This window comes from Paraburkholderia sp. JHI2823, from assembly GCF_038900695.1.
In the GTDB taxonomy this organism is placed as follows: domain Bacteria; phylum Pseudomonadota; class Gammaproteobacteria; order Burkholderiales; family Burkholderiaceae; genus Paraburkholderia; species Paraburkholderia mimosarum.
Window position 1 is genome coordinate 1 of sequence record NZ_JAYMRY010000034.1, and the last position, 57,671, is coordinate 57,671.

Annotated in this window: 46 protein-coding genes and 3 pseudogenes (1 of these 49 running past the window's edge); 13 read left to right on the forward strand and 36 right to left on the reverse strand. The window is 63.9% G+C overall.

What is annotated here, in order from left to right:
- Window positions 1–197: 197 nt before the first annotated feature.
- From VSR34_RS28245 to cynR, 5 genes and pseudogenes are all read right to left on the reverse strand, one after another.
- A pseudogene (locus VSR34_RS28245) lies at window positions 198–390 on the reverse strand (hypothetical protein); the annotation flags it as partial.
- A 172-nt stretch (window positions 391–562) separates the two neighbouring features.
- On the reverse strand, window positions 563–1,042 hold the full coding sequence (locus tag VSR34_RS28250; RefSeq protein ID WP_018437280.1) for a DUF1348 family protein: 480 nt from the start codon (window positions 1,040–1,042) through the stop codon (window positions 563–565).
- 126 nt (window positions 1,043–1,168) lie between these two features.
- Window positions 1,169–1,417 (reverse strand): hypothetical protein, encoded by a 249-nt coding sequence (locus VSR34_RS28255; RefSeq protein ID WP_342964143.1) that lies wholly within the window; start codon window positions 1,415–1,417, stop codon window positions 1,169–1,171.
- Between the two features lie 212 nt (window positions 1,418–1,629).
- On the reverse strand, window positions 1,630–1,953 hold the full coding sequence (locus tag VSR34_RS28260) for a DUF4148 domain-containing protein (protein WP_342964144.1): 324 nt from the start codon (window positions 1,951–1,953) through the stop codon (window positions 1,630–1,632).
- A 449-nt stretch (window positions 1,954–2,402) separates the two neighbouring features.
- Window positions 2,403–3,293 (reverse strand): transcriptional regulator CynR, encoded by an 891-nt coding sequence (cynR, locus tag VSR34_RS28265; RefSeq protein WP_342964145.1) that lies wholly within the window; start codon window positions 3,291–3,293, stop codon window positions 2,403–2,405.
- A gap of 152 nt (window positions 3,294–3,445) precedes the next feature.
- Between cynR and VSR34_RS28270 the strand changes: the two genes are divergently transcribed.
- The 3 genes from VSR34_RS28270 (at window position 3,446) to VSR34_RS28280 (ending at window position 5,265) form a co-directional block, all read left to right on the forward strand.
- Window positions 3,446–4,105, forward strand: a complete 660-nt coding sequence (locus VSR34_RS28270) for a carbonic anhydrase (RefSeq protein WP_342964146.1) — start codon at window positions 3,446–3,448, stop codon at window positions 4,103–4,105.
- Window positions 4,106–4,168: 63 nt separating this feature from the next.
- Window positions 4,169–4,639 (forward strand): cyanase, encoded by a 471-nt coding sequence (gene cynS, locus VSR34_RS28275; RefSeq protein ID WP_129957516.1) that lies wholly within the window; start codon window positions 4,169–4,171, stop codon window positions 4,637–4,639.
- A 146-nt stretch (window positions 4,640–4,785) separates the two neighbouring features.
- Window positions 4,786–5,265, forward strand: coding sequence for a DUF1348 family protein (locus VSR34_RS28280; protein ID WP_010808884.1), 480 nt, complete (start codon window positions 4,786–4,788; stop codon window positions 5,263–5,265).
- Between the two features lie 424 nt (window positions 5,266–5,689).
- On the opposite strand, the gene VSR34_RS28285 is transcribed toward VSR34_RS28280, so the two are convergent.
- The 3 genes from VSR34_RS28285 to VSR34_RS28295 form a co-directional block, all read right to left on the reverse strand.
- Window positions 5,690–6,331, reverse strand: a complete 642-nt coding sequence (locus tag VSR34_RS28285; RefSeq protein WP_028214932.1) for a membrane protein — start codon at window positions 6,329–6,331, stop codon at window positions 5,690–5,692.
- Between the two features lie 138 nt (window positions 6,332–6,469).
- On the reverse strand, window positions 6,470–8,002 hold the full coding sequence (locus VSR34_RS28290; RefSeq protein ID WP_342964147.1) for a DEAD/DEAH box helicase: 1,533 nt from the start codon (window positions 8,000–8,002) through the stop codon (window positions 6,470–6,472).
- A 203-nt stretch (window positions 8,003–8,205) separates the two neighbouring features.
- Window positions 8,206–8,877 carry a TetR/AcrR family transcriptional regulator gene (locus tag VSR34_RS28295; RefSeq protein ID WP_028214934.1) on the reverse strand — a complete coding sequence of 224 codons (672 nt, stop codon included), beginning with the start codon at window positions 8,875–8,877 and terminating at the stop codon, window positions 8,206–8,208.
- Window positions 8,878–9,015: 138 nt separating this feature from the next.
- On the opposite strand from VSR34_RS28295, the gene VSR34_RS28300 reads away from it, so the two are divergent.
- The 3 genes from VSR34_RS28300 (at window position 9,016) to VSR34_RS28310 (ending at window position 13,132) form a co-directional block, all read left to right on the forward strand.
- Complete coding sequence (locus VSR34_RS28300; RefSeq protein WP_342964148.1) at window positions 9,016–10,308, forward strand: NAD(P)/FAD-dependent oxidoreductase; 1,293 nt, start codon at window positions 9,016–9,018, stop codon at window positions 10,306–10,308.
- A 622-nt stretch (window positions 10,309–10,930) separates the two neighbouring features.
- Window positions 10,931–11,545 (forward strand): c-type cytochrome, encoded by a 615-nt coding sequence (locus VSR34_RS28305; RefSeq protein ID WP_036021263.1) that lies wholly within the window; start codon window positions 10,931–10,933, stop codon window positions 11,543–11,545.
- Between the two features lie 201 nt (window positions 11,546–11,746).
- Entirely contained in the window at window positions 11,747–13,132 is a 1,386-nt protein-coding gene (locus VSR34_RS28310) for a hypothetical protein (protein WP_028214937.1), read from the forward strand.
- A gap of 148 nt (window positions 13,133–13,280) precedes the next feature.
- On the opposite strand, the gene VSR34_RS28315 is transcribed toward VSR34_RS28310, so the two are convergent.
- From VSR34_RS28315 to VSR34_RS28325, 3 genes are all read right to left on the reverse strand, one after another.
- The gene (locus tag VSR34_RS28315; RefSeq protein ID WP_028214938.1) at window positions 13,281–13,592 is read right to left on the reverse strand and encodes a high-potential iron-sulfur protein; all 312 of its coding nucleotides are present in this window, start codon (window positions 13,590–13,592) and stop codon (window positions 13,281–13,283) included.
- Between the two features lie 286 nt (window positions 13,593–13,878).
- On the reverse strand, window positions 13,879–15,030 hold the full coding sequence (locus tag VSR34_RS28320) for a hypothetical protein (protein ID WP_342964149.1): 1,152 nt from the start codon (window positions 15,028–15,030) through the stop codon (window positions 13,879–13,881).
- A gap of 135 nt (window positions 15,031–15,165) precedes the next feature.
- On the reverse strand, window positions 15,166–16,104 hold the full coding sequence (locus VSR34_RS28325) for a LysR family transcriptional regulator (protein ID WP_028214940.1): 939 nt from the start codon (window positions 16,102–16,104) through the stop codon (window positions 15,166–15,168).
- A gap of 172 nt (window positions 16,105–16,276) precedes the next feature.
- Here VSR34_RS28325 and VSR34_RS28330 point away from each other — a divergent pair, with 172 nt between their 5' ends.
- Window positions 16,277–16,741, forward strand: a complete 465-nt coding sequence (locus VSR34_RS28330; RefSeq protein ID WP_028214941.1) for a RidA family protein — start codon at window positions 16,277–16,279, stop codon at window positions 16,739–16,741.
- A 91-nt stretch (window positions 16,742–16,832) separates the two neighbouring features.
- On the opposite strand, the gene VSR34_RS28335 is transcribed toward VSR34_RS28330, so the two are convergent.
- From VSR34_RS28335 to VSR34_RS28350, 4 genes are all read right to left on the reverse strand, one after another.
- Window positions 16,833–17,933: a nitronate monooxygenase gene (locus tag VSR34_RS28335; RefSeq protein ID WP_028231115.1), complete on the reverse strand. Its 1,101-nt coding sequence runs from the start codon at window positions 17,931–17,933 to the stop codon at window positions 16,833–16,835.
- 84 nt (window positions 17,934–18,017) lie between these two features.
- Window positions 18,018–19,277, reverse strand: coding sequence for an MFS transporter (locus VSR34_RS28340; protein ID WP_342964173.1), 1,260 nt, complete (start codon window positions 19,275–19,277; stop codon window positions 18,018–18,020).
- A gap of 29 nt (window positions 19,278–19,306) precedes the next feature.
- Window positions 19,307–20,515 (reverse strand): YbfB/YjiJ family MFS transporter, encoded by a 1,209-nt coding sequence (locus VSR34_RS28345; protein WP_342964150.1) that lies wholly within the window; start codon window positions 20,513–20,515, stop codon window positions 19,307–19,309.
- 137 nt (window positions 20,516–20,652) lie between these two features.
- Window positions 20,653–21,579, reverse strand: a complete 927-nt coding sequence (locus tag VSR34_RS28350; protein WP_342964151.1) for a LysR family transcriptional regulator — start codon at window positions 21,577–21,579, stop codon at window positions 20,653–20,655.
- Window positions 21,580–21,698: 119 nt separating this feature from the next.
- On the opposite strand from VSR34_RS28350, the gene VSR34_RS28355 reads away from it, so the two are divergent.
- The gene (locus tag VSR34_RS28355; RefSeq protein ID WP_342964152.1) at window positions 21,699–22,103 is read left to right on the forward strand and encodes a hypothetical protein; all 405 of its coding nucleotides are present in this window, start codon (window positions 21,699–21,701) and stop codon (window positions 22,101–22,103) included.
- A gap of 8 nt (window positions 22,104–22,111) precedes the next feature.
- Here the strand turns inward: VSR34_RS28355 and VSR34_RS28360 are convergent, their stop codons facing one another.
- The 12 genes and pseudogenes from VSR34_RS28360 to metE form a co-directional block, all read right to left on the reverse strand.
- Window positions 22,112–23,233, reverse strand: coding sequence for a malate/lactate/ureidoglycolate dehydrogenase (locus VSR34_RS28360; protein ID WP_342964153.1), 1,122 nt, complete (start codon window positions 23,231–23,233; stop codon window positions 22,112–22,114).
- A 66-nt stretch (window positions 23,234–23,299) separates the two neighbouring features.
- Window positions 23,300–24,856: an altronate dehydratase family protein gene (locus tag VSR34_RS28365; protein WP_342964154.1), complete on the reverse strand. Its 1,557-nt coding sequence runs from the start codon at window positions 24,854–24,856 to the stop codon at window positions 23,300–23,302.
- A complete protein-coding gene (locus tag VSR34_RS28370; protein ID WP_028214379.1) occupies window positions 24,853–25,773 on the reverse strand; it encodes an SMP-30/gluconolactonase/LRE family protein in 921 nt (306 codons plus the stop codon). The genes VSR34_RS28365 and VSR34_RS28370 overlap by 4 nt, the downstream gene beginning before the upstream one ends.
- Before the next feature lie 198 nt (window positions 25,774–25,971).
- On the reverse strand, window positions 25,972–26,622 hold the full coding sequence (locus VSR34_RS28375) for an FMN-binding negative transcriptional regulator (protein ID WP_028214378.1): 651 nt from the start codon (window positions 26,620–26,622) through the stop codon (window positions 25,972–25,974).
- A gap of 159 nt (window positions 26,623–26,781) precedes the next feature.
- Window positions 26,782–27,539: pseudogene (locus VSR34_RS28380) on the reverse strand (NTP transferase domain-containing protein); the annotation flags it as partial.
- 130 nt (window positions 27,540–27,669) lie between these two features.
- Window positions 27,670–28,782: a hypothetical protein gene (locus VSR34_RS28385; RefSeq protein ID WP_342964155.1), complete on the reverse strand. Its 1,113-nt coding sequence runs from the start codon at window positions 28,780–28,782 to the stop codon at window positions 27,670–27,672.
- 113 nt (window positions 28,783–28,895) lie between these two features.
- Window positions 28,896–30,725 (reverse strand): glutamine--fructose-6-phosphate transaminase (isomerizing), encoded by a 1,830-nt coding sequence (gene glmS / locus VSR34_RS28390; protein ID WP_028214376.1) that lies wholly within the window; start codon window positions 30,723–30,725, stop codon window positions 28,896–28,898.
- Between the two features lie 64 nt (window positions 30,726–30,789).
- The gene (locus VSR34_RS28395) at window positions 30,790–31,242 is read right to left on the reverse strand and encodes a hypothetical protein (protein ID WP_342964156.1); all 453 of its coding nucleotides are present in this window, start codon (window positions 31,240–31,242) and stop codon (window positions 30,790–30,792) included.
- Between the two features lie 51 nt (window positions 31,243–31,293).
- Window positions 31,294–32,625 (reverse strand): poly-beta-1,6-N-acetyl-D-glucosamine synthase, encoded by a 1,332-nt coding sequence (gene pgaC, locus VSR34_RS28400; protein ID WP_342964157.1) that lies wholly within the window; start codon window positions 32,623–32,625, stop codon window positions 31,294–31,296.
- A gap of 55 nt (window positions 32,626–32,680) precedes the next feature.
- Window positions 32,681–34,732 carry a poly-beta-1,6-N-acetyl-D-glucosamine N-deacetylase PgaB gene (pgaB, locus tag VSR34_RS28405; RefSeq protein ID WP_028214373.1) on the reverse strand — a complete coding sequence of 684 codons (2,052 nt, stop codon included), beginning with the start codon at window positions 34,730–34,732 and terminating at the stop codon, window positions 32,681–32,683.
- A gap of 6 nt (window positions 34,733–34,738) precedes the next feature.
- A complete protein-coding gene (gene pgaA / locus VSR34_RS28410) occupies window positions 34,739–36,784 on the reverse strand; it encodes a poly-beta-1,6 N-acetyl-D-glucosamine export porin PgaA (protein WP_342964158.1) in 2,046 nt (681 codons plus the stop codon).
- A gap of 1,437 nt (window positions 36,785–38,221) precedes the next feature.
- Window positions 38,222–40,528: a 5-methyltetrahydropteroyltriglutamate--homocysteine S-methyltransferase gene (gene metE / locus VSR34_RS28415; RefSeq protein WP_342964159.1), complete on the reverse strand. Its 2,307-nt coding sequence runs from the start codon at window positions 40,526–40,528 to the stop codon at window positions 38,222–38,224.
- Window positions 40,529–40,667: 139 nt separating this feature from the next.
- On the opposite strand from metE, the gene VSR34_RS28420 reads away from it, so the two are divergent.
- Window positions 40,668–41,576 carry a LysR family transcriptional regulator gene (locus tag VSR34_RS28420; protein WP_028214370.1) on the forward strand — a complete coding sequence of 303 codons (909 nt, stop codon included), beginning with the start codon at window positions 40,668–40,670 and terminating at the stop codon, window positions 41,574–41,576.
- Here the strand turns inward: VSR34_RS28420 and VSR34_RS28425 are convergent.
- On the reverse strand, window positions 41,573–42,511 hold the full coding sequence (locus tag VSR34_RS28425) for a LysR family transcriptional regulator (RefSeq protein WP_028214369.1): 939 nt from the start codon (window positions 42,509–42,511) through the stop codon (window positions 41,573–41,575). The two genes, VSR34_RS28420 and VSR34_RS28425, sit on opposite strands and share 4 nt — an antisense overlap.
- 110 nt (window positions 42,512–42,621) lie before the next feature.
- Between VSR34_RS28425 and VSR34_RS28430 the strand changes: the two genes are divergently transcribed.
- Both VSR34_RS28430 and VSR34_RS28435 read left to right on the forward strand, forming a co-directional pair.
- Complete coding sequence (locus VSR34_RS28430) at window positions 42,622–43,704, forward strand: tartrate dehydrogenase (protein WP_028214368.1); 1,083 nt, start codon at window positions 42,622–42,624, stop codon at window positions 43,702–43,704.
- 103 nt (window positions 43,705–43,807) lie between these two features.
- Complete coding sequence (locus VSR34_RS28435) at window positions 43,808–45,115, forward strand: MFS transporter (protein ID WP_028214367.1); 1,308 nt, start codon at window positions 43,808–43,810, stop codon at window positions 45,113–45,115.
- A 32-nt stretch (window positions 45,116–45,147) separates the two neighbouring features.
- Here the strand turns inward: VSR34_RS28435 and VSR34_RS28440 are convergent, their stop codons facing one another.
- Together VSR34_RS28440 and VSR34_RS28445 are read right to left on the reverse strand one after the other, a co-directional pair.
- The gene (locus tag VSR34_RS28440) at window positions 45,148–46,260 is read right to left on the reverse strand and encodes an aromatic ring-hydroxylating dioxygenase subunit alpha (RefSeq protein WP_028214366.1); all 1,113 of its coding nucleotides are present in this window, start codon (window positions 46,258–46,260) and stop codon (window positions 45,148–45,150) included.
- A 232-nt stretch (window positions 46,261–46,492) separates the two neighbouring features.
- The gene (locus VSR34_RS28445; protein ID WP_154671270.1) at window positions 46,493–47,800 is read right to left on the reverse strand and encodes a hypothetical protein; all 1,308 of its coding nucleotides are present in this window, start codon (window positions 47,798–47,800) and stop codon (window positions 46,493–46,495) included.
- A 574-nt stretch (window positions 47,801–48,374) separates the two neighbouring features.
- On the opposite strand from VSR34_RS28445, the gene VSR34_RS28450 reads away from it, so the two are divergent.
- A complete protein-coding gene (locus tag VSR34_RS28450) occupies window positions 48,375–48,575 on the forward strand; it encodes a DUF2905 domain-containing protein (protein WP_028214364.1) in 201 nt (66 codons plus the stop codon).
- Between the two features lie 14 nt (window positions 48,576–48,589).
- On the opposite strand, the gene VSR34_RS28455 is transcribed toward VSR34_RS28450, so the two are convergent.
- Both VSR34_RS28455 and VSR34_RS28460 read right to left on the reverse strand, forming a co-directional pair.
- The gene (locus tag VSR34_RS28455) at window positions 48,590–50,071 is read right to left on the reverse strand and encodes an amidohydrolase family protein (RefSeq protein ID WP_238328088.1); all 1,482 of its coding nucleotides are present in this window, start codon (window positions 50,069–50,071) and stop codon (window positions 48,590–48,592) included.
- A 76-nt stretch (window positions 50,072–50,147) separates the two neighbouring features.
- Window positions 50,148–51,197: an AI-2E family transporter gene (locus VSR34_RS28460; protein ID WP_342964160.1), complete on the reverse strand. Its 1,050-nt coding sequence runs from the start codon at window positions 51,195–51,197 to the stop codon at window positions 50,148–50,150.
- 658 nt (window positions 51,198–51,855) lie between these two features.
- Between VSR34_RS28460 and VSR34_RS28465 the strand changes: the two are divergent.
- Window positions 51,856–52,782 (forward strand): annotated as a pseudogene (locus VSR34_RS28465) (trypsin-like peptidase domain-containing protein); the annotation flags it as partial.
- 37 nt (window positions 52,783–52,819) lie between these two features.
- Here VSR34_RS28465 and VSR34_RS28470 read toward each other — a convergent pair.
- The 4 genes from VSR34_RS28470 to VSR34_RS28485 form a co-directional block, all read right to left on the reverse strand.
- Window positions 52,820–54,280 carry an alpha/beta hydrolase gene (locus VSR34_RS28470; RefSeq protein ID WP_238328087.1) on the reverse strand — a complete coding sequence of 487 codons (1,461 nt, stop codon included), beginning with the start codon at window positions 54,278–54,280 and terminating at the stop codon, window positions 52,820–52,822.
- 56 nt (window positions 54,281–54,336) lie between these two features.
- Entirely contained in the window at window positions 54,337–56,175 is a 1,839-nt protein-coding gene (locus VSR34_RS28475; protein ID WP_028214359.1) for an SLC13 family permease, read from the reverse strand.
- A 132-nt stretch (window positions 56,176–56,307) separates the two neighbouring features.
- The gene (locus tag VSR34_RS28480) at window positions 56,308–57,420 is read right to left on the reverse strand and encodes a GGDEF domain-containing protein (protein ID WP_342964161.1); all 1,113 of its coding nucleotides are present in this window, start codon (window positions 57,418–57,420) and stop codon (window positions 56,308–56,310) included.
- A 145-nt stretch (window positions 57,421–57,565) separates the two neighbouring features.
- Window positions 57,566–57,671 carry the 3' end of a c-type cytochrome gene (locus tag VSR34_RS28485; RefSeq protein ID WP_342964162.1) on the reverse strand. It continues 584 nt past the right edge of the window, so the window shows 106 of its 690 coding nt (coding positions 585–690); its start codon lies off the right edge, out of view; its stop codon occupies window positions 57,566–57,568.

The following is a 57,671-nucleotide window of genomic DNA, read 5'->3' on the forward strand; positions in this document are numbered from 1 at the left end:
ACACGCATCACCGAAGGCTTCAGCCACTTCGTTGCCTCCATAGCTGCTCCGGTTGCTTCCGGCTGGAGCGGTTGCCGGGCGGGGCTTGCACCCGCTGGAAAGCGCCACCTTTTCACGGCGCACACCCTTCTCGGTCATCCCCTGGATTCGAGTTGAGAGAGCGAATTGGGTCTTTGAGCGGTCATCCGGCCTGATAACCACTCGCACGGCCTGTGCCAACAAACCATCCCGCTGCCGAAGACTAGTTCTTGCGGAAGCTCATCGCATCAGGAATCTCTGTTTCCAATGCAAACAGGACGCCGTTCAGCCCGTGCCGGTATCCAGTGGACGCCCAGAGGATTCCAGAAGCAAGGGCTGCAAGACTTGCTGCCCACATCGAGTGGGCAGCAATCGTTTGAGGGCGGACTAGGTGAGAAGGACAGCGAGACGACCAGGAACCCCCAAGCGGGGGGCGGGGTTGCTCCCTCATTGCGAGCTTCGGGAGGCCGTCGCAGAAGCTGTCTCACCTTTGCCTTTGCTTCCCCGAGCGCATCCAATCGAAGCGATACGATCAGCCTGGCTATTAGAGGCCGAGATCTGACAAGCCGGGATGATCATCCGGACGGCGGCCGAGCGGCCAATGGAACTTCCGCTCTTCTTCCTTGATTGGCAAATCGTTGATGCAAGCGTAGCGATTCACCATCAGACCGTCCTCGCGGAACTCCCAGTTCTCGTTGCCATAGGACCGGAACCAGTTACCAGAGTCGTCACGCCATTCGTAGGCGTAACGCACGGCGATCCTGTTACCAGTGAACGCCCACAGCTCCTTGATGAGACGATACTCGTGCTCCTTCGACCATTTGCGCTCAAGGAACCCTCGGGCTTCATTGCGGCCGTTTGCGAATTCAGCACGGTTGCGCCAGCGAGTATCCAGGCTATATGCGAGGGACACTTTGGCAGCGTCGCGGGTGTTCCAGCCATCCTCGGCCAGGCGAACTTTCTCGACGGCGGATTCGCGCGTGAAAGGAGGGAGCGGCGGACGGATTTCAGTATTAGTCGACATGGTATTACCTCAGTGGTTGGTGGATGAAGACCCGAGACCGGGCCGAAGGTTGGATAAGAGCAGTGCTGCGAGTCCTTGATCGCTCGGTCTGGCGATTAGCCCGTGTACATGGCGGACTTCGCTCGCTTACGCCGCAAAGGTGATGTAACCGCCAGAGTGCGTCATGATGTGCGCCCAACGCACGGCCGCGTACAGGCCCTCGGCGCACGCAAAGTCGCTGCCGTCAATCGCGACGACCCACTGGTCTTCTTTGAGGCGTAGCGCGAGTCGTTGGTGGTCGACCAGATCGCTGTACCAGCGCCATGTGGCTAAGTTTGACTCGTCCGACTGCAGAGCTTGATGAAGGACAGCGACTTCGTAATGTGAGTGGCTCATGACAGTCTCCGTGAAGTACCGACCTTCATACGATGTAGACCGGTCTGTATCCGATGGGCGACGCGATTGCCCGGGTTCGGTTCGTTCGCCAGGCAAACTAGCGAGCGAATCGTTACGACTGAATGTGGCGAGAATGAAGCACGCGGACGTGCCAGGACTTGCGCGATACTTCAGATCGCGTGGCGTCTAGTATCCGCGCTGCCGTTGGACGGCTATTGGCCGAAATAGATTGGCTGCATGCCGTCGTTGTCGACGTGACGAGCAGTCTTGGGAACACCCGCTGACGACGAGCCTGCCTCGGCGATACCGCCATAGCTCGCATCCCCGCGTTGCGCTGCCAGGCGTGCTTCGGCCGCCTGAATCTCGGCGGGGTAGTTGGGGTCTTCTCCACGAGACTGGTCGTAGCCCACAGCACGCAGTTGCGCGAGTTCCGCGTGAACCTGGGCGCGAGTCAATCCGGATGTGTCAGTGCCTGCGAAAACGGGGCTGGTGACAGATGCAGCGATAACGAGTACCGCAAGGAAGCGAGATTTCATGATTCTCTCCAAAGAAACAGTGACGACGGAGCAAGAATGCATCAATCCGGCTATAGGGTCTAAGACCGATATCCTATGTTCTCTATAGGCTAAGCTAATAGTTCTGGTGATGGGTTGAGAAGCCCGTTTTCTGACCAGACTGCAGTCTTCTCGAAATGCGCCGTTGCTAGCTTCCGTCCCGCGATTGCCGAATCCAGGCCCGGTGCTCGAGTTGCTTAGTGCCAACCCCGGCTGTCTTCAACGCCGCGTAAATCACAATCCAGTTCCTGGCCGAAGCCGAGCGCCCACTCCTCACCGTCTCACCGCACGGTGATGCTCTTCAGCTGAAGCTTTGCGATGCCGACACCACCGGCGCGGGTTGTGCGAAGCGGCGTAGGTGTCGGAGCTAACGGAGAGCGCGTTACGTGTCGATCTCTTCGCTTCGCGCGTCGCGCGCGCCGCGATCTCCATTAGCGTCGGAAGTTCGCCGTCAATTCCATCAACACCTGGACGAAGGCCTTGCTCGCTGCCGTCCGATACGCGTCCTTGCGTTGCAGCAGCACGGCCGTGCGCGTCGGCAGCGGCGGGTCGAGCAGCACGGGGTGCAGCTCGGTATGCTCGCGCGCGATGCCGTCGGGCAGTACGGTTGCGAGCTGCCCACGCCGCACAATCTCGACGATCGCACTGATCGAACTGACCTCGATGGCAACCTGCGGGAGAATCCGGTTCTGCGTGCAGTATTCGTCGATGTAACGCCGCGTCGCGAACGCCTTGTTAAGCAGCACCAGCCGTTCGGTGGCGAAGTCCTGCGCGGACAGCGGCTTGCGGCGCGTCGCGCGCGCATGGCCGCCGCCGACGACGAGGCTCAGCGTCTCGCGAAACAACGGCTCGCTTTCGATTTCCGCAGTGTGGACGGGCTCGAACGCGATGCCGGCGTCGAGCCTGTCATCGGCGAGCTGCGCTTCGATCTGATCCTGCGTGATTTCCTGAATGTCGATCGCGATGCCGGGATGCAGGCCATAAAAAAGATCGATCACGGGCCCCACGAGATACGCCGTGAAGGTCGGCGTCACGGCAAGGCGCAGATTGCCGCGGCTCAGTTCGCCGACGTCATGTATCGCCCGCACGCCCGCATCCAGATCCTGTAGCGCGAGCTTCGCATAGCGCATCCACGCCGCGCCCGCATCCGTAAGTTGCAGGTTCCGCCCCGAACGGTCTAGCAGCTGCGTGTGCAGCGTCTCTTCCAGTTGCCGTATCTGCTGCGACAGCGTGGGCTGCGAAACGTGCAGCGCCTCGGCGGCGCGCGTGAAATTGCGGTGTTCCGCGACAGCCAGGAAATAACGGATATGACGCAACAGCATGGCGAATTCCTCGTCCTCGAATAACTATTGGTGTTGCCTATGGTGAGCATCATAAACCCGTCTTGGACACTATGACGGAACAGGTTCATTCTCTGTTCAACGCATCGCACTGAGCGACACGGCAACGAACGCCATATTGAATGGAGCAGACCATGCAAGAGATCATCGACGGTTTTCTGAAGTTTCAGCGGGACATCATGCCCGCGCGCAGGGAGTTGTTCCGCAAGCTGGCCACCAGTCAGACGCCGCGCACACTGTTCATTTCCTGTTCCGATAGTCGCATGGTTCCCGAACTGGTCACGCAGCGCGAACCGGGCGATCTGTTCGTGATCCGCAATGCCGGCAACATCGTGCCTTCGTTCGGTCCTGAGCCCGGCGGTGTGTCGGCAACGGTCGAATATGCGGTGGCCGCGCTCGGCGTGACGGATGTGGTGATATGCGGCCACTCGGACTGCGGCGCGATGACGGCCGTCGCGACGTGCAAGTGCCTCGACCATATGCCCGCTGTCGCGAACTGGCTGCGCTACGCCGACTCGGCGAGGCTCGTCAACGAGGCGCGTGAACATGCGGGCGAGCGCGAGCGCGTCGACTCGATGGTGCGCGAGAACGTCATCGCCCAGCTCGACAACCTCAAGACCCACCCGTCAGTTGCACTGGGACTCGCGCAAGGCCGCCTGAATTTGCACGGATGGGTCTACGACATCGAATCCGGCTCGATCGACGCGCTCGACGCCGCGACCCGCCAGTTCGTGCCGCTCGCTGCGCATCCCGATGTCACCGCGACGCCCGCCGAGTGCGCGGCTGCGCTCTGATTCCCGGCTTGTCACACCGACTGTCGATCTCACCAGGTTAATTTTTACCCAAGGAGCAACATCATGACCCAATCGCAAGTCACACCGAACGCACGCGAAGCATTGACGGAAACGATCGTCGACGCGAAGGTGCGCAAGAACCTCACCTTCGAAGCCATCAACGAAGGCACGGGCTTGAGCCTCGCATACACGACAGCCGCGCTGCTCGGTCAGCATGCGCTGCCGGAGAATGCGGCGAAGCTCGTCGCCGAACGCCTCGGGCTCGACGACGACGCCGTTCGCCTGCTGCAAACCATTCCCGTGCGCGGCAGCATTCCGGGTGGCGTGCCGACCGATCCCACCGTCTACCGCTTCTACGAAATGGTGCAGGTGTACGGCTCGACGTTGAAGGCGCTGGTTCACGAGAAATTCGGCGACGGCATCATCAGCGCGATCAACTTCAAACTCGATATCCAGAAGGTGCCGGACCCGGAAGGCGGCGAGCGTGCCGTCATCACGCTCAACGGCAAGTATCTGCCGACCAGGCCGTTCTGAACCCAATGATGCAAAGACGAAAATTCTTACTGAGCACCGGTGCCGCGCTTGCTTCGGGCGGCCTTGCCTTCTCGGGTTGCACGATGACGAGGCCGCGCTCCACGTCGAGCACCAGCAACGCGCTGTACCCCACAAGGAGATCCGAAATGACTTCACCCGCAGCAATTCGCCCGCCGCTTCCCCCGTTCACGCTGGAGACGGCCATCGAGAAAGTCCGTCTCGCGGAAGACGGTTGGAATTCGCGCGACGCCGCCAAGGTCGCGCTCGCCTATTCGCTCGACACGAAATGGCGCAATCGCGCAGAGTTCGCGAACAATCGCGCGGAAGCGCAGGCGTTCCTCGAGCGCAAATGGAAGAAGGAACACGAGTATCGTCTGATCAAGGAACTGTGGGCGTTCGGCGGCAATCGCATTGCCGTGCGCTACGCCTACGAATGGCACGACGACTCGGGCAACTGGTTCCGCTCCTACGGCAACGAGAACTGGGAGTTCGGCGAGGATGGTCTCATGCAACGTCGCTATGCGTGCATCAACGACATGCCGATCAAGGAATCGGAGCGCAAGTATCACTGGCCCTTGGGCCGTCGGCCGGACGATCATCCGGGACTGAGCGAGTTGGGACTTTGAAGCCCGGATCGTTACAGCCGCGATGAGCCATTAGCGCCCAACAATCCAGTGGCGACGAATGACCGATTGTTGGGCGTGCGCCGGCGCGCCGTCGGGATGTAGCGACTTAAATGTCGTTGAATTATTCGCGACTTTTCGTTTGCTCCTCTTGGGTGAAAGTATGATCTGTGTCCGGTGTCAGGTCTGAGCTGCAAAGCAGTCTTTCAAATCGCCAGTCTGCGGAATCGACGATCGGCCGCAGATGGCCGCACTGAGACCGTCGACTGACACCATCTGTCAAATCAAGTGCAGACATCTACACTTGAAGCGTTTGGTCCCTGCGAAAGCGCTTCGCGTCATCGAGAGCAATCACGCGCCGGGCCGCTTGCCTGTGCCCGCGGGACTCACGCGGCAGCGGTCCACCAGGCATGCCGCGCCCCTTCGTTCAACGCTCGGTGGTGCTGCTGTGATCAACGTGGTCGTGCCGCCTCAGCGAACGTCGCCACGCCAGCTTGCGCTGTTCGAGGAGCCTCTTCCAGTCGAGTTTCATGAGTATGTACACGAGCCCGAGCAAGACCAGTTGGGTGACGACGAAATAGCCGCCGAGATAGCCGCCTTCCAGCTGCGTTTCCGGATCGACTTGTTCGGATACGAACCGGCCCAGATGCGCCCAGATTGCGTAGCTCACCGTACGGCCGACGAAGAAGGCCGCCCCGATGACCTTGAGCGGCAGCCCTGAAAGCCCGTACGCGATGAAAAGGTAGTTCGAAGGAAACGGGCTCAACGCATAAAGGAAGAACCCGCCGACGGTCATCTTCCTGTGCTTCTCCAGCCAGGCTCTCACGACGTCGATGTTCTGCCGGTCGGATTCGCGCATCAGCCGTCCGCGGACGAGCGACCGCGCAAACGTGGCCAGGATCAGCCGGCCCAGGGTTGCCGCGCCGGCTGCGACCACCGCGAAGGCCACCGGGTTGCCCTCGGGAACATTGAAGCCGACCCATGACATGGCCATCCAGGTTGGCGGCGCGAATGCCGGCATCAGATTGATCAGCAGCACCACGACGAACAGGATTGCCAGTGTCGCCACGACCGACCTCTCAGCGGATAGCCATGCAGCTTTTCATTTTGCTTATGGCTGCACCGTCGCGCTTGATGCATGTCAAGCCATCGAGGACGGCGCTGCCGTGCCAGCGGTCAACCGGCGGTCGACGGCCCATGTGAAGGATCAGGGCCGGCGTTTGGCTCGGCCGCTTGCGGGTTTGCCTGCGGGTTTGCCTGCGGGTTTGCCTGCGGCTTTGCTTGCGGGCGTGCCTACGGGTTTGCTTGCGGGTTTGCTTGCGGGTTTGCCAGTGGGCTTGCGCGAACCCGCAGCGGGCTTGCTGGCGGGCTTGCTGCGTGGCTTCTGCACGCTGAACGGGCTGCCGCTGGACAAGCTGGTGTCCTGACCCGTGGTCAAAGCGCGCTGCGCGACGGGTTGGTGTTTGTTTTCGTCACTTTGCGGGCGCCGTTTCTTGCCGGGCACTGGCATGGCGCCCGGCGACGCAGCTTGCGGCACTTTGGGCTTCTTGGGTTTTTTGGGTTTCTTGACGATCTGGCCCGTCGCGCTGGTTTGCGGCACGCGGTGTTCGGCTTCGAAACCGGGTTCTTCTTCACGGGGCAGCGTTTGCCGGATCAGCGCTTCGATCGCGGCCAGTTGCGGCGCTTCATCGGCACACACAAGGGACACCGCCACGCCGCTGGCGCCCGCGCGGCCGGTACGGCCAATACGGTGCACATAGTCTTGCGCCACGATCGGCAGGTCAACGTTGATCACCAGCGGCAGGTCGTCGATATCGAGCCCGCGCGCAGCCACATCGGTGGCGACGAGCATCTGCACTTCGCGCGTCTTGAAGCGCTCCAGCGCACGCAGGCGCGCGGGTTGCGGTTTGTCGCCGTGGATGGTGTCGACCGCATAGCCCGCATCGGCGAGCATGGCAGCGAGATACTCCACGCCACTGCGCGTTTTGACGAAAACCAGCGCGTGTTCCCAGTTGTTCTGGGCCACCAGATGCATGAAGAGTTCAGGCTTGTTTCTCTTGTCCACCGGCACGACCCACTGCCTGATTTTACTGGCCGTAGCATTGGGCGGGCTGACGCTGATATTGACGGGGGCGCGCAGAATGTTCGCCGCCATCGCGCGGATATCATCGCCAAACGTGGCGGAGAACAGCAGGGTCTGCCGCTGAGCAGGCAAGGCTGCAAAGACGGCGTCGAGTTCGCGCGCAAAGCCCAGATCCAGCATGCGGTCGGCTTCATCCAGCACCAGCGTCTGAACCTGATCGAACTGCACGGCGTTCTGGCGATTGAGATCCAGCAAACGGCCAGGCGTGGCGACGAGTACATCCACGCCTTTGCGCAGCTTCATCATCTGCGGGTTGATACTCACGCCGCCATAGGCGGCCAGCAATCGCAAGCCGAGACCTTTGCCGTATTCGACGAAGCTCTGCAGCACCTGTTCAGCCAGTTCACGCGTAGGCACCAGCACCAGAACACGCGCGCGGTTGCTGGACACTGCCGGTCCGTGTTGCACCAGCCGCTGCAACAACGGCAGCGCGAAACCGGCCGTTTTGCCCGTGCCGGTCTGTGCTGCGGCCATGACGTCCTTGCCGCTGAGCACAGCCGGAATCGCCTTGGCCTGCACCGGCGTAGGTGTCTGGTAGTCGAGTTCCTGCAGATTACGCAGCAACGGATCGATCAAACCAAGCGAGGCAAAAGACATGGGCGTATTCCGGGCTAAAGCCGCAATTCTAGCGGGTACCGCGCCTATTGCGCCCATGTATGCCGCGTTCAGTGCTGCGGTCGTGGGAAGCGGCGCCGCGTCCTGTCCGGGGGGACCATCGGGTAGCCGTGCTCAACGGGTTTTCTGAAGAGCCGGGTTTTGCCCGGCGGCGTCGCGCCGACCGCAGACCCGGTCGCAGCGGTTCAGCCGAGCATGGCTAAAGCCGTCGTCAGAACGGCGCGTTTGAATGCCTTGGGACGCCGCGGTAAGGAAGAGAACGGACTCAGTACATGGCTATAGGCGACAGTTTTGCTGATGCCATTGGCGAGCATCGTGAACATGATGTCGGGATCTTGCCGCGAAATCTCACCTGCGTCGATCGCATCGATGAGCAACGGCACGAACACGTCATGAAACGGCCGCACCACCCGTTCGATCAGCAGGTTAAGGCGCTCTCCAGTTTCGGTTGCGGCAGTCGAAAAAAACATGCCAACGTCTGGCGTCAGAAACACCTGGTCGATCAGGATCGACACGGCGCCCTCGACGCGCGCTCGCGGTCCTGGACCTGAAATCTCCCGCAAGGCGGCGGTCTTCGCGACCATGGGAGCCACTTCGTCGGCAATCTGGTCCACCACGGCAATCCACAGCGCTTCCTTCGAGCCGTAGTGATGCGCGACCAGCGCGGGGTCGACACCCGACGCCCTGGCGATTTCGCGCACGCTCGTCGCCTCATAGCCGCTCCTCGCGAACGCCCCTCGGGCAGTGCGAAGCAATGCGTCGGCGCCACCCGCGTCGCTGCACGCTGGGCGGCCGCGCGACCGACGGGGCGTGGGAGTCGTCGTGGCGCACTGGGTTTGATCGTGAGGGTGTTTCATCGGCGACGGTAGATCGTGTTCAAGGAAAACTAAGAATTTTAACGGGTGCCGCACCGCGAATAGCAGCGGCACCGATTTGACATGAACCCTTCGAAACCTTAGTATCGCATTAATTCATCACTCGTAGAATATTCACCCATGCGCCAGACCACCCGGATCGTCATCGTCGGCGGCGGTATCGCTGGACTTCTGCTCGCGACCAGACTGGGCAACACGCTTGGCCGCAACGGCCGCGCTCAGGTCACGTTGATCGACAAAAGCGCAACCCACATCTGGAAGCCCATGCTGCACACGATCGCGGCGGGCACGCGCGATGTCCAGCAACAGCAGGTCATCTATCTCGCCCACGCTCGCGACCACGGCTTCAACTATCAGCCAGGCGAGATGGAAGGCCTGGACCGCAATGCGCGCATCGTAAAGCTGGCTGCGCTGCGTTCGAAGTCGGGTGAAATTGTGATCGGCCCGCGCACCGTCGAATACGATGTACTGATTCTTGCGTTAGGCAGTCGCGCCAACGACTTCGGCACCCCAGGCATCCTCGATCATTGCCATTTCATTGACAGCCAGGCACAGGCTGAGGTCTTCAACGAAGCATTGCGAATCCGCATATTCCAGAGTGTTGTGACGAATAGCGCGTTGCGCGTGTCGATCGTCGGCGCCGGAGCGACTGGCGTCGAACTGGCAGCGGAATTGAGCCGTTTGCTCGAAGTGGCGTCGAGTTACGGCGACCCCGGCATCCGCTCACGTCTGAACCTCACCCTTTATGAAAGCGCACCGCGCGTACTGGCCGCGTTTCCGCCGGCGGTGTCGGAGTCCAGTGAGGCACAGTTACGGCATATTGGTTTCACGGTGCGAACCGGCACGCGAGTGACCGCCGCCGAACCCGATGGACTCCGGTTGGGCGATGGCAGCCACCGACCGGCGGATTTGATGGTGTGGGCGGCGGGCGTCAAGGCCCCTGATTTTCTAAGCAAACTGGATGGGATCGAGATCAATCGTTCCAATCAGATCGCCGTCAGGCCAACCCTGCAGGCGCAGGACGACGACACACTGTTCGCGATCGGCGATTGCGCGACGTTGACGCTCGCCGGCAATGAACGTCCTCTCGCACCCACGGCGCAAGTCGCCACGCAGCAGGCACAACATCTCGCCAGGCACTTGCCGGGCTGGCTAGGCGGCGGCTCATTGCCCGACTTTGCATTTCACGACTTCGGCGCGCTGGTATCGCTGAGCGACTACAACGCCTTTGGGACGCTCGGGCAGTTCGGGTTCTTCCGTGGCGGATTCATCAAGGGCCGATTCGCGCAGTTCAGTCACGCCATGCTCTACCGGCAACATCAGCAGGCTTTGCACGGTTTTGGCAAGGCCATGATGCTGTGGACCGCCGAGCAGATCAACGGCCTCGTGCAGCCGAAGATACGGCTGAGCTGAACGCCACCTGTCGCTTGACAGGTGTGCAAGGGACGTGTGCAAATCTTGTGCGAACGACTCAAGCTGGCCGCACTCGGACCGACGATGCGGGTGGGTGAATTTGCTCAGGCGCCGACCCGATGCATGGAAGTGCGTACATCGACCATCGTCTGACGCTTCCGGTTCGACTGGCATACCGGCCCCACGGCAATCGCCGGGGCGAGCATTCGTAAGAGCGTAGGGCACTCGCGCCAACTCTGACGATCAGTCGCAAACTGTGGCGCCAGTCGCACTTGCTCTGACGCTCTACGCCTGTCTTGCCCGTTGCGCTAACTAGTATCGAGTTAGCTGAAAAGCGGATCTCGTCATTGCTGCTAGCGTAGTGAAAGGAACAACGGCCATGCGCCGCGAAAACGAACAGGCTGAACCCTGTTTGGAGGGGCGGTCACGCCAAAGCGCTTCACGGACCGCCCTGAGCGTGATCGAAAAACCCGGGACTCGCTGCTCGGGTGCACCGTTCGCATGTGTGGCAAAACACATCCCCCTTCAATTTTCCCTCCGCGTTGAACGCGAAAATATCCTATGCTGCCTGCACCGGTTGAGATCTTCCCTCCGTTCGACTTGACGACGACGCTGATAAAAAATGATCCTCGGTCCAGGAACGCCCGTCATTGCGTTATTTGTCGCCGCTGGCCTCATCGCGACGCCGGCCCTCGCGCAAAGCGAGGATGGCGCGCGCATCGCCATGCAGATTTGTTCCGGCTGCCACGGTGTAGGCGGGCGCAGCGAATCGCCGATGTTTCCTAAGCTCAATGCGCAGACACCCGAATACATTGAAGCCCAATTGAAGGGATTCCGCGAGCACGCGCGTGGCGAAAACACAGCCCGCGATTACATGTGGGGCATGGCTGCACTGCTGGATGAAGCCGCGGTCAAATCGCTGGCCGCCTATTTCTCGCGCCAGCCGGCAACGCGAGGCGCGAGCGGCGACGCCGCCCTGACGGCCAAGGGGCAGGAAATCTTCGAGCACGGCGTGCCGGATAAGGGCGTGCCGGCTTGCGCGACATGCCATGGCGCACAGGGCCAGGGGGCTGGCACATTCCCGCGGCTGGCCGGGCAGCACAAGGAATATCTGTTTCATCAGATCGAAGTTTTCAAAAATGGCACGCGTGGGAATGCGCCCGTGATGAGCGCAGTGGCGCACACCTTGAACGACGAACAGGCAAAGGCCGTGGCCGTCTATCTGCAATCCAGATGAGATTTCCTCCGCTTTGCGGGCCGGGGGACTGCGGAAAGGCCTTTCCGTCCGTCAACTGATCAGCTGATCTCCGTCAATGCTTCACCGGCAGGGCGCAGCAAGATTCACGTTGGCTGATGATTCACCTTCGTTTCCTGCAGTCTTAAGGTTTCCTTAAGGAATGGTGCGATGCGGTGCGACACCGCAGAGGGAGAAACGATCATGAATTCGGCGCTTGCGCGCGACCGAGCATGCTGGGGCCTGTTTCGTCGCGCCTCTACCGCTGTACTGGCGGCGCTTTGCCTGTTCCAGGCCTCTGCGGTCCACGCGTTGCCCATATTCGCGCGGCAGACGGGGCAAAGTTGCGTGGCATGTCACGCGGGCGGGCAATTTCCTGAACTGACACCCTATGGTCGCTGGTTCAAGTTGAACGGCTATACCCTTGGAAAGCGCACGATTCCGCTAGCGGCAATGGCGACGGTCGATATGAGTAACACAAGGAACAACGTTGACTCCAACGGGGCGCCCATCAATCCAAAAAACGGCCTTCCGATCTTCGATGCGGCCAGTATTTTCCTCGCAGGGAAAATTACCGATCATATCGGCGGATTCGCCCAGTTCACGTACTCGAATTACGATCACCAGAACGGCGACGGCAAGTGGCAGGGGCGCTGGGGATCGGACAACACCGATTTCCGTTTTGTCGACAGCATCATAGGCGACACCAGCGACCTGGTACTCGGCCTGACCCTGCACAACAATCCGACCGTGCAGGACGTCTGGAATAGCGCGCCTGCATGGAGCTATCCCTACGTTTCTTCGACGATCAGTCCGGTCGCCCGCATTCAGAACCTGCCGATCATCGATGGCGCATTGGCCCAACAGGTCGTTGGCCTGGGCGGCTACCTGTATTGGAACAAGACGATCTACGCCGAATTGACGGCGTACAAAACGGCCGATGGCATCTGGTCCTTCCTGAGCCATGGCAACAGTGCGGGCGATCCGGCTCACCCGCAGATCTATCTGCGCGGGTACAACCCTTACGCGAGAATCGCCTTAACCCACGAATGGGGCCCGCATAGCGTCATGCTAGGCGCGTTCGGGTTAAGCGTGGAGGTCTATCCCAACGATGCAAACTCATTCCCGATATTCGTGCAGGGCGTAACCCGCTATCGGGATATTGGCGCGGACGCCCAGTATGAGTACATTCTCGACCCGCATACGATTACCGCGCAGGCGCTCTATGTCAAAGAGAACATTCACGATCCGAACAATTTCGTTCTCGGCGACAGCACGTCGGGGAATTTGAACAGCCTGCGGCTCAAGGCGTCGTACATCTACCAGAACAAATACGGCGTAAGCCTTTCCTTCTTCAATACGACGGGCAGTTCCGATAGTGTCGCTTACGCCGGCAGCGCGAATTTTTCACCGAATACGCAAGGCTGGACACCCGAGATTTTCTGGATCCCGGTGCAATACGTGCGCATTGGCTTGCAGTACACACATTTCACCAAATACCTTGGCGCGACCACCAACTACGATGGTAACGGACGCAACGCAAGGTCCAACGACACACTGTTTCTCTATGTGTGGGCTGCGTCGTGGTGAAACGGGTTGCGCGTCGGCACGCCGCGAGGCCCGCAAAAACATGGCTTTGATGGCCGCGTGGCGGGAGTCAGTCGGGAGTCAGCGTTATCCGGCGCTTGCGTGAGGTGGACCTGAATCCAGGTCCGCTATCCACGCCCTTAAGCGCCGTTCAGGCCTTCTTGACGTACGCACTGCACCAACCCTTGGCGCTGACCAGTTTGCCGGCAAACAGCGGGCAAGGTCCGGACGTATCGCCGGGCTTTCCCTGATAGAGCTGACAATTGGCGCAGGCTTGCCCTGCCTGATACTTCGGGTACCTGGTGGTGTCGACGGTCGCGGCGTCGGCTTTGTAGCCGAGGGTTTGGGCCGTGGGGTCGTTCTCGGAGACTTCCGCGGAAGCCGCGCGCGACTCGGTTTGGAGCACCGACGCAGACGCCAGAGAGGCGGCGACAATAATGAAGTGACGGCGTGAGACTTGCATCATGCACTCCTTTTTACCAGGGGAAATACTGATGCGAGGTAACGGCTCGCGCGAGGCATTGGCGACGCGGACCGCGGCAGTTTCACCATTATTGGGACGGCAACCCGGGCGCGATTGATTTGCGTCAATGATCCTGCGGCGAGCCCGGCCGCCATCGGCATACGACGGCATGCCGACCGTGTATGCGACCGTTTCGCCGATGGCAGGCACAGGACACGAGACGCAGAAGGCTGGCCGTCTCTCGATCTCCCTTGTCTCGTGTAAAAGTCCATTGCCTGGCGGCTCGTCAATTACCCGTGCGCAACGTCCAGACCGTCGCCGAATTGGTGCTGTCGTCCACGGCGGCAAATTGCAGGTGATGCTGGCTGTCCATGCCGAATGCGAGTCCGAACGCGGAACCCGGCGCGGGGTCGACCGACAGCTGCGCGACGAATTGCCCATCCACGGTGAATTCGACGATTTCGCTGGGCTGCTGCGGGTCGGCGTTCACGGCGTCCCCGTTGGCGGTGACGAGATGCCCGTTGGGCGCAAGCGCAAGCGCGAGTGGCCCATGCAGGTGGGTGTTGTCCTGATAGATCATCCGCCCTACGCCGGCGCTATGACTCGCACCCGCCGCACCGTAAATCGCGAACACCGCGTTGTCGCCCGTCGAGGCGACGTAGAGCACATCGTGGAGCGCGTCGTACGCAAGCCCCGTCGGGCCGACGACGAGCGCAGCCGGGTCGGTGCGATGCTGGTAGCCCGAAGCGATGATCGTCGAGGTCGGCAGTTCCGTCACGCCGTTCTCGCCGATCGCCAGATCGATTCGTGCCACCTTGCCATTCAGCACGTCCGACACGAAGACCTTCACGACCTGGCCGCCGTCGATCACGGCGAGATCCCACGGTCCGTCCAGCAGATGCGAGTCCTTCAGCTCCCTGACGAGGTGCCCTTGCGGATTGATGACGAGAAGCGAGCCCGGCGCGACGACGTTCTTGCCATCGGTGGTCGGCACGTTGCCCACCAGCACGAAGCCGTTGCCCAGCACGGCGAGTGCCGTGGTGAGACCGAGGTTGTGCCCCGCAAAAAAGGTCAACGGACTGCTGTTGGGGACGATCTTCACGATCGTCGTACCGGTGCCTTGCAGATTCGATTGCGCATTGAAGTTGGACACCACGACATCGCCGGGCTTGAGCGTGCTCCATGAGGGCACGCCAGCCGGTACGAACGCGATGCCATAGGGATTGACATCGCCGTTGGCCGGCACGGTCGATGAAGTCGCGAACTGCGGCGGCAGGATCGATTCGGGACCGCTGGCCCAGGCGCTTCCCAGCGTTGCGGCGAGGAGCCCCGCACCCAACGCCAGCTCGCGCAGGCAACGGGACACGCGCGGCGCGAGGACCGCGGCATCCAGGCAGACGGATGAACGACATGCAGACAACGAAGGCGAAGCTTTCATCTGACACCTCCTTCTAGCGGGGACGGTCCAGCGAGCCTGGACCCGTCGCGCGGCCAGTGGAGCCACCATGCTTCGCGCGCCCCGCGTCCTGCATAAACGAACCACGAAGGCGGCTATTCCCTCCTTGGCGCGCCATCAGCGCGCACGCTTGCGCGGCGCGGGCGCCGCCGCCAACTGCCCCACCAGAAAATCGACGAAAGCGCGCACGCGCGACGTCAGATAACGCGCGTGCGGATACAGCAGAATGAACGGCCGCGTGCGCCCGCCCACGTCGCGCAGCACCTCCACGAGGCGACCCTCGCGCAGATCGTCCTCGACCACGAAGCGATACGTCTGAAAAAGCCCCGCACCGGCGCGCGCGAGTGTCACGCCGGCGAGCGCGTCGCCCGAGGTTCCGTAACCTCCTCTAGTGAGCACATCGCCGTCTTCGTTCGACCCTTCGAAGATCCACGCGAGGTGGCGGCCACTGCTCGGCATTTCGAACTGTATGCAGTCGTGCGACTGGAGATCCGCCACGGTCTTCGGCACGCCCGCGCGTTTCAGATATCCCGGCGTTGCCACCACCACCATTTCCGCGTCTTCCAGCTTGCGCGCCACGAGGTTGGAATCTGCGGGCGCGCGACCGCGTATCGCAAGGTCGAAACCTTCATCGGCGAAGTCGATGTTGCGGTTGCTCAGGTGCGTCTCGACCTGCACCTGCGGATAGCGCTCACGAAACGCGGGCAGCAGCGGCAGCACGCGGTAGTGTCCATAAGGCGTGGGCATGCTGATGCGCAGCACGCCGGCCGGCGTGGTTTGCTCGCCGGTGACTTCGCGCTCGGCGTCCACGAGCTGCGACAGGGCCTGGCGGCATTGCTCGAAATAGCGCCGCCCCGCGTCGGTCAGGCGTATCTGGCGCGTGGTGCGCACGAAGAGGCGCACGCCGAGCCGCTCTTCGAGCCGCGCTACGGAACGGCTCACCGCGGCGGGCGTGACGCTCGCCGCATTCGCCGCCAGCGTGAAGCTGCCCAGTTCCGCCGCGAGGCAAAAGAGTTCGATGCTGCCGAGCAGCAGGTCGTCGAATTTTCGTTGCATGGCTGATCGCTCTCGCGCCTTTCGTGACACGCAACTGCCGTGCTCGATTCATTACACCGCGTTGCCAATGAATTGTGCCGCTGATATTTACCGCCTTCGCGCGTCTGCCTAGAGTGTGCATCAGGCATGAGGCGCATGGCGCGCCACGCCATCACCGCTCAAGGAGAACATCGTGTCCGTCGAACAAAAACTTGCCGATCTCGGCCTCACCCTGCCCGCCGCGCCGCAACCGCTCGGCAACTACACGGCCGTTTCCGAGGCGGGCGATTTGCTCTTCATTTCGGGCCAGGTGCCGATTGTGGACGGCAAGCCGCGCTGGACCGGGCGCGTGGGCGAACAGCTGACGCTCGAAGAAGGCCAGCAGGCCGCGCAGCTCGCCGCGCTCAACGTGCTCGCGCAGATCAAGCGCCACCTGGGCGGCTTCGAGCGCCTGCACCACATCGTGCGCGTGGAGGGCCATGTGAGCAGCGCCGAGGGCTTCCACAACCAGGCCGGCGTGCTGGACGGCGCATCGGATCTCTTCGCGGCCGTGCTCGGCGAAAAGGCGGGACACGCACGCTCCGCGTTCTCGCATTCGCAACTGCCCGTGAATCTGGCCGTCGAACTCGTCGTGATCGCCCAGATCCTGCCCGTGTGACCCAGCCTTTCCCGCGGCTCAACGCAACATCGGCACGCATGGCCAGTGCGTGCCGATGTGCTCATTCGCGCTTGCCGTCGTTAAGTACCGTTCAACCCCACACGGACTGCAAGCGCGCGATGCTCTCACGCGTTTCGCGCTCCAGTTGCGCCACCAGCTCGGCGGCGGGCAGCGCTCGCGCAAGCGGTGCCGCCTGCCCCGCCCATTGCGCGCCGTAGCCGAATTCGCCTTTGGCCTTCGCGGCCGCATTGAGCGACTTGCCCGCATCGTAGGTGATCGGATACGACGGAATGCGCGGGGCGTTCGGATCCTCGCCTAGCGCGGTGAAACGGTTGACGAGGCTGCGCGCCACGCGGCCCGAGATAGCCGCGGTGAAGGTGGTGTGGCGCGCCGCGTCGCCGAGCAGGGCGGCGCGGTAGCCTTCGTCGGCGGCGGACTCCGGGCACGCCACGAACGCCGTGCCCAGTTGCGCCGCCTGCGCGCCCAGCGCGAGCGCGGCGGCGATGCCCGCGCCGTCCATGATGCCGCCCGCCGCGATCACGGGCACATCGAATTCGCTCACGAGGAGGCGCGTGAGCGCGAAGGTGCCGAGGCCATCGTCGCGCGCCTGCTGATCGAACACACCGCGATGGCCGCCCGCCTCGACGCCCTGCGCGACGATCGCATCCACACCCGCCTCGACCGCCGCGGCCGCTTCGTCGAGATTCGTTGCGCTCGCAAGCAAACGGATGCCCGCGTGTTTGAGTTCGGCGATCACCGCATCGGGCGGCAGGCCGAAATGAAAGCTCACGATCGCCGGCTTTTCTTGCAGCAGCATGCTTTGCATGGCCTTGTCCGCGACGAAGCTCGTGTAGATCTCGGTAAGCGACTGTGGCGGCGTCGCGCCGTATTGCCGGAACACCGGCTCGAGCCAGTCGAGCCACGCACGCTCCACGGCCGCGTCGGGCGTGGCCGGGCGATGGCAGAACACGTTGACGTTGAACGGTTTCGCCGTCAGCTCGCGCGTCTGATGAATGGCCTTGCGCGCGTTCTCCGCGCTCATCGCGGCCACGCCCAGCGAGCCGAGCGCACCGGCGTTCGACACGGCGGCGGCCAGCGCCGGCGTGGTGGTGCCCGCCATGGGCGCCTGAATAATCGGCTTCTGAATGCCGAGCGAGCGCAGCAATGCCCGGTCGTCCGCTTGAGTGCTCATGTTGCTTTCCCTCCGGATGCGTTCGAGTGAGAACGTGCCCGCCTGCCTGGCAGGCTCCAATCAATGATTCAATCAATGCTTCAATCAAGGCTCGAGCGGGACTCGGGCGCGACGCTGCGCCCAGCGCGCGAGTCCGCCGCAAGCGATCAGCAGCGCGCCGGTGGCGAAAAACACGGCGTGCAGGCCGAAGTGAACGCCGATCACGCCGCCGATCACCGGGCCCACCACCTGCCCGCTGAATTGCGCCGATTGCAGATAGCCGAGCATGCGGCCCGTGCTGCTTTCGTCCACCGATTGCCGCGCGAGCTTGCCGATGGAAGGCAAGAGGCCCGCGAGCGTCATGCCCATCACCACGCGCAGGACCGCGAGCTGCCACCACTGCGTAACGAAGGCTTGCGGCACCATCGCAAGCCCCGTGAGCACGAGGCAGGCGACGATCACGCGCCAGCTCCCGAAGCGGTCGGCCAGTGCGCCCAGGCGCGCCGCCGTGAGCATGCTGCCAAGCGCCGAGCATGCCATGACCACGCCCGCCAGGCGCGCGAGCTGTCCGGCACCCACGCCCAGGTTGCCGATATAAACCGTGATGACGGGTTCGATCGACATGTTGGCGAGCAGCACCATCATCGCGGTCACGAGCAGCGCGGCCACCACAGCATAGTCGGGCCGGCGCGCGCCACTGCCCGAACCGGCCGCGGCGTTGCGTGCGTGCGGTTTCGCGTCGCTTTCCGGATGAAACTCTTCCTTCACCACGAAGATGGTCAGCAGCGCCGCCACGGCGATCATCGCGCCGCCCGCGAAAAAAGTGCCGCGGATGCCGATCCAGCCGGGCAGCACGCCGCCCACCAGCGGGCCGATGAGATTGCCCGCGAGCGCGCCGGTCGAAAGTATGCCGAGCGCCCAGCCCGCACGCTCGCGCGGCGCCTGGGTGCCGACCATCACGGTGGAGGCCGACGCGTAGCCACCCACGAGGCCGGCGATCAGACGCAGCGCGATGAGCTCATACACATTGTGCGCCACGCCGATCAGGGACATCACCACGGCCATGCCGATGGCCGCGCGCACGAGCATGGGCTTGCGCCCATAACGGTCCGCAAGCCGCCCCCATAGCGGCGCGGTGAGCGCCGTGCCGAGAAAGGTCGCGCCAAACGCGATGCCCGACCACTGAATGACGGCCGATTGCGAGCCCACGCCGAGCTCGCGCACGTAGAGCGGCAGAAACGGCAGCAGCATGCTGAGGCTCACGAGCGTCGTGAACGAACCGAACACGCAGACGACGAGATTGCGCCGCCAGTACTGGACATTGCGCTCGGCGTAGCCGCGCGCCTGCGGCGCTGCCCGCCCCAGCGCAGCCGTCGAGGAAGAGGCGGCGGGGTTCACCTGGCCCTCAGCGCGGAGAAGAGATCGACAAAGAGCGCAAGCACGAGCGCCGCCGCACCGATCGCGAACAGCACGAGGTAGTTGCCGCCGCTCGACGAGAACACGAACGACAAGCCATAGGCCGCGGCCGCCTGCATCACGGCGAAGCTCGTCGTGGCTCGGCTCCACGCGTCCTTCACCGCGGACGGATGATGCGCGAGCAGTTCGTTCACGCGGCCGAGCGCCAGCGGCACGATGCCGGGCGTGAACGCGCCCACCAGCACCGCCGAGACCATCAGGCCCGGCGTGCCGAAGAACCCGACGGCGGGAATGGCGACCGCCGCCGCTTGCACCAGATACGCCACGCGCAACGCCGGACCGAAGCCCGCGCGATCAGCGAGGTGCCCCGCTACGAGCGGGCCGACGATCGCGCCGATGCCGTACAGCACCCAGAATTCAGCGCCCGCAACGACGCCGCGGCCCTGACCGCGCGCCACGAAATCGACGAGGAAGATCATGTGTGGCACCAGCCCGACGGCATTCAGCCCGTACTGGGCATAGAGCGCGCGCAGCTTCGCGCGGGGATACACCGGCGCGTTTTCGAAGCGCGACGGCGCATGGGCGTGCGCCGGGGCGCCGTGTTCGGGCCAGCCGTTCCACGCGACGAAGGTGAGCAGGAGCGCAACGGCGGCGAGCCCGAGCCACGTGGCCGTGAGCCCCTGGCGCAACAGGATCGGCACGATCGTGCCCGAGGCCGCGATGCCGAGGCCGATGCCGGTGAAAATGCCGCCGCTCGCGAAGCCCCGGCGCGCCGCGGGAACGTGCGCGAGGATCGTGGGCGCGGCGAGCACCATCAGCGCCCCGCCGGAGAGGCCCGAGGCGAACCGCCAGACGAAGAACCACAGAAACGAAACCGGCACCGCGCAGGCGACGAATGCGAGGGTCGCGAGCAGCATCATCGCGCGCAGCACGGTCGCGGGTCTTATGGCGCGAACCATCGCGCCCGCGAGCAGCGCGCCGGCCAGATAGCCGCCGAGATTCGCCGCGCCGAGGTAGGCGGCAGTCGAGGCAGGAAACCAGTGCGCGCCGATGATGGCAGGCAGGAGCGGCGTATAGGCGAACCGCGCGAGGCCGATGCCGATGAGGCTCGCGCTGGCCCCGGCGAGCGTGCCCCGCCAGACGTTGTAGGCCGCCGGCGCGGCTGGATGCGAGACGGCTTGATGCATGACGACTCCCCTGAACCGAGGCAATGAAGCACCTGCTGAAGATGAGAGTCAGTCTAGTTCAGGCCGCGTGGCGAGAGAATCGACGGCATGCGGAAGTCATTCTTCCGCTATTCGATCGAGTGGGGCATGAACAACATTCAATCGGCATCCGTAATGCGCCGGGCCTGCTCGAAATACTCGCGCAGCCGTGGCGCGACGAAGTCGACGAAACTGCGCACCTTGGGGACCGAAAGGCGCCCATGCGGCGTGACGAGATTCACGGGCAGCGGCGCATGCTCGTTGTCGCGCAGGACGATCCGGAGCGCGCCGGCCTCGACCTGCTCCGCCACGTGATAGGAAAAGAGCCGCGTGACGCCGTGGCCCGCCACGGCCGAAGCCAGCGCGGCGCGAATCGTGTTGACGATGAAGCGCGGCGCGAACTGCACCACTTGCGGCAGCGCCGTTTGCCGCGCCGCCGGGAAGCTCCACGAGTCGAGCCCGAAATGCGTCATCGAGATGATGGCGTGGCTGGCGAGATCGGCGGGCGCCTCGATGGCCCCATGCGTGGCCAGATATCCCGGCGAGGCGACCACCACACGCCTCACTTCGCCCACGGGAATGGCGACGAGCGTCGAGTCGGGCAAATGCGCGATACGCAGCGCCACGTCGATACCCTCGTCGACGAGGCTCACCGGCCGGTCGAGCAGGTGCAGGCGGATCGACACGTCGGGATGGCGATCGATGAACGCTTCGATCAGCGGGCGCAGCACGTCCTCGCCCACGGCCACCGCCGCCGTCACGCCGAGCAGCCCGCGCGGCGCGGAGCGCTCGTCGGCGGCGAGCAGGTCGGCTTCCTCGAGATCGGCAAGAATGCGCCGGCACGCCAGCGCATAGCGCTCGCCCGCCTCGCTCAACCGGAGCGTGCGCGTGGTGCGGTACAAGAGCGGCGTGCCCGTGTGCGCTTCCAGAAACGCGATGGCCCGGCTCACCGCCGCGGGCGAGCGGCCCAGCCGGCGGCCCGCGCCCGCTAGACTCCCCTCGTCCAGCGTGGCGACGAATACCTTCATGGCGTCTATACGGTCCATTTCACTTTTGGCGCGGGTTGGCTAGAGGCTGCTTCAGTCGGTGAATCGGGCGTCGATCATAGCGGAATACGCGGACGCGCTAGAATTGATGGTTCTACTTTTGCGGCAAAAGAACATTCATGAAGCGTGTCATCCTCTCGTCCGTCTTCGCTTTCACTGCTTTGTCGGCGGTACCCGCGACCGCCCAACCGTCATCGGGCGATTCAAACGCGAAGCGCGATTGCGCGATCGGTTATGTGACGGGCGTGGCAGGCTCGGCGCAAAGCGTGCGCGACTACCTCGCCACGCCGGACCGCGACAAAATCCGCTATCTCAAGGAAAACGACATTCAATGCAAGGTCGCCGACGACGACAGCCACGCTTCGGGCTGCACCGGCGTCACGCTATTGAAGAACGAGAAGGTGAGCGTGTACGACGACAGCGACCCCGCTACCACCGCTATCGTCGTGCGCGTCGAACTCGATCGGGGCACCTACCCGGTGATCATCGTCGCGCCCAAAAACGAGGTGAAGTGCGACGAGTGACGCCGGCGTCACTTGAGCTGATTGCGCTCGAAGGCGACGATCTCGGGCTCCGGCACGCCCGCCATGCGAGCGGCATCGACGATTTGCGCCCAGCTCGTCGCATCCACGGGAATGCCGTGCGCCCGGCGCTCCTTGCGCGTAGCGTCCTCGCGTTCGCCGGGCAGCAGGATCTCGTCGACGCCCGCCTCGCGCCGCGTTGCCTTTAGCCATTCGACAAACGCCAGCGCCTCGTGCTCGCGCGACGGCGCGTCGAACGCCGCCGGATCGACGATCACCGAGACCATGCAATTGACGATGGCATGCGTGGAAACGATGGTTTGCTCGCGTGTCGTGAAGCCGCCCGAGAGCGCGCCCGCCAGAATCTCGCACATCGCGGCGAGCCCCGAACCCTTGTGGCCCGCGACGTCGCCGCCGAACGCCCGCAGCGCCCCATGCTGCGTATCGCTGAAGAGCGCGCCGGGGTCGCGCGTGGGCCGGCCGTCACCGTCGATCAAGGCCCCCGCCGGCACGTCCACGCCTTTGTTGTACGCCACGCGCACCTTGCCCGCGGCGATCGCGCTCGTGGCGAAGTCGAGCACGAGCGGCGCGCGCCCTTCGAGCGGAAACGCCGCGCAAAACGGGTTGGTGCCGAAGCGACGGTCTATGCCGCCGAACGGCGCGACGAGCGGATCGCCCGCCACGTTGACGAAGTGGAACGACACGAGACCGGCGCGCGCACATTGCTCCGCCCAGTGCCCGATGCGCCCGATGTGGTGAGCGTTGCGCAGCCCGAGCGCACACACGCCAAGCGATTTCGCGCGCTCGATGCCGTGCTCCATCGCTTCGAACGCCACGACTTGACCGAAACCGCGCCCGGCTTCTATCGTCAACACCGCGCCTGAATCGCGTGCGATCTGCGCGTGGGCGTTCAGCTTCAGTTCGCCTTCGCGGCATGCCAGCACGTAGCGCGGAATCATCCCCACGCCGTGCGAATCGTGCCCGGCAAGATTGGCCTCGACGAGGTGGTCGGCGACCAGCGCGGCCTCGCGCGCCTCGCTGCCGGCCGCGCGCCAGATGGCGACGACGAAGGCGTGCAGCGCGCGCGCTTCGATGACGACTTGCGAACCGTTTGAAGCAGTGGCATTCGACATGTTCCGCCCCTTGTGCATGGCAATACGGCAACGGCGCGGCGTGACTGCGCCATCGCGGCAGCCGTTCTACATGACCGCCCCCAGATGCCAGGGCACGAATTCGTTCTGGCCATAGCCGTGCAGCTCACTCTTCGTGCGCGCCCCGGAGGCTGTCGCGAGCATCAGCTCGAAAATCGCCGCGCCTGCTTCGTCGACGCTCTGCTCGCCGTCGAGGATGCGGCCGCAATTGAGGTCGATGTCCTCTTCCTGGCGACGCCACAGCGCAGTGTTCGTGCCCAGCTTCAGTGAAGGCGAAGGCGCGCAGCCGTAGGCCGAACCGCGGCCTGTCGTGAAGCAGATCAGATTGGCGCCGCCCGCCACCTGCCCCGTGGCGGAGACCGGGTCGTAGCCTGGCGTATCCATGAACACGAGCCCTTGCGCGCGTACGGGTTGCGCATACTCGTAGGTCTCGACCAGCTGCGTCGTGCCGCCTTTCGCCACCGCGCCGAGCGATTTTTCGAGGATCGTCGTGAGGCCGCCCGCCTTGTTTCCAGACGACGGATTGTTGTCCATGCTGGCTTCCATGCGCGCGCAATACGCCTCCCACCAGCGGATGCGCGCCACGAGCTTTTCCCCCACCTCGCGCGAGACCGCGCGCCGCGTGAGCAGATGTTCGGCGCCGTAGATCTCGGGCGTTTCCGAGAGAATGGCCGTGCCGCCATGCGCGACGAGACGGTCTACGGCCGCACCGAGGGCGGGATTCGCGGAGATGCCCGAGTAGCCGTCCGAGCCGCCGCACTGCAGGCCGACCATGAGGTGGCGCGCAGGCACCGGCTCACGCGTCACGTTATTCGCCTCGGCCAGCAGCGCGCGCACCTGGTCGATGCCCGCGGCGACCGTGCGCGCGGTGCCGCCGGTCTGCTGGATCGTCAGGGTCGAGAGGCGCGCGCCGCGTTCGAGTTGCCCGGCCTCAACGAGGCCGTCGATCTGGTTCGTCTCGCAGCCCAGTCCGATGATCAGCACTGCATAAAAGTTGGGATGCCGCGCATAGCCCGCCAGCGTACGGCGCAAGACGGTAATCGGCTCGCCCTCGGCGGCGAGCGCGCATCCTTCACCGTGCGTGAGCGCCACCACGCCATCCACGTTGGGGAAGGCCGCGAGCGCCTCGGGGTGGATGTCACGCCTGAAGTGATCGGCAATCGCGCGCGCGACCGTCGCCGAGCAATTGACAGACGTCAGGATGCCTATGTAATTTCGCGTCGCCACGCGGCCATCGGCACGCCGGATACCGAGAAATGTGGCGGGGTGCGTGGCGGCCGGCGTTTCGTGCGCGTCCACCCCGAAGGCGTAGTCGCGCTCGAAATCGCCCATCGACAGATTCTGCGTGTGGACATGCTCGCCGCGACGGATCGGACGGCTCGCGAAGCCGATGATCTGCCCGTAGCGGCGCACCGGTTCGCCCGGCGCGATATCGCGCAAGGCAACCTTGTGCCCGGGCGGAATCATGCTCGCAACCGTGTATTCGCCATACAGCGGCGAACCGGGCAGCAACTGCGCGCGTGCAATGGCGACGTCGTCGCGCCGGTCGAGCAGAATCAGCGCGGCCGAAAGCGCCGAAGCGGCGGGCGTATCGAATGGGCTCATTGCGGCGTTCCGTTGAAAGCGCCACGTACGCCCACGTAGAGCGAGTACAGCGACGTACTGGCCGCGATGAAGAGACGATTGCGTTTCGGGCCGCCGAACACGAGATTCGCGACGGTTTCCGGCACGAGGATCTTGCCGAGCCGCGTTCCATCGGGCGCGTAGCAATGGATGCCGTCGCCCGCGCTCGTCCAGACGTTGCCGTGTTCGTCCACGCGCATGCCATCGGGCACACCGGGTGAGACTTCCGCGAACACGCGGGCGTTGTGCAGTTTGCCATGCGCATCGACGTCGAACACGCGGATATGATGCGGACCGTTCTCGATATGCGAGGCGCCCGAATCGGCGACGTAGAGGCGCGACTCGTCGGGCGAGAAGGCCAGGCCGTTGGGCTTGGCGAAATCGTCGGCCACGCGTTCCACCACGCCGGTGCCCGGCGCCACGCGATAGACATGGCATGCGCCGATCTCGCTCGGCGCCCGAAAGCCCTCGTAGTCGCCGAGAATGCCGTAGTCGGGATCCGTGAACCAGATCGAGCCGTCCGAATGCACGATCACGTCGTTGGGCGAATTCAGGCGCCGCCCTTCGAAGCGGTCCGCGATCACGGTGATCCGCCCGTCATGCTCCGTGCGCGTCACGCGCCGCGTGCCGTGCTCGCACGTCACCAGACGACATTCGCGGTCGAGCGTATTGCCGTTGCTGAAATTGGCGTTCGCGCGGAACACGCCCGCGCCGATGCCGGGCACCCAGCGCATCATCCGGTTATTGGGGATGTCGCTCCAGACGAGAAAGTCGCCTGCCGGGAACCAGACCGGCCCCTCCGCCCACATGCAGCCGCCCGCGAGTTTCTCGAACTGTGCGTTCGGCTGCAGCAGCATGCGAAAGCGCGCATCGTGGATTTCGTATTCTTGAGGATTCATCGTTCCGGCCTCGTATCGTCAGGGTCAGGTCACGGCGTCGCGCGTGACCGGTCGCAGACTGCCGCGCCGGACAATTAAATCCCAGTTGAATAGGCGTGTGAAGAATTTATTCATGCGCCTGGAATGTGGTTTACCCGCAAGCCCGCTTGGCGATCGGGTCCAGGCGAAAATCTGGTCCAGATCGAGCTCTCCAGTGCGCTATTGGGCGTTCTGGGCAGCCTTCTGGGCAGCGGCGGCGAGCATGGCGTCGCCAATGGGAGATTCCCCGAGCGACTTGAGCGCTTCGCCCGCGCCGCGAATATCGCGCTCCTCCTTGTTCTGGCTGAGCTTGCTCTTGCCCACGAGGCGCGTGATCTCGATCTGCACGCCGACGATCGCCTTGACCAGCGCATCCGTGTATTCCCTTGGCGCGTCGGCCATTTTCCATGGCGTCGGCTGCGAGGCTTCGTGCGTGCGCGTCAGGCGGCCGATCACCCCACGCACGTAGCGCTCGTCGTCGAGGATCGTGATGCGCCCGTGCGCATGAACCACCCTGTAGTTCCACGTCGGCACCTGCTTGTGCGCTTCGTGCTTGCTCGGATACCAGTTCGGCGAGATATAGGCATCGCCCGCTCTGAAGATCACGAGAACCTCATCGCCGTTGGCTACGTCCTGCCAAACGGGGTTGGCCCGCGCGACGTGCGCGCGCAACACACCGAGTTCGCCCTCTTCCGCTGCGAGTTCGAAAGGAATGTGATTGGCGTCGAGGCCGCTCTTCCCGTGCGTCACCAGCGTGCCGAACGGATGTTGGGCGATGCATTCATGCAGGACTTCCTTGCGGTTCTCGGCGAAATGGGCGGGTACGTACATGCGGGATGCCTGCTCGTGGGATGAGTAGAAAACGTGGCCGGCGCAGCCACGCGTTTCCAGTGTGCCTCAAATATGGCTCATTCCATAGATCCACCTTGCTGCATTTTCAAGGGACCAAAATCATGCCCGGAACAGCACAAGTAAAGGCGATGCCCCATCCGGGTCTGCGAGCGTCACGCCAGTCAGTGCAGCGCCTCCGCCACAGTCCGCTGGTGCACGCGCTCGAGTTCGGCGAGCTGCTGCTTGCTGTTCACGCCGAGCGTCTCCCATTCTTCGTCGGGCTGTGCGGTCACGACCGGATGGCCGGAGGCGATCGCGGCTTCCACGACGTCGGTGAGGTAATACTCGCCCTGGGCGTTGTCGTTTTTGAGCGCGTCGAGCCAGCCCGCGAGCGGCGCGGTGGGCGTCACGACGATGCCCGTGTTGATCTCGGCGATCTTGCGCTGCGCTTCGTTCGCGTCCTTCTGCTCGACGATGCGCACGACCTCGCCCGCCGCGTCGCGCACGATGCGGCCGTAACCGGTCGGATCGTCGAGCGTGACGGTGAGAATGCCGTAGCCGTCCTGGCCGGCGGCATCGACAAGGCGCCTGAGCGTCGAGGCACGCGTGAGCGGCACGTCGCCATAGAGCACGAGCGTGGGCACGCTGGCGTCGAGCAGCGGCAGCGCCTGCGCGAGCGCGTGGCCCGTGCCGAGCTGCTGCGCCTGCAGCGCGAACTGGACGTCGGGCGCGCCGACGGCCTCGCGCACGGCTTCGCCGCCATGGCCGACCACGACCACGAGGCGGGTGGGCGAAAGCGTGCGGGCGGTGTCGATGACGTGCGAGAGGAGCGGCTTGCCGGCGAGCGGATGCAGGACCTTGGGCAGCGCGGAGTGCATGCGTTTGCCCATGCCTGCCGCGAGGATCACGATATTCAATTCGTACCTCTATATATTTTTCGGTTGATATGGTTTTGACTGAGTGCGGGGTCCGGCTTATGCAAATCACTCACCACGTTTCGCCGCGTTAAATGCGTCGGATGCGCACGCGGAACGCCTTAGCGCCCCTCTATCCCCGGCATTCATCCTGATCGTCAGGCGCTGTCGCGGCTTTCAGATCGAAGTCCGCTTCCTGCAGGCCTTCGGGGCTCGTGGCGACCCAATGCAACTGGTCGGGCGAGCGCACGAGCCCGATGCTGCCGGTATAGATCCATTTGACCGGCGACGGCTGCGTGCCCGCGAGTTCGATAGATGAAGACGTCAGCTTCAGATGCAGCAGCCGTCCATCCTGCGACGGCGTGAACGCGCGATCGCCGATCACCGCAACGCCTGCCTCGCGAATGGTCGCCGGCATGCAGGAAAGCGTCGCCGTCGTCGTTCCGTTCGCATCGACGAGCTGCGCGAAGCCGCTGCCCTTGTCGTCAGTGGCGACCACGATGAAGCGCTCGATCGACGGCACGTACGAAGCCGCGTACGTGTAGTACCGCACGTGGCCAGCGATCACACGCGGGTCGCTCAGCGCCCCCGTCGCAGGATCGAGCGTCGCGACCTTCAGCCTCGCATAGGTCTCGCCGCTCACATACTGCTGCCACACGAGCAGCGCGCGCGCCGGCGAGCCGGCGATCATCGGCCACCATTCGCGCACGCGCGGCGCCACGTCGATGGCCCGTTGCAGCGAGCCGTCGGCATCATACGTCTTCACATAGACGCCGTTGCCCGTGCCGAGGTTATCGACGCCGCCACCGTCGACCCAGTCATTCGAATAGAACACCACGAAACGCGAGCCGACAGCGGCAACATGCCCCGAATGGCCGCCCGACAGAACGTCGTTCGGGTACGGCTTCACGCCTTTCAACGCGGACGTGTACAAGCCGTAGCGCTGGCTCACTTCGTTCGGCGTATTCCAGCCGTCTTCGAACGACACCATCACGCGGCCCGTATCGTTTTGCGCGACCGAAACGGGCTCCTGCGCTTCGGGACGCCGGATGAAAATGCGCGGACGGCCGAGATTGCGCTGCTGCGGCGTCCAGCGCGCGATATACACATCGTGCGTCCAGTTGCCGTCGGCGCCCGCGCCGCGCGGCGGCAGGCCCGAACTGCTGAAGAACACGGTCGTTACGCCACGCGCATCGATCGTCGCGCCGATCCCGTGCATGTAGGCGCGCATATCGCCCTTTGGCACGCGCACGGCGCCCGAGGCTTTCGCGGATTTCGCACCAGCCGGCGAAGCGACCGGAAGGAGGCCGCATGCGGCCACCAAGGCAAGCACCGCACATGTCGCCCGCATGCCGTCCCTCACTCGACCGTAACCGATTTCGCCAGATTGCGGGGCTTGTCGACATCGGTGCCGCGCACGCATGCCGTGTGATACGCGAGCAACTGCAGCGGCACCACGTGAAGGATCGGCGACAGGGGTCCGTAATGTTCCGGCAACTGGATCACGCGCACGCCGTGAGTGTTTTCGATCTTCGTGCCGGCATCCGTCAGCACATACAACTCGCCCCCGCGCGCACGCACTTCCTGCATGTTCGACTTGAGCTTGTCGAGCAGTGCATCGTTCGGCGCGACCGTAATCACCGGCATCTCGCTCGTGACAATGGCAAGCGGACCGTGCTTCAACTCACCTGCGGGATAGGCTTCCGCATGCACGTATGAAATCTCCTTGAGCTTCAGCGCGCCCTCCAGCGCGATCGGGTAATGCACGCCGCGCCCGAGAAACAGCGCGTGATCCTTGCGCGCAAGCGATTGCGCCCACGCGACGATCTGGGGCTCCAGCGCAAGGACGCTGTTCAACGCGGCAGGGAGATGGTGGAGTTGACGCAGCGCCAGCGCCTCGTCGTCGGCGCTCACGCGGCCGCGCTCTTTGGCGAGCGTCAGAGCCAGCAGGTAAAGCGCGACGAGCTGCGTCGTGAACGCCTTCGTCGACGCCACGCCGATCTCTGGCCCGGCTCCGGTCGGATATTGCAGCTCCGTGAGCCGCATCATCGAGCTGTGCGGCACGTTGCAGATCGCGAGCGTATGGTGATAGCCAAGCTGTTGCGCATGCTTCAACGCGGCGAGCGTATCGGCCGTTTCGCCCGATTGCGACACGACGACGACCATCCCGCACGGATTCACGACGCTCTCGCGATAGCGGTATTCGCTGGCGATCTCCACTTGCGTCGGAATGCCCGCGATCGATTCCAGCCAGTATTTGGCGGTCAGCGCCGAGTAGTAGCTGGTGCCGCACGCCAGCAGCAGCAACGAATCTATCTCGCTGAACGCGCGCTGCGCTTTCGCGCCGAACAGCGCCGGCGTGATCGAACGCACGCGTTCCGTCGCGTCGGCGACCACGTCGGGTTGCTCGAAGATCTCCTTCTGCATGTAGTGGCGATACGGACCCAGCTCCGCGGCATAGTGGGTAGCGTGATGCGCCTGCAGTTCGCGACGCGCCGTTGCGCCATCGCGATCGATGATATGCACCCCATCGCACGACAGCACGGCGATGTCCCCTTCTTCGAGGAAGATGAAATGCCCGGCCGTGCCGGACAGCGCCATCGCGTCCGAAGCCAGATAATTGCCGCCCTCGCCGACGCCGATCACGAGCGGAGAACCCGCACGCGCGCCGATCACGCGGTCTGGTTCGTTCTTCGCGAAAACGGCGATCGCATACGCGCCACGCAGGCGCTGCAATGCGCGCTGCACGGCCGTCAACAGATCGCGCGACGCTTCCTGCCCGCGCGTGTGGTGGATCAGATGCGCGATCACTTCCGTGTCGGTATCCGATTCGAAATGGTAGCCGAGCGCTTTCAGCTCGTCGCGCAGCGGCTCGTGATTTTCGATGATTCCGTTATGCACGAGCGCAATCTCGTCCCGCGAAAATATCGGGTGCGCGTTGTCGGTTACGGGTGCGCCGTGCGTCGCCCAGCGCGTGTGCGCGACACCGAGTGTGCCCGACAGCCGCGCTTCTTCGACCCGCTCTGCGAGATTCGCCACGCGCTCGACGCTGCGCACGCGACGCGGCGTGCCGTGCTGCAAGACGGCAACACCGCACGAGTCATAGCCGCGATATTCGAGCCGACGCAGGCCTTCAGTGAGAACGCCGACGACGTTGCGTTGAGCAACCGCTCCAATAATTCCGCACATGGTGGTCTCCGTGGTGCGTGAAATTGCTTATGTTTGATGTTCCGATATTGGGGCGCAGGAGCACTCACGCAGCCTGACGCTCGAACTCGGGCGCCGTCACGACGTGCGAGATCATGCCGTCGTCGTCGTGATACGCGACGAGGCAGCGTCCCGCATCGCCGTGCGGGACTTCAAGCGTCGTCACGGGCGGCGGCCCGTCGCTCGTTTCAGGCATGCGCCGCACGCGGTTCGCATTCATCGCATCCATCTGGCGCCCGAAGGTCCAGAGGATCATGGCCAAAACGACGATGCCGATCCCCGAGATCCCCGGCATGAATGCGTCGAGCGACAGTTCTTCTGCACTTGCATGCACCAGACACCAGCGGATGTACGCGGCGGCTAGCACCCAAGTGCCGAGCACGAGTGATGGCCGCACGAAGCGATACCACGCGACCATACGCATCGCCTTTTCCCTCGTGCATTCGGTCGCGAACTGCGAAACGGACTGCTTTGAAACATCGATGATCGGAAATTCCATGTTGTTTTCCCGTGTGGAGGATGTTGAGCCGGTTTTGTCGATTCGAATGCTTTATGTCAATTGCTCGTTGGACTGCGGCGCTTCGAGCGCTGCGCTGTACTGAGGCGCTGGTGATGCATCGCCGGCCACCGCGCCGCTCGAACGGATTCCGCGATCCGGGCTCACCCAGCGCGCGCGCTTTCTGCGGCGCTGGCTCACTACGCCCGGCAACGCGATCACTGACGCGATCATGCTGATCGCCCAGAACGCAGCGGGATACCAGACGGTGTCGACGAAATAGCGCATCAGATTCTTGTCGTAGTTCCGATCGATCAGGCAGCCGATCAAGATCTGCGCGCAGCAGGTCGCGAACAGCAGCACACCGGTGCCGCGCGGCATGAATGCGAACCGCCAGCCTTCGGGCAGCGTGAACATCGCGGTCGCCGCCATCATCACGAGCGTGAACAGCATGCAGTACGCCCACACGATGCTGATCGCGTACTCGACGAAAATCGGCCACATCATCATGTTGCGGCGTGACAGCACGGCGCCCGCATACTTGAAGAGAACCTGAATGCCCCCCTTCGCCCAGCGCAGGCGCTGCTTGTAGAGACCGTGGAACGTCTCCGGCATCAGGATCCAGCTGAGCGCGCGCGATTCGAAATTCACGGCCCATCCTTGCACCTGGAGCTTCCAGCTAATGTCGATGTCTTCGGTCAGCATGTCGGAACTCCAATAGCCGACTTCCTGAAGCGCGCGCTTCCTGAACATCGACACCACGCCGGATACGGTCAACAGACGTCCATACATGTGCTGGGTACGCTTGATCAGACCGACGATCGACGAGAATTCGCCCACCTGCATGCGGCCGAGCAGCGACGAACGCGTGCGGATGCGCGGGTTGCCGGTCACGGCGCCGACGGAGGCGTCTTCGAGGAAGTGGCGCAGCATCCAGCCGATCGCTTCCTTGTCGAGCAGCGAGTCGCCGTCGATGCACATGAGGTACTCGGCATCCGAGAGCATCGCTGCCGTCGTGAGCCCGATCGCCTTGCCCTCGTTCTGGTGCTGATGCACGACGACCAGCTTCGGATAGACGTTCACGAGCTCGTTGAGGATCGCGCCGGTGTCGTCGCGGCTGCCGTCGTTGATCGCGATGATGTTGTAGTTCGGATAGTTGAGCTGGTCCAGGCACGCGATCACTTCGCGCACGTTGTCCGCTTCGTTGTAGCAAGGCACGACCACGGACACCTTCGGAAACGTCATCGGCGGCGGCGCCGACTTGCGCCCGGCGTCCCGGCGCTCGACGAGCAGATAGTGAAGCACACCACCTGCCATCCACAGATAGGCCATCAACAATGGATAGTAAAAGACGAAGTTCGAGATAAAGCTGAAGACATTTTTCATTTTGTTCCCCGGATCCGGTTTCGCATCGTTTGGAAATTCACTTTTCGCGCGACGCTCACCCCAACATCCCCTGATTCATGCGCAGTGTGCTTTGCACCGACATCACGTCGCGCAGCACAGTCGTGTCCGGCCGGTTCTTCAGGAAGTCGTCCGGCCCATAGCCCATGTGCACGACGCCTGCGGCGTTGAGCCGTTTCATCTGTGCGCGCAGCACGGCCGCTTCGATGGGTTGCTGCGTCTGCGCGTTGAAGGCGGGCAACTCGAACACGGTCTTTACGGCCGCGCCCGGTTGCTTCATCACGATTTGCCGCAACCTGTCGAGCCATGCGTCGTCCATCGGGCTGGCAGCCCCGTTCGATGCGCGAGGCGCCGCCGTCAGCGCGACGAAGTCGTAGTTCTCGAGGGCCGATGCAAGGCTCACCGAGAAGTTGGATTCGGCGTTCGCGTCGAGCACGGCTTCGGCTGGCATCGTGCGCGCGGTCAGCACGTTGCCGCCGCCCTGATACGCGCGCACGCGCTCTGCAAGCTGGTTCGTGAAGGCGTTCAGATACGCCGTCTTGCCCTTCGCCCAGCGCTGCATCAACTCGTCGGATGCGTGAATCTGGGCGATATCGCCGGGCAGGCCCCACGATCGGTACACTGCCATCGCCGCTGCGCTCGTGTCTTCGTATGCGTTCAACGTCGCATCCGCGCCGAACACCACGCCGTTGAAGCTCGAATAGCGCGTGAGGTCATCGTAGAGATCCTGAATCGTCTGCCGCGCGAGCGGATCAAACGGGCTCAGACGCGGCATGCGTCCGCGCTGCGCATCGCCCGGGCTGATCGACGCGACTTCGACGAGGCGTCCAGCGGCCGCGTGGCCCGCCGGCAGATCGAAAGCGAGCAGCGGCATGCGCGCATACACCTGCACGCCCGCACGCGTGATCAGTTGCCAGGCAGTGCGATTGAACAGGTCGGCGCGCATCGGCAGATGACGGTTGGGGTAGTAGAGCGCGCGCGCGACGCCCGTGTTGTCGGGATCCCAATACGCCTTCAGATACACGGATTTCGGTTCGAGCGCCTTGATGCGATCGAGCAGACGGCCGAGCTTTTCTTCACTCCTGTTGGGATCGGTGTCATACATCTCGTCGAGCGATACGTTGACGACGCGCTCAACCGGGTTGCGCTCGCCGCGATATGCGCCGGGAGAGCGCATCTGCGCGATCAGCGTGCCGACGTCCCAGTCGTACGAAACGAGCAGACGCCGGATCTGCGTGAGCGGCACGTCGGGCGTGTTCGGGCCGTCGTCGAGCGTGAAATGCACGGACATGCCAAGCGCCTGCGACGCATTGATGAGCGCGGCGTTGTACATCCCATAGGGCCACACGGCCGAACGCACCGTTACGCCTACGCGCTCCTGAATCAGATCGACGCTCTTCTTCAGATCACCGCGCACGCGTTCCCGGTACTCGTCATCCGTTTCATAACGCTGCAGTTGCTGGGAGTACAGATGGGCACTCGCAGCGGGCAGTTCGTTCCCTTGTGGATTGGCGAGCGCGCCATGATGCATGTCGTGCGTGTGCGAAGCGACTTCGACGAGGCCCGACTGCGCCATTTCGCGCAGGTCGTCCCAGCTCATGAAGTAGCCCGGCGGCATCACCGACTTGTGGCTGATGCGTACTGGGTCGCCCGCAGGGGTATCCGTCCAGCGCGTGACTACACCGATCAGCGCCGGATAGCCGTACTGTTGAAGCAGCGGAAAGGCGCGGGTGTACTGGCTTTTGTACGCATCGTCGAAAGTGAGCAGCACGGCGCGCGGCGGCAGACGCGGTCCGCCGTTGCGCGACGCGACGATCTGAGCGACGCTCACCGGGCGAAAGTCCTTTGCCTTCAGCCACGCGAAGATGGTGTTGAGCGTTGCCGTGCTGATCGCACAGGTATCGGCGACCGTCGACACGTCGGCGTGCAGATCGTCGCGGATATCGTGAATGGCGAGCACGCGAAACGTGAGTCCATCGTCGGCATCGGCCGGCGGCAAACGGTCGAGCGCGAGGCGAGCCTGCGCGGCGGGCACTGCGGCGAGACCCGCGGCGAAAGCGAGAAAACGTCGGCGATTGAGCTTGTCCATAATGGCCTACAGGGGAACATTCAGGTTCAGGTAGATGAGCTTGCTGGTCTCGCGCGTGTGATCCATTCGCTGGCTGGAAAGACCGAGGCCATACGCAAGGGACGCGTGCGCACTGAACTGCCACTGTTGTTCAAGACGCACTTCCCACAGCAAGCTGTTTCCGATGTCCGTTTGACGATAGCCGCCGAGGGTCGCGTAGGCGCGATTCGCAAGCGACTGGTCGGCGTTGCGCCACGAGGTCCACTGGTACATCGCGGTCACTTGAGCAGTCAGATCGCGGTGAGGCGCGAAGTACGCGGTGTTCGCGAGCGTGTTGCTGCTCGTGTTCAGCTCGACCCATGTCGCGACGAGTTGATTCGGCGTATTGATGAGGCGCTCGTACCAGGTGCCGACCCAGGCCTGGTTGAAGTTGGTGTCGCTATAACGCGCTGCGCCGTAGGCCAGATCGAAGTAGCGGTAATCGTCGATCGTGTAGCGCACGCTGCCCGTTGCCGTGCGGCCCGTCACGCCTTGCTGATACGCCTTCCACGGCAGCGAGTTGGCATTGCTGTCCACCCCCGCCTGGAAGCGCCAGTGATCATCGGGCGCGTAGCTCAGGCTGCCGGCGCCGCCGGTTCTCGCTTGCGGTCCTGTCGAGCGATCGACTTCCGCAGCGGCATCGATGCCGCGGAACCGGAAGTCGCCGCCGATACCATTGCGAATGCGGCTCACGCTGTTGCCGTCGCCTGTGTCCGCACGTCCGCTGAACTGATGCGCAAATACCCGCCAGTAGTCGGCGATCGGCATCGAGTAGAGCTGGGTGTCGATGCCCCAGTTGTTGTCGGCAAGTACCGAATTACCCTTCTGCCCGTTCGCGGCAATGATCAGCTGCGGACTCTTGTAGGCAGCGTAATCGCGCTGGAACACCTTCACCGTGTTGTTGTCCGGAAAGCGGTCTCCGAAAGTCGCGTTCACGTCGGCTGCGCGATCGTACTGGTTCAGCTCGAGCGCAGTGCGGCCCAGGCTGGCCAGCGTTTCGATGTCGCCGGGATGATCGACGAGCGTGTCTTCGTAGACCTTTTGCGCTTCGCGCGGCCGCTGCTGCACGAGCGACGCGTCCGAACGCGCGTTGATCAGCGCAGGATCAAACGGCGCTTCGTGGCGCAGATCATCGAGCGCGGCGACGCCTTCGCGCGTGCGGTCCGTGTAGAGCAGGTACTGCGCCTGCAGCTTTTTCACACGGCCATAATCTTCGTTGACGTCTTCGGGATGCTCGGCGAGATCGGCGCGAACCGGCGTGCTCGCCGAAATTTGCTTCAACAACCGTTGCGCGTCGTCGTAGCGGCCCGAATCCAGGTATGCGAAGAAGAGCCCTTCCTCTACGTCGATGCGCTTTAGCACATGCGGCTCGACGGACGGCACGAGCGGATCGACGGGCGTTTGCAAGGCGTGCTCATACGCGGGCACGGCCTTGCGCGGCTGGTCGAGATACGTGTACGCGTCGCCAGCCGCCGCGTAGGTGCGTGCCGGCATCCGCTCATTGGAGCGGGACAGGGCCTCATAGAGCGCGGTAGCGTCCTTCATGCGGCCAAGCCCCTGCAATGCGGCGACTTTCTCGACCAGCACCGCCCGGCGCACATCGGCGTATTCGTCCGTCTCGGGCGTGCGCGCGAGCATGTCGTCGATGTGCTCGAGCGCGGTTCTGTACTGGGCGAGGCGATCTGGATCATCGGATGCGAGCGATTGCTGCCGGCCCCAGTGCACTTCCGTCTCCACGACGAGCGCTTCGATCTGCAAGAGCTCATGATCGGAGAACGCATCGCGACTCGCGCGCGCGTCCTGCAGCGCAAGCTGCGCCGCGCCCGCACCCGCTTGCGCAAAGATACGTTTGCGGAGCTGGTCGCGCTCCGTGTCCACCTTGCCTTCCGCCACCTGGCCTTCTGCGACGTTCCCCGTGATTCCGGACGCAGTGGTCGGCTGCGCGGCGCAGTAGTCGCGCGCAAGCAGCACCAGCAGCAAGGCGGTCGCCTTGACTGCGGCGTGCTTGTGTCGGCTAGAGCGTTTGGTTTTCATTGTTCCTCGCGTGGTCGGTGCCAGCCGACAGGCAAAGCGATTCCCTGCACCATACGAATGGCGCATTGAGGGCAACAACGATCGCTTTGTCTGGCGAGCGGCGGGTAGTTCAGCGTTGTGTTCCGGGTGCCGGTTATTGCGTTGCGCACCTGCCCCGTTCATTTGCGCGGCGAGCCTTATAGCGAAGCCCGTGCCAGCATCCCGCCGAACCTTCTGTTTTCAGGACTCCGTTCAGAAACCGCCTTGCAAAGCTGCGAGGAACGTCTAAAAACGTTTCATCGGTGAAGTCGCCAAGCCATGCCCCCCTCCTCCGGACATCATCTTCGGGACGCCGATAGTGATGGAAACCCCTACTCCGACAGGCCACGCGCTTGTGCGTCGCGTCAATCTCTCGCTTTGATTCAGGAATGAAACGGCATGCACACCCGTGGCGATGTCTCGGATGTAGACGCACTTCGAACGTGCGTGCGCGAACCGCGAGCCGAGGTCGCTCCGTTGCTGAAGAGAGCGTGCGGCTGCACACATAACTGATCTGTATTTCTATTTATCCGCGGCAGCACTTGGGGCGAAACAGTGATCAATGGGGTTGCCGTCGATCACCGGACAGATTTCGTCCGCATGCGTAAATTGCGCGGCTGCGGCTCGCTCGACAGCTCGTTAGCGTCATTTGTGGCGCGCATTCTGGTCACACGCGTTCGCGCGATTCGCACCGCGTCGGCCATTGAAGCGCGATTGCAAATGACACATAAGTGCTGCGCTTCGCGAAGGGCGTTCGATGCCTTTGATGATTCAGGGATACAGAAGCGCTCGCGCCCGTGTGCACGGGGGCGAGGCGGAAAAAGAACAGATCACCAGGCAGCTTCGCTGCGCAACGCCCGGGAAACTCCCAAGGCAACATGAAAACTGATGCACTTCTGAACACGGGTGAATGACATCGCGTGCGCTGCGCCATGGCATTTTCAAACTGGCAATGATGTTCAGACGTGCCAGCGCAGAGAAAGCGCGCTGGATGGCACAGCATCTGCGAAGACGGCACTTCCGACGTCGTCATCGCCTCATTTGCCGATTGCCTGTCACAACAGCGTTCTGCGCCTTCCGGCAATGGATCGCAAAGCGTGTGTTCCCCAACATATCTTCTTCGAAGCTTTTGCGATGATTCGCCGGGCCGAACGCCAGCGGCTTGTCGAATGGCACCGGTGCGCAGACAGAGCATGCGCTCATTCGATCGTTTTGGTGGTCGCCGTTTGTATTTTTCTTTCCTTGAACCGCAAAACGCTGATGATGGTGCGTCGGCTAGTTCGGGGAATTTCTTTAGCGGTTTGCTGCTGCGCTCTACGCGTTAGCGCGCAGTTGAAAGAGGCGGCGCATCGTCGTAATGGCGTCTATGGAAAAGGACCGGGCGCACGTGTGGTGCGCCCCGAATCGGTCAAGCTCTCGCTAATTCGCCCGCTCGCGCAGCGTCCTCGCAGCTGCAACCATATTGGTGAGCGCTGGAATGACCTCGGCCCACTGGCGCGTCTTCAGACCGCAATCGGGATTCACCCAAAGGCGCTGCGCCGGAATACGCTCGGCGGCCTTCTGCATCAATTGCACGATATGCGCCTCGCTCGGGATGTTCGGCGAGTGAATGTCGTACACGCCCGGCCCGATTTCATTCGGATAGCTGAAGTTTTCGAAAGCGTCGAGCAGTTCCATATCTGAGCGTGATGTCTCGATCGTGATGACATCGGCGTCCATCCCGGCAATCGAGGCAATGATGTCGTTGAACTCCGAGTAGCACATGTGCGTGTGGATCTGCGTTTCGTCCCCCACGCCGTTCGCGGCGATGCGAAACGATTCGATGGCCCAGCGCAGGTATTCGGCCCACTGCGCGCGGCGCAGCGGCAGGCCTTCGCGCAGCGCGGCCTCGTCGATCTGGATCACGCGCACGCCGGCCCTCTCCAGATCGAGCACTTCTTCGCGAATGGCGAGTGCGAGCTGGTAGCACGAGACCGAACGCGGCTGGTCGTCGCGCACGAAGGACCAGTTGAGCATCGTGACCGGGCCCGTGAGCATGCCCTTCATGGGCTTGTTCGTGAGCGACTGCGCATAGGCGATCCACTCGACCGTCATCGCCTTCGGCCGGCTGATATCGCCGAACAAAATCGGCGGCTTCACGCAGCGCGAGCCGTACGACTGCACCCAGCCGAACTCGCTGAACGCATAGCCGTCGAGCTGCTCGCCGAAGTATTCGACCATGTCGTTGCGCTCGGCTTCGCCGTGCACGAGCACGTCGAGGCCCAGTTGCTCCTGTTCGCGCACGCTGCGTTCGATTTCGGCGCGCATGGCGTCCCGATAGCCTGTTTTGCCGAGCGCGCCGCGCTTGAACTCGCTGCGTGCGTGGCGGATTTCCGCCGTTTGCGGGAACGAGCCGATCGTCGTGGTCGGGTAGGCGGGGAGCTTGAGGTGAGCAGCCTGTTTTGCGGCACGCAGAGCGTAAGCGTTGCGGCGATTGCCGAGTGTGGCATCGATGCGGGCAATCGCCGCTTTCACCGCCGCGTTGTTCACGCGGGACGACTGGCGTCGCGCCTGAATGTCAGCGGCGTTCGCTGCGAGTTCAGTGGCGACCTTGTCGCGGCCTTCGTTGAGCGCCGTGGCCAGCACCTTCACTTCATCGAGCTTTTGCAGCGCAAATGCGAGCCACGAGCGCATTTGTGCGTCGAGCTTCGCTTCGCTCGAGAGATCGACCGGCACGTGCAGCAGCGAGCACGAAGGCGCGATCCACAGACGGTCCCCCAGTTGCTTCGCGAGCGGTTCGAGCCAGTCGAGCGCGGCGTTCAGATCCGTCTTCCAGATGTTGCGGCCGTTCACCGCGCCCACCGAAAGCACCCGCTGCGCAGGCAGCTTTCGAGCGGCCAGCGCGATCTCTTCGCGTGCGTTGATCGCATCGATGTGCAGACCGTCGACAGGCAGCGAGCAGGCAAGGTCCAGATTCTCCTGGAGCGCGCCAAAGTAAGTCGCGAGCAGCAGCTTCACGCCACGCACCTCGAACCCTTCATACGCAGTGGCGAACGCGGCGCGCCATGCCGGATCGAGTTCGGTCACGAGTATCGGCTCGTCGATCTGCACCCACTCCACGTCCATCACGCGGAAGTAGTCGAGCAGCGCGCGATACACCGGCATGATGCGCGGCAGCAGCGCGAGCTTGTCCGCGAGTTTGTCACCCCCGTCCCTGGCCTTGCCGAGCCACAGGTACGTGAGCGGCCCGACGATGACGGGCTTGGCCTTCACGCCCAGTTCGCGCGCTTCGCGCAGTTGCCCGGATAGGCGCGACGTATCGAGGTTGAACTGCGTATCGACCGTGAATTCGGGGACGATGTAGTGATAGTTCGTGTCGAACCACTTCGTCATCTCGCCGGCCGCGACGCCGCCGCAGCAGGCGGCATGGTCGTCGGCGCCGTGGGCCGAGCGCCCGCGCGCCACACGGAAGTAGTTGTCGAGCTTGTCGCCGTGAAAGCCCTGCACGCGTTGCGGCAGGTTGCCGAGCGTGAAGCTCATGTCGAGCACCTGGTCGTAGAACGAGAAGTCTCCGGCGGGCACGAAGTCGAGCCCCTTCTGGTCCGCCCAGTGGCGCGCGCGCAGTTGCGCACCTAGCGCCTTGAGCTCGTTGCGCGACGATTCGCCTTTCCAGTAGCGTTCGAGACCAAACTTGAGTTCACGTTTCGCGCCAATGCGCGGAAAGCCGAGGTTGTGTGTAGTGACCATGTGCGCTGCCATTCAATAACAACAATGCGGGAAAAGCCCGGAATGGCAGCCATGATAGGGGTTTCATCTCATGAAATATAATGGCATTATTTCATTTATCCATTAGATTTTTTCATTGCCCGATATCGGGCGGCTTGCCATGCTCGAACGCATTCATCTGGTCATCGTCCGCGAAGTCCAGCGCCAGGGGTCGCTCACCGCCGCGGCGGGCGCACTTTTTCTCACGCAGTCGGCGCTGAGCCACACGGTCAAGAAGATCGAGCAGCAGCTCGGCACGCCGATCTGGGACCGCGAAGGGCGCAGCCTGCGGCTCACCCAGGCGGGTCAATATCTGCTGTCGCTCGCCGAACGACTGCTGCCGCAATTCGAACTGGCCGAGGCACGCATGAAGCAATACGCCGACGGCGAGCGCGGCACCCTGCGCATCGGCATGGAGTGCCATCCTTGCTACCAGTGGCTGCTCAAGATCGTTTCGCCCTATCTCGCGCGCTGGCCCGATGTCGATGTGGATGTGAAGCAGCGCTTTCAGTTTGGCGGCATCGGCGCGCTGTTCGGCTACGACATCGACGTGCTGGTCACGCCCGATCCGCTCAACCGGCCAGGCCTGCGCTTCGAGCCCGTGTTCGACTACGAGCAGGTGCTCGTGGTAGCCGAGGGACACGGGCTCGCCAAGGTCCGCTACGTGAAGCCCGAGCAACTCGTGGACCAAACGCTCATCACCTACCCGGTGGAGACGGACCGGCTCGACATCTACAACCAGTTCCTGCGCCCCGCCAATATCACACCGCGCCGCCACAAGACGATCGAAACGACGGACATCATGATGCAGATGGTGGCGAGTGGCCGGGGCGTGGCGGCGCTGCCGCGCTGGCTCGCCGAGGAATACGCGGACCGCATGCCGCTCGTCGCGCTCAAGCTCGGCAAGGAAGGTATCGCCAAGCAGATCTTTCTCGGCACGCGCGAGGCCGACGCCGTGGTGGACTACCTGAGTTCGTTCGTCGAGTTCGCACGCAAGTCGAACTGGCACGCGCCGCGAATGAAGCGTTAAACGTTTCGCGGCATTGGATGCCGCTGCGATTTGCCCAGTTCGATCGCCAGAAAATCGACAAACGCGCGAATACGCGCGGAAAGCTGGTGGCGCTGCGCATAGACCGCATAGATGTCCGCGCCCGGCGTCTCGTACTCGGGCAGCACGACCACGAGCCGTCCATCCGCCAGATACTCGTTGATGTCCCACTCGGCGCGCATCAGTATGCCGTGTCCGTCCAGCGCCCATTTCACGGCAATCTCGCCGTCGTTGGTCGTGAGGTTGCCATTGACCCGGATGGCTTCTGGTTTGCGCGAGTGGCCGCGTTCGTGCGAGAGCCGCCACACGCCATAGGCTTCGTCGCCCTGGCGAATGCTGATGCAGTTGTGCTTCGCGAGATCGTGCGGCGTTGCAGGCGTGCCCCGGCTCGCGAGATAGGCGGGCGATGCGCAGAGCAAACGCCGGTTCGCCGCGAGACGCCGCGCGATCACGCGCGTGTCGGGCGGCTCGCCAAAGCGGATGCACACATCGTATGAATCCTCGGTGAGCGGCGGCGGCATGACCGAAAGCTGAAGCTGCACCGAAACCTGCGGATATTGCGCGACGAAGCGCGAAAGCGCCGGCCCGATATGGCTGCGCCCGAAGCCCAGTGTCGCGTTCACGCGCAGCAAGCCTTTGGGATGCTTTTTCGAGCCGCCCAGCAATTCGCCCAGCTCGTCGATCTCATCGAGTATGCGGCGCGCGTGCTCCAGATACACCTCGCCTTCGGGCGTGAGCATCATGCGGCGCGTCGTGCGGTTGACGAGCGGCACCCCGGCGCGTTCCTCCATTTGCGCGAGCCGCTTGCTCACGGCGGCCGGCGTGAGGCCCAGCTCGCGCGCGGCGGCGCTCAGGTTTCCCGAGGAGGCCAGTGTCGAGAAGAAGCCCAGATCGGCGGGTTGAACGGTGTCGGCCACGGTCGCCACTTGTGAATTCAAGTTAATGATGCTTTGAGTCTAGCACCGGTTTTTGAACCACGAGTTCGGTAAAGTGAGTCCCCACTAGCCCTATTCCAAAGGAACGAGACATGAAGACGTATCGCATCGCAACCATTCCCGGCGACGGCATCGGCAAGGAGGTCGTGCCCGCGGGGCAGGCGCTCCTGGAAGCGCTTGCGAAAACCACGCAACGGTTTGCCTTCGAGTTCGAAAACTTCGACTGGGGCGCCGACTACTACCGCAAGCACGGCGTAATGATGCCGGCCGACGGGCTCGATGCGATTCGCAACAAGGACGCGATTCTGTTCGGCTCCGCGGGCGACCCGGACGTGCCCGATCACATCACGCTCTGGGGCCTGCGCCTGAAGATCTGCCAGGGGCTCGACCAGTACGCGAACGTGCGCCCCACGCGCATTCTTCCCGGCATCGACGCGCCGCTCAAGCGCTGCAAGCCCGAGGATCTGAACTGGGTGATCGTGCGCGAGAACTCCGAAGGCGAATATTCGGGCGTGGGCGGCCGCGTGCATCAGGGCCATCCGCTCGAAGTCGCGACCGACGTGTCGATCCTCACGCGCGCCGGCGTCGAACGCATCCTGCGCTTCGCATTCCGTCTCGCGCAGTCGCGCCCCCGCAAGCTGCTCACGGTCATCACCAAGAGCAACGCTCAGCGCCATGCCATGGTCATGTGGGACGAAATCGCGCAGCAGGTCTCGAAGGAGTTCCCGGACGTGAAGTGGGACAAGGAACTCGTCGACGCCGCCACGGCGCGCATGGTCAACCGCCCCGCCTCGCTTGACACCATCGTCGCAACCAACCTGCACGCCGACATCCTGAGCGACCTCGCCGCCGCGCTCGCGGGCAGCCTCGGCATTGCGCCGACCGGCAACATCGACCCCGAACGCCGCTACCCGTCGATGTTCGAGCCGATCCACGGTTCGGCGTTCGACATCATGGGCAAGGGGCTCGCAAACCCGATAGGCACGTTCTGGTCGGTCGTGATGCTGCTCGAACACCTCGGTGAAAACGAGGCCGCCGCGCGCGTGATGCAGGCCATCGAGACCGTGACGGCCAACCCCGCGCTGCACACCGGCGACCTGGGCGGCAAGGCAAGCACGGCGCAGGTCACCGCGGCGGTGTGCGAACTCGTCGGGAAAGCGGCCGTCGCCGCGTGACCATGGGTGTGAACGCGACCGTGCAGTAGACAAGCACACGCCGGGGCGTGACACAAAAAGAACCCGCACGCCCCCGCCAACCCACCCTCCATGGAGGAGACACATGAATTCGGACATCGAATCAATCGTCACGCGCAAGCTCATGTGGCGCATCATCCCGTTCGTCATGCTGCTCTATTTCGTGAGCTTTCTCGACCGGGTCAACGTGGGCTTCGCGGCAATGACGATGAACAAGGCGATTGGCCTCAGTCCCACGGCGTTCGGCCTGGGCGGCGGCCTGTTCTTCATCGGCTACTTTCTTTTCGAGGTGCCTTCCAACCTCATCCTGCACCGTGTGGGCGCGCGCATCTGGATCGCGCGTGTCATGGTCACCTGGGGCGTGGTCTCGGCCGCGTCCGCATTCGCGACGGGGCCGACGAGCTTCTACGTGCTGCGCTTCCTGCTCGGCGTGGCGGAAGCGGGGTTTTTCCCCGGCATCATTCTCTACCTGAGCCTGTGGTTTCCAACGAAGCAACGCGCGGCTGCGGCCGCATGGTTCATGGCAGCCGCACCGATTTCTACGGCACTCGGCTCCCCGATCTCGGGCGCGCTCATGCAACTGCCGCCGATGTTCGGTCTCGCCAACTGGCAACTGCTCTACGTGATCGAGGCGATTCCCGCCGTCGTGCTGGGTTTCGTGGTGCTGAAAGCGCTCACCGATGCGCCTTCGAAAGCGCGCTGGCTCGATGCGAAAGAGCGCGACTGGCTCATGGCGAAGCTTGCCGGGGAAGCGAAAATGCGTGAGGGCCACGCGGGCCACACGACAGGCGCCTTGAGCGCGCTGCGCGACCCGCGCGTGCTGGCGCTGGCGCTGATCTACTTCGGCACCTCGGCCGGTCTTTACACGCTGGGACTGTGGGCGCCGCTGATCATCCGGCAATACGGCTTCAGTGCGATGGAGACCGGGCTCCTCAACGCGATTCCCAGCATCGTGGCGGTCATCGCGATGATTCTCTGGGCACGGCACTCCGATCGCACCGCGGAGCGCACCTGGCACGTCGTGATTCCCTGCGTGCTGGCTTGCGTGGGCTTTGTGTTCGCGGGCCGGGCCGACACCGCGCTGACGATCGTGCTGGCGCTCGTGGTGGTGAATATCGGCATCAGCGCCGCGAAGGCGCCGCTGTGGGCCATGCCCAGCATGTTTCTCTCAGGCGCCGGCGCTGCCGCCGGAATCGCCATGATCAATTCGATCGGCAATCTCGGGGGCTTCGTGGGCCCCGCCGTGATCGGTTGGCTGAAGAACCGGACCGGGAGTTACGCAGCGGGGCTGTACGTAGTTGGCGCGACGCTGGCGCTTTCCGCGTTGGTGACTTTGATATTGAGCCGCAAGGCGAGTCAGCCGGTGATGGCGCAGGTCGGGCACGACCACTGAGCGAAGCACACGCGCATGATCGCGCGCTTGCCTCAAGCATCGCCAGCCTCGCGAATCGGAATCACGCTACGACCGCCGCAACGACGCAGCAGGTCGCGCAATTCAATGATGACGGGAAAGACTTCGTGATTCCAGTCGGCGGCCTGATGGTCGTGCGCCGCCTGCTCCAGCTCCACGATCGCACAGTCTTCCTTGAAGATGCGCTCAGTGAACCAGACCAGCAGCGGCCACGCCGCATCGAGCAGGAACGGCACGGCCGGCCTTCGCACAGAAAGGAGTCCGAAGGTTCGATTCGTGCGCTGCCGTGAATCGAGCGGCACATAGACGATCCACAGGTCCATGACGAGCGTGTCGTCGGCCGAACGTATTTCCAGCGTTTGATAAGGGTATTGCGTGCGGATGGTCATCACGCTGCGGGCGCTCGGGTCCGCGCGGTTCTTGCTCGCGCCGAACACGAGCGCTTCGCCCCTCGGCTGCTTGCCGGCCATGCGCGCGAACGTGTAATCGACCTCGAGCGAGTTCTCGTCGCGCCGCCGCGCAAGCGAGCGCGCCCGCATCTGGCCCATCTGGCGCCGGTGCAGGAACTGATGGTTCATGTCCATGAGGTTTTCGTGCATGAACGAGTAATGGCACCTGACCTCACCGCCGAAGCGGCGCGTCTTGAAGGCCTTGTCCGTCACGGAGGCCAGCGCGGGTAGCGGTCGATCGCCGGCCAGCGTGGCGTTGCCGGGAAAGACGAAGATCATGCTGTGCGCCTCGCGGCACGGGTAGGCGCGCACGCCGTTGGGCAGCCGTTCCTTGCCGAGATAAGGCACATCCACGCATTGGCCTGAACAATCGTAAGTCCAGCCGTGGTAACCGCAGCGGATCGATTCGCCTTCCACTACGCCCGCATGCAGCGGCACCTGCCGGTGCGCGCAGCGATCTTCGAGCGCAAACACCGAACCGGAAACGGTGCGCACGAGCACGACCGGTTCGCCCGCGAAATGCGCGCCGATCATCTTTCCAGGCTTGAGGTCGCGCGACCAGGCGAGCGGATACCAGTGATCGGGGTGGATGGGTACCCGGCGCAGGTCGCCCGGGTTGCTGATGTCGCGCAAGGGCGACTCGCCCGTGCCGCCGTCGGTGAAAGGCATTGCGCGCATGGGTGAGGGCTCCTTGCCTGGATCGTTACGATCGCGGGGGAAAACGTAACGACGTGCGCAAGTGCCGTGCCCGGGTCAAGTACGCGTATCGGCCGGCTCAGCACTGCGCAGGAACGCAGGGCAATTGTGGTTAGACCTTCGGAGTACTGGCGCGATGCGGCCCGAACGGGAAGCATCACGCGAGCGCCATGCCATGTCGCGCATGCGCGTCCTGGCCTTCGTTGAGAGAACCTCAGTTGGGATCAATCGGCGGCCCGGGCGGCCCCGCACTCACCTGCCTTGCGGAGCCCGCGCCCTGGGCGGCGATGGAGCGGGAGAGCAGTTCCCTCGCTTCGCTGCTCGATGCATCGACGGTCAAGGCGTTCCCGGCGTTATGCCACGCGCACACCCAGTTGCCCTCGCGCGCGCAGAGCCTTGCATAACCGAGCAGCGAGTCGCGGTGATCCTCGCGGGAAGTCAATTCGGACTGCATGTGCAGCGCATAGCCGTTGCCCGGTTGCTGCGTGAGTACGCTCGAGAGGGCGCTGCGCGCCGGACCCAGGTTGTTCTTGTCGAGATTCGCCCGTGCGCTCGCGAGACTCCTCGAGACGTCGGCATGCTGGACCGCGGAAGCCTTTACCGCGTTGGCCTTCGATGACGCAAGCGTACGCTCCCTGGCACTGCTCTTTTGCTCGGCGACGCTCTGCGGCCTGGTGTCCGTGTGCGCCGTAACGGTGCGCGACTCCAGCGCGTGACGCGGCGGCTGCGGAACCTGAGCGGTCCGGGGCGGTGGTGCCTGAACCGGTGCGGGCGGCGCGACTTGTGCGATCACGGGCGGCGGTGCGCTCGGGGCTCGCTGCGGCGGCGCCTGAACCGGTGCGGGCGGCTCGACTTGCGCGACCACGGGCGGCGGTGCGCTCGGGGCTCGCTGCGGCGGCGCCTGAACCGGTGCGGGCGGCGCGACTTGCGCGACCACGGGCGGCGGTGCGCTCGGGGCCCGCTGCGGCGGCGCCTGAACCGGTGCGGGCGGCGCGACTTGCGCCACGACGGGCGGCGGTGCGCTCGCGACCGGCGGCGGCGGCGCCTTGGCAAGCGCGGGCGGCGCTGCGCTCGCGATGGCTGGCGCTGGGGTTGGCGTTGGCGTTGGCGCCGACGCACTGGCTAGCGGCGCTTGAGCGATGCTCGCGACTGGCGGCGGTGCAAGCTCGGCTGTGACGGGTGGCACGCTGGGCAGCGCGTGCGGCTTCGTGGCCGGCGCCGCCGAAGTGCTCTTCGGTACGAACACTGAGCCCTCCACCACCTGAGCACCCGCTGTGGGCTCTCGCTCGCCGTGATGCGAAATCATGTACGCCGCAATCAGGAACACGACGGAAACCACGCCGCCGATGGCATAGAACGGCAGCCACGAACGGTGCGCCGTGCGATCTTCATCTTGTATCGGGTAGTCGCTGTAGCGGTCGGCGCCGCTGAAGCTGAAGGCCGAAGGCGTCCAATCCGAGCGCGAATGGCGCGCGAAACCGTCGTGCCACTCGGGCGCGGAAGACTCGTTCGCAGACGGCATCCGCGGGCCAGCGGACAGCTGCTTCGCGCCGCACTGAGGACAGATCATCAGCGGCGCATTGAAACTGGTCCCGCAGTATGGACATCCCCACGGACCAGACTTGGTTCGGCCAGGTTCGTTGAACATTGCAGCTATTGAGGTTTCGACAGTATCGGTTTCGGGGCGCTGCCGCGTGCCGGTTGCCCGTCGCTGCGGGCGAGCAAGTGGCGCGGTTGCGAAGCATTTGCCCTGATCGCGCCGCATATCGCAAATCGCTACGGCAGGCGGGCAAAAAATCACTTTGAATATGGGCCACTTCGCGGTGAACTTCAACCGGCAGAATCGGCCACATGGCGGATGAGGACAGGGAGGCTTCAGACCCCGCAAGAGGCTTCGGCGGCCGCTTCAGCGCACATGCGCGATACGCCCTGATACGTGCGGGCTGATACGGCCCCGAACAGTGACATCTTGATACACAAATCGCTCGGCTGATACGCGACCGAAAGCGCCCGTCCTGCGTATTTTCGTTGCCGAGGACGCTCACCGCGGGCTTACCATGGACCCGTTGCGACCGTGATGTGCCTTCACCTGCGCCATGAACCGCTTTCTCATCGCCTTCGGTCTCTTGTGCCTGCTCGCTGGCGTGGGATGGCGCTGGTTCGCGCGCATCCCCTTCGGCAGGCTGCCCGGCGACATTCATATCGTGCGCGACGGATTCAGCTTCCACTTTCCGATCGTCACGTGCATCGTGCTATCGGTCGTGGTGTCGGTGCTGTTCTGGCTGTTACGGCGTTGAGTGCGGCGGCCCGTTCAAGCCTTCAACGCATCCTTGAAAACTCGCCCATCTTTCATGACCATGAGCAGGTTCTGATCGGGATTGGCAAGCAGTGACAAGTCCTGAAGCGGGTCGCCCGCCACGATCAGCAGATCGGCATACGCGCCCTCCTCGAGCACGCCTAGTTTGTGCGGATACGGATTGCGCTTGCCCGCGAGCGCCAGCAATTGTCCGTTAATACCTGTCGCCATCCGCAACGCGTCGGCAGACGAATACCAGCGCGCGATGTGTCCGAGCATCGTGCCTTGCCTCGTGGCGAGCGTCTGCGAAAAGATCAGGTCGGTGCCGAACGCCACCTTGAGGCCGTGCTTGCGGGCAAGCTTGTACATGTTGTCGGTCCCCGCGGTGACCTCCAGAAACCTTTCGTGGCTCGAGGGCGCCATCGGCGCGACGTCTTCCTCGCTGGTGAATGGTTGCGTGCTCAACCATGTGCCGTTTTTTGCCATGACTTCCGCAGTGCGGTCGTCCATCAAGTGTCCGTGTTCGATGCATGGCACGCCAGCCCCGACCGATCGCTTCACCGATTCCGGCGTGTAGGCATGCACGAGCACATAGGTGCCCCAGTCCAATGCGGTTTCCACCGCTGCCCTGAGCTGCGCCTCGGTGAACGTGAGCATGTCGAGCGGACTGCGCGGCGTGGAGACGCCGCCGCACCCCACGAGCTTGATTTGCGTGGCGCCCTGCATGAACTGCTCGCGCACGCGCAGGCGGACTTCGTCGGCCGTATCGGCGATGGCAGCCGCGCCGGTTCTTTCTATTTCGCTGATCTGAGCCGACGTGCGCGGCACGTCAGTCAGCAGACGAAAGTCGCCGTGGCCGCCCGTGGTGGTGATCATCGCGCCCGACGGATAAATGCGCGGGCCGCTCAGCATACCGGCGTCGATGGCCTGTTTCAATGCGAAGGCGGGGCCGCCCACATCGCGAACGGTCGTGAATCCCCGCAGGAGCGTGCGCTGCGCCTCCGCGCCTGCCGCGAGGTACACGAAACTGAAGTCCGATTGCAGAATCGTGGCGACAGGCAATGCGGCGAGCAGCGCATGCCAGTGCATGTCGATGAGGCCGGGCATCATCACCCTGCCACCGCAGTCGATCACCCGCCCCGCCGCAGCACCTGCCGCGCCCGACGAGAATTCCGGCGCCCCCCTGCGCAACTGCGAGATGCGGTTTCCGTCGACGACGAGGTACATGCCGTCCTGCAGCGCGCCTGACTTGCCATCGAACAGGCGAAAGTTCGTGAACGTGGTGGGCTGCGCAGGCGCTGCCGCGCCGGGTTGCTGCGCCTTGCCGAACTCCGGCAGAACGGCGCTCAACATCGACGCGCCCATGCCGATGAGAAAGCCGCGGCGAGCCAGGTCCGCACTGATCCGGCGGTTCGCATACTGCGCCAGCGCCTTGTTGCACTGGCACGAGCCACTCGGGCCGATTGCGTTGCCGCCACGGTTCATTCTGGGAGCCATAAGTCACCTCGGGTCACCTCGGGTCACCTCGGAAAACTGAGCCGCGGTTGGACGCGCGTCCGTCGGGGCGGTATAGTTATTTAGCAGGCCTCACGACATCTTCTTTCGTCAACAGCAGCGCGAGAGGCCGCGTGGAACTGAACGCCGAGAAAATGATCGTGAGTGCCACGGTTCCCGGCACCGCGAGAAATGCGCCAGCAATGCCCCAGATCGCCGTCCAGGTGGCGAGACTCATGAGGATGACCGCAGGGCTGAGGTTCAACGAGCCCGCCATCAGCCACGGGTCGAGCACATTGCCCATCACGAAGTTGATCGCCGAGAGCGAAACGAGCAGCGTGACGGGCTCGTTCCACTGGCCGAACTGAAGCGCCGCGAGCAGGACGGGAAGCGCCACCTGGATTAGCGAGCCCGCATACGGCACGAAGTTCAGCAGCACGATGAGGACGGCGATGAGCGGCGCGAACTCCAGCCCGACGAAATGCATGCAGACCCAGCTGAGAATGCCGAGCACCACGCCGAGCAGCGCCTTCAACGCCAGGTAGGTGCCGATTTTCGAGTTGATGGCGTCGATCACGGGCTCCATGTCGGCTTTGCCGCGCATGACTGCGGACAACTTGCGGCGAAAGCGCCCCATCTCGACCATGAAGAACGCCGTGTACAGAAAGACGACGACCGTGGTCGCCATGAGCGAAGAGAGCGAGCCGAGCAGCGAGGTCAGCAGCGCCTGAACGTTGACGGCCGCCAGCAACTCGCGGCGAAACGCTGTCCACGACGCTTCCGTTTCCAGATGGAACAGCGCGGTTATTTTGGCCAGCAAGGCGAGCAGCGTGGCTTCGTACTTCGGCGCCACGGCCAGCATGCGGTCGGTATCGGAAAGCAGCAGTTCGGCCGCGAGCCAGGCCGCGACGAGGATGAGCGCGGCCGCACTCCAGTAGCGCACGCCTGCGCGAATGCGCTTGCCCACGTGCGGCACGCGCCGCAGGATTTCGGCAAGCCCGTAGATCACATACGAGGTAATGATCGCAAAGGCGATGGGCACCAGCACCGGACGCCCGATATACAGAACCCATCCCGTGATGACGGCAAGGACGGCCACACAGGTGAACGTCACGAGATCCTGTCTCATGAATTCCCCGGTGTCACGGGGTTTCGTGTCACCCCCGACCGCGCCGGCTGACAACGAAGCGATGATCCGGCCATCTCCTTCCTCGCATGACATGAAATGCTCTGGATGACGAACCACATTGGCCTGATGTATCGACCGGCGCTTCGACCCGCGCGCCAGGCGGAAAACCGGTGGAAAGAGCCAGACGTTAGCTAGCCATTCACGCCTGGGTCAGCTATCGGGCCCTCAATATTGCGGGCTTCGGGGCGCGATCGGCCGCCACTTCGAAAGACTAGCCGCTTTGAGGAAGACTTGCGCGCTAGCTGGCAATGGCATGTCGAGAGCGGAACCACACGAATCGCGCCACGAAGCGGAACGGATATCCGATCCGGATGGACACTGCCCCGATTTAGTTGTGCGCACATCGAGCTTGCGGGCCACGAAATTCCGCTTTCCTTTAAGTCACGTTTAAGCACCGAAAAGTACCTTACGCCACCTTCACCAACTTTCCTTTTTGACCATAGCTATGAGTACCAGCAAATATCGGCGCCGGGGCCTGATCGCCGGTGTGGCGGTGGCGCTTGCAGGCGCATGGGTTGTCAGCCATGAGCACGCCAGCGCCGATGAGCGCGGCATGACGAAAGCGTCGTTGTCGTCCCCCGCGCCCAAGGCTGACGACAGCAGGAGCCAGGCGCCGAACTTCTCGGCGATCGTCGCGCATTACGGTCCGGCCGTGGTCCATATCGAGGTCGTCAAGGAAAACCCCGATGCCGAAGACGGCCATTCGGGTGCCCTGGGATCGGGTTTCATCGTGAGCCAGGACGGCTACATCCTCACGAACAATCACGTCGTCGAGGGTGCGGACGAGGTGACGGTCAAGCTCACGGACGGCCGCAAGTTCTCCGCGCGCGTGATCGGCACCGACAAGGCGGGCGACGTGGCCGTGCTGAAAATCGCTGGCACGGGCTTTCCCACGGTGAAGATCGGCAATCCCGCGAACAGCAAGGTGGGCGACTGGGTCGTCGCGATCGGCTCGCCCTATGGTCTCGACAACACCGTGACCTCGGGCATCATCAGCGCGAAGTCGCGCCAGCTTTCGGAAGACAGCCCGACACATCTCATCCAGACCGATGTGCCCGTCAATCCTGGCAACTCGGGCGGACCGCTCTTCAATCTGGACGGCGAAGTCATCGGCATCAATTCGATGATCTATTCGCGCACGGGCGGCTTCCAGGGGCTGTCGTTCGCGATCCCCATCGACGAAGCCATGCACATGAAGGATCAGATCGTGCAAGGCGGAGGCAACGGGCGCACCCTGGCCCACGGCGCGCGTCCGCGTCTCGGCGTGGCCGTGCGTGCGCTCACCGGCGAAGAAGCGCAGCAGGTCGGCGTGGACGGCGGCGTGCTCGTCGTGCAGTCGGGCGGTCCGGCAAAGGCAGCGGGCATCGGCGCCGGCGACGTGATCATCGCTGTCAACGGCATCGAGGTGCAAAACGTCGAGCAGTTGCAGAGCCTGATCGCGCGAGCCAAAGGCGGTGTGTCGATTGTCGTCGCGCGCGACGGCGAGCAGATGACCGCGCGGGTCGAACTCTCGCCGCGCGCGTGATCGACCGGTGCCATGCCCGGCGCCGTCGATCACGCGATCACGGCCCGTGGCTCGCCAGATAGTCGATGCGCTCGACGACGTACCCGTAGAAGGGATTCCACGAGAGGCGCGTGAGAAGCCCGGCGCCAACGATCAGCGCCCCCGTTTCGCCGCGTACGGACTGTGCGCCGAGCTGGATTCCCATGTCGTCGTCGGGATCGGGGGTGCGGCCATAGAGCGAATCGGTTACCGGGAACGGCAGTGCCACATGTGAGAGCGAATAGACATCGAGCGGATAGTCGAGCCCCGTGGGCTCGACTTTTGACGTTGTCTCGTCGGGCGCCGTGCTCTGCTCGATCACTTGCGGCGAGGTGGCGGAGGCGTTGGTGAGCACCGTCAGGCGGTAGCGCAGCGGCGGCACGGGCGCGATACGGCGCAGCGCATCACGCATCGAAGCACGTAACAGCGGGCTCCACTGCGCGGTGCGGTTGATGTCGAAGAGCACGAGCTCGCTGCCGTTGGCAGGAAGTTGCGCATACAACGAACTGACGATGGCACTCGTGCTCACCGTGAAGTCCAGCACGGACTGAAACGTAAGCATGGGCGGCAGCGCCGCGATCTTGCCGTTGCGCGCCGCATCCGCCAGTTCCTGCTGGACCTTGCGGGTCACCCGCCACGACTGGCGCGCGCCGTTCACGGGAAACGAGTTGTACTTGTACGGATTGAATTCCGGCACGATATCGAGCCACGCGGCTTTTGCGAACGCCGGAAGGATCGACGGCAACGCCGCGAGGCCCGCGAAGCGCGCGAACCGCGTAATGCCGATCATCGGCGAAAGCAGGATCAGATGGTCCGCCTTCGGCAGGCTCGGGTTCTCCAGTGTCTCGAGCGCGTATTGAACCGCAAGCGCGCCGCCGTTCGAAAACCCCACGACATGCAGCGGCGCCGGCGCCGGCACGAGGCGGCGCGCCTCGCGCACGGCGAGCCGCGTGGCGGCCTCCCAGTCCTCCGCCGTCACTTCGGTCAAGCCGGACGGCACGGTGCCATGCCCCGGAAGCCGGACGGCCACGACGGCGAAGCCATCGCGCTGATAGCGCAGCGCAATGTGCCGCAGGCTGTACGGCGAATCGGTCAGTCCATGCACCATCACGGCCACGCCGCGCGGCGCGCCTTCCGGCATCAGCGTGTACGAGCGGTTCCAGTCGGTGCGAAAGTGGCCGGGGTAGATAGGGCTGCCCGAGAAATAGCGATTGGCGGGCACGCGTGCCTCTTCCGGCAGCTTGTCGGTCACGTTCTTCCTGACCGAATCGAACAGGCGATTCTCGTATTCGATGTATTGCGCCCAGGTCGCATGATCGATTTCGTCGGCGTGCATGTCGTGAGGCACATACGTGTGCCACAGACTCAGGGGCGCCTTGCGTTGCGCGTCGTACAGCCGCACAGCGGCGATGCAAACGAACGCGATCACCACGAAAAGAAACAGCCGCTTGATCCAGCGAAGGGCCCACGCTCTCGTCAAGAATTTCGCCATATCCGGTCAATGCCTCGCGAACGGATGACCTGCCTGGCCTCGCGCTAGCGCGGGAAGGCCGGCCAAATGAGCGGTACCAGCACGACGGTGATCACGAGCGCCCCCAGGGCCGCCGGCATGCCCACCTTGAAAAAATCCCGGAACCGGTAGCCGCCCGCCGTGCTGACGAGCGCATTGACCGGTGTCGAGATCGGCGACATATAGGCCGCCGATGCGGCGACCGCCGTCGTCAACGCGAACGGATACGGCGACGCATGCAGGTGCGCCGCCATCGCGATCACCACGGGCGCCATCAACACCGCCGTCGCCGTGCCGGAAATCACGGTGCCGATGACCAGCGTCAGCAGAAAAACGGCGCCCATCAGGCCATGCGGGCCCCATTCACCCGCCACGCGCAGCACGGCATCGGCGGCGATGTCGATGCCGCCCGTGCGCTGCAGCGCGATGGAAAACGGCAGCATGCCCACGATCAGCACGAGGCTGCGCCAGTGAATCGCGCGGTAGGCGCTGTCGAGGCTCACGCAGCCGAACGCGCCCATGAGGAGACACCCGATCAGCCCCGCGAGCACGTTCGGCACCCGCGGCGAGAGCATCATCGCGATGACGAGCGCCATGACACAGAGCGCGTGCAGCGCCTTGTGCGGCTCGGGCACGTACGCGTCGCTTTCAACCGGCATCGCGAGACACACGATATCGCGCTCCACCGACTGCATCGAGAAGATATCGATCCACGGGCCCACCACCAGCAGCGTGTCGCCGACCTTCAGCTGCGTGGTTTGCAGATCGCGCACGAGCGCCGCGTCGGCCCGGCGCAGGCCCACCACCGTCACGCCATGCCGCCTGAGCGTCCCGGAACTGCGCGCGACGTCGCCCACCAGTGACGAGTCCGGCGGCACGATGACCTCGGCCATGCCCACATCGTGTGACTGGTCCGTGAAATAGGCGCCCGACATGCGGCGCACCGCGAGCGCGTAACGCTCGCAAAACGCCTCCACGTCGAAGCTGGGAACCTCCACGTCGAGGAGCAGCACGTCGCCGGGCGCGATACTGCTGTCCGCCGTCGCGGGCAGCACGGTCGCGCCCATGCGCGCGCGCCGCTCGATGGCGACGACGTGCGCCACGGGATCGTCGGCGAGTCCGCAGTGGCCGAGCGTCTGCCCCAGGAGCGGCGAGGCCGCCCCGACCTCCAGACGAAACGCGCGCCCTTCGAGCGAATAGCGTGCGACCCAGTCGTTCACGGAGGGCCGGGTGGGTGCGTCGGCGCCGCCGGAGCCCGGTCCGTTCAGGAAGCGTCTCGCGAACAGCATCCACGCAATGCACGCCGAGAGAATAGGCACGCCCAGCGGCGTGATGGCGAAAAAGGCGAAGCCCCGGTAGCCGCGATCGACGAGCGCGCTGTTGATGACGAGGTTCGGCGTCGTCGCGACGAGCGTGAGCATGCCGCTCGTGAGCGCCGCCATGCTCACCGGCATGAGCAAGCGCGCGCGCGACACGCCAGACTGGCGCGCGATGCGTATGACGATAGGAATGAAGATCGCCACGACGGCCGTCGAGCTCATGACCGAGCCCATCACCCCCACGATGACCATGATCAGTACGACGAGCCGCCGCTCGTTCGAACCGCCGCGCGCGATCAGGTAGTCGCCGACGCGCTGCGCGACGCCCGTGCGCGCGAGGCCGTCGCCAAGCACGAACAGCGCCGCGATCAGGACGATGTTCGGATCGGCGAAGCCCGCCAGCGCCTCGTTGACGGTCACGATACCCGAGAGCGCCAGCGCCACGATCATGATGAGCGCCACCGCGTCCGCGCGAGGCCGGCCGATCAGGAACATCGCGATCGCGCCCGCCAGACAGGCAACGGTCATCAAGAGGTCGTAAGACATGATTTCGCTACGCCTGTTCAACGGGCCATGGAAACCAACGCTTGCGCAAATAGTGCCGGATTTTGAAAACTTACGTTCGCGAACAGCCGTAAGCGAGTGTCCTTACGATTTCGTTACTGGACCGGATTGGCGTCATTGGCGCACGCCGAGCAGGGAGACGCGGTTGCGCCCCTGGTGCTTGGCCTGGTACATCGCCTGATCGGCCTCGTCGAGGAGCGAGCGCGCTTGCCCCTCCGGCGTCCCGGCGGACGCCTCGCCGGCGTTCACCCGATACGCCGCGACGCCAATCGAGACGCTGAGCGCAATGCGGCCGCCCTCGTCGTCGTGCACCTCCAGCGTTTCGACCGCGCGCCGGATGCGCTCGGCAACGGCCAGCGCATCGGGCAGGTCGCACAGCAGCAGCGCGACGAACTCCTCGCCCCCGTAGCGCGACACCGTGTCCCCCACGCGCACCTGCTGCTTGAGGCAGGTGCCGATGGCGCCGAGCGCCACGTCGCCGATGGCGTGGCCGTGTGTGTCGTTGACCTGCTTGAAATGATCGATGTCGATGAAGAGGCACGTCATGGGCGCCGCGTGCGAATTCGCGCGCCGGATCTCCTGGTTCAGGCGCTCGTCGAAATAGCGGCGGTTCGAGAGGCCCGTGAGCGGATCGGTCACGCCGGTCTTGCGCAGATGCTCGCGATGCGCGACGTTGTCGAGGCTCGCCGCGGCGACGCTGCTGAACCGCATGAGGAGGTCCGTGCCCATGCTCGCGTCGAAGCGCGCGGGATCGACGCTCGAGAGGCATAGATAGCCGAGCACCTGGGCGCGGCTCAGGAGCGGCAGCACGATCGCGCTGCCCGTGGCCGCCTGCGCGCCGAAGAAAGTCTCGCTCGCGGCCGGTTCCAGTTCGCCCAGTTCGCTGATGCGGCCAAGCCACGGACGATTGGCCGCGCACAGCCGCGACAGTGCGAAGCCGCCCTGGGCCCCCGATTTCACGTTCGCATCCAGATCGGCGCACCCTTGCCCGGATTCGAGCAGGTCGCGCAGCAGCGGCGCGCGGGCGTCGAGCCAGAGGCCGGCCGAAGTCAGCCCGAACACCTCGGGCAGATAGACGAACATCCCTTCGAGAAAGGCGCACCAATCCTGCGCGCCGATCAGGCGCAGTTCCACGTCCTGGAACGATTTCGACGCGCGCTCGTTACGCTGTACGGTTTCGAGAAGCGCAGCAAGATCCAGTGAAGGCTCAGTCCCGGGATGTGTCACGATGCATCGAGAATATTCCGAAGCCTGCTATTACGGCAGCTTCGGGACGGACTTGAGCGCCGGACGACGGCACCCGCAGCCCGATGGCCCTTTACCGCGGAGTGGGCGAAACGGCGCTCTGGACCGGCCTCGGCAGGGCGGCGCGTCATTCACCGGCCGATCGGGTCTCGGAGGCCCCCAGGTCTGCCGGTATCGCGACCCGAGGCGCGGAGGCTTCGAGGAAAGCCGCTACCGAGTCCATTTCCTCGGCC

Coding starts and splice junctions, on each gene's coding strand:
- VSR34_RS28475 (WP_028214359.1), bottom strand. CDS start 56,175: ATGTCTTACGACCTCTTGATGACCGTTGCCTGTCTGGCGGGCGCGATC.
- VSR34_RS28295 (WP_028214934.1), bottom strand. CDS start 8,877: ATGAAACACCCTCACGATCAAACCCAGTGCGCCACGACGACTCCCACG.
- cynR (WP_342964145.1), bottom strand. CDS start 3,293: ATGCTGTTGCGTCATATCCGTTATTTCCTGGCTGTCGCGGAACACCGC.
- VSR34_RS28360 (WP_342964153.1), bottom strand. CDS start 23,233: ATGTCGAATGCCACTGCTTCAAACGGTTCGCAAGTCGTCATCGAAGCG.
- VSR34_RS28395 (WP_342964156.1), bottom strand. CDS start 31,242: ATGGAATTTCCGATCATCGATGTTTCAAAGCAGTCCGTTTCGCAGTTC.
- VSR34_RS28315 (WP_028214938.1), bottom strand. CDS start 13,592: ATGCAAGTCTCACGCCGTCACTTCATTATTGTCGCCGCCTCTCTGGCG.
- VSR34_RS28420 (WP_028214370.1), top strand. CDS start 40,668: ATGCTCGAACGCATTCATCTGGTCATCGTCCGCGAAGTCCAGCGCCAG.
- VSR34_RS28310 (WP_028214937.1), top strand. CDS start 11,747: ATGAATTCGGCGCTTGCGCGCGACCGAGCATGCTGGGGCCTGTTTCGT.
- VSR34_RS28260 (WP_342964144.1), bottom strand. CDS start 1,953: ATGAAATCTCGCTTCCTTGCGGTACTCGTTATCGCTGCATCTGTCACC.
- VSR34_RS28430 (WP_028214368.1), top strand. CDS start 42,622: ATGAAGACGTATCGCATCGCAACCATTCCCGGCGACGGCATCGGCAAG.
- VSR34_RS28450 (WP_028214364.1), top strand. CDS start 48,375: ATGAACCGCTTTCTCATCGCCTTCGGTCTCTTGTGCCTGCTCGCTGGC.
- metE (WP_342964159.1), bottom strand. CDS start 40,528: ATGGTCACTACACACAACCTCGGCTTTCCGCGCATTGGCGCGAAACGT.
- VSR34_RS28320 (WP_342964149.1), bottom strand. CDS start 15,030: ATGAAAGCTTCGCCTTCGTTGTCTGCATGTCGTTCATCCGTCTGCCTG.
- VSR34_RS28305 (WP_036021263.1), top strand. CDS start 10,931: ATGATCCTCGGTCCAGGAACGCCCGTCATTGCGTTATTTGTCGCCGCT.
- VSR34_RS28460 (WP_342964160.1), bottom strand. CDS start 51,197: ATGAGACAGGATCTCGTGACGTTCACCTGTGTGGCCGTCCTTGCCGTC.
- VSR34_RS28370 (WP_028214379.1), bottom strand. CDS start 25,773: ATGAATCCTCAAGAATACGAAATCCACGATGCGCGCTTTCGCATGCTG.
- pgaC (WP_342964157.1), bottom strand. CDS start 32,625: ATGAAAAATGTCTTCAGCTTTATCTCGAACTTCGTCTTTTACTATCCA.
- VSR34_RS28290 (WP_342964147.1), bottom strand. CDS start 8,002: ATGTCTTTTGCCTCGCTTGGTTTGATCGATCCGTTGCTGCGTAATCTG.
- pgaB (WP_028214373.1), bottom strand. CDS start 34,732: ATGGACAAGCTCAATCGCCGACGTTTTCTCGCTTTCGCCGCGGGTCTC.
- VSR34_RS28355 (WP_342964152.1), top strand. CDS start 21,699: ATGAAGCGTGTCATCCTCTCGTCCGTCTTCGCTTTCACTGCTTTGTCG.
- VSR34_RS28455 (WP_238328088.1), bottom strand. CDS start 50,071: ATGGCTCCCAGAATGAACCGTGGCGGCAACGCAATCGGCCCGAGTGGC.
- VSR34_RS28325 (WP_028214940.1), bottom strand. CDS start 16,104: ATGCAACGAAAATTCGACGACCTGCTGCTCGGCAGCATCGAACTCTTT.
- VSR34_RS28250 (WP_018437280.1), bottom strand. CDS start 1,042: ATGTCGACTAATACTGAAATCCGTCCGCCGCTCCCTCCTTTCACGCGC.
- cynS (WP_129957516.1), top strand. CDS start 4,169: ATGACCCAATCGCAAGTCACACCGAACGCACGCGAAGCATTGACGGAA.
- VSR34_RS28300 (WP_342964148.1), top strand. CDS start 9,016: ATGCGCCAGACCACCCGGATCGTCATCGTCGGCGGCGGTATCGCTGGA.
- VSR34_RS28440 (WP_028214366.1), bottom strand. CDS start 46,260: ATGCGCGCAATGCCTTTCACCGACGGCGGCACGGGCGAGTCGCCCTTG.
- VSR34_RS28335 (WP_028231115.1), bottom strand. CDS start 17,933: ATGAGCACTCAAGCGGACGACCGGGCATTGCTGCGCTCGCTCGGCATT.
- glmS (WP_028214376.1), bottom strand. CDS start 30,725: ATGTGCGGAATTATTGGAGCGGTTGCTCAACGCAACGTCGTCGGCGTT.
- VSR34_RS28345 (WP_342964150.1), bottom strand. CDS start 20,515: ATGCATCAAGCCGTCTCGCATCCAGCCGCGCCGGCGGCCTACAACGTC.
- VSR34_RS28255 (WP_342964143.1), bottom strand. CDS start 1,417: ATGAGCCACTCACATTACGAAGTCGCTGTCCTTCATCAAGCTCTGCAG.
- VSR34_RS28270 (WP_342964146.1), top strand. CDS start 3,446: ATGCAAGAGATCATCGACGGTTTTCTGAAGTTTCAGCGGGACATCATG.
- VSR34_RS28280 (WP_010808884.1), top strand. CDS start 4,786: ATGACTTCACCCGCAGCAATTCGCCCGCCGCTTCCCCCGTTCACGCTG.
- pgaA (WP_342964158.1), bottom strand. CDS start 36,784: ATGAAAACCAAACGCTCTAGCCGACACAAGCACGCCGCAGTCAAGGCG.
- VSR34_RS28445 (WP_154671270.1), bottom strand. CDS start 47,800: ATGCCGTCTGCGAACGAGTCTTCCGCGCCCGAGTGGCACGACGGTTTC.
- VSR34_RS28350 (WP_342964151.1), bottom strand. CDS start 21,579: ATGGACCGTATAGACGCCATGAAGGTATTCGTCGCCACGCTGGACGAG.
- VSR34_RS28375 (WP_028214378.1), bottom strand. CDS start 26,622: ATGTACGTACCCGCCCATTTCGCCGAGAACCGCAAGGAAGTCCTGCAT.
- VSR34_RS28435 (WP_028214367.1), top strand. CDS start 43,808: ATGAATTCGGACATCGAATCAATCGTCACGCGCAAGCTCATGTGGCGC.
- VSR34_RS28365 (WP_342964154.1), bottom strand. CDS start 24,856: ATGAGCCCATTCGATACGCCCGCCGCTTCGGCGCTTTCGGCCGCGCTG.